Origin of the sequence: Micromonospora sp. NPDC051300 (genome assembly GCF_044455315.1) — a bacterium.
GTDB lineage: Bacteria > Actinomycetota > Actinomycetes > Mycobacteriales > Micromonosporaceae > Micromonospora > Micromonospora robiginosa.
Map to the genome: position 1 here is coordinate 1 of NZ_JBITEP010000032.1, position 57,385 is coordinate 57,385.

The 57,385-nt window shown below is 70.8% G+C and carries 49 protein-coding genes; 19 read left to right on the forward strand and 30 right to left on the reverse strand.

All coding sequences use genetic code 11. From position 1 onward, the window contains the following. Positions 1–157: 157 nt before the first annotated feature. Positions 158–574, forward strand: coding sequence for a SpoIID/LytB domain-containing protein (locus ACIA5A_RS26310; protein WP_396767169.1), 417 nt, complete (start codon positions 158–160; stop codon positions 572–574). A 157-nt stretch (positions 575–731) separates the two neighbouring features. Here the strand turns inward: ACIA5A_RS26310 and ACIA5A_RS26315 are convergent, their stop codons facing one another. From ACIA5A_RS26315 to ACIA5A_RS26340, 6 genes are all read right to left on the reverse strand, one after another. Further along, the gene (locus ACIA5A_RS26315; protein ID WP_396767113.1) at positions 732–1,922 is read right to left on the reverse strand and encodes an RICIN domain-containing protein; all 1,191 of its coding nucleotides are present in this window, start codon (positions 1,920–1,922) and stop codon (positions 732–734) included. 48 nt (positions 1,923–1,970) lie between these two features. Continuing rightward, entirely contained in the window at positions 1,971–4,139 is a 2,169-nt protein-coding gene (locus ACIA5A_RS26320; RefSeq protein ID WP_396767114.1) for an AbfB domain-containing protein, read from the reverse strand. 253 nt (positions 4,140–4,392) lie between these two features. Beyond that, complete coding sequence (locus tag ACIA5A_RS26325; RefSeq protein WP_396767115.1) at positions 4,393–6,030, reverse strand: glycoside hydrolase family 43 protein; 1,638 nt, start codon at positions 6,028–6,030, stop codon at positions 4,393–4,395. Next, complete coding sequence (locus tag ACIA5A_RS26330; protein WP_396767116.1) at positions 6,027–6,908, reverse strand: carbohydrate ABC transporter permease; 882 nt, start codon at positions 6,906–6,908, stop codon at positions 6,027–6,029. The genes ACIA5A_RS26325 and ACIA5A_RS26330 overlap by 4 nt, the downstream gene beginning before the upstream one ends. A gap of 13 nt (positions 6,909–6,921) precedes the next feature. Further along, positions 6,922–7,893, reverse strand: a complete 972-nt coding sequence (locus tag ACIA5A_RS26335) for a carbohydrate ABC transporter permease (RefSeq protein ID WP_396767117.1) — start codon at positions 7,891–7,893, stop codon at positions 6,922–6,924. A 70-nt stretch (positions 7,894–7,963) separates the two neighbouring features. After that, positions 7,964–9,268: an ABC transporter substrate-binding protein gene (locus ACIA5A_RS26340; RefSeq protein ID WP_396767118.1), complete on the reverse strand. Its 1,305-nt coding sequence runs from the start codon at positions 9,266–9,268 to the stop codon at positions 7,964–7,966. A 264-nt stretch (positions 9,269–9,532) separates the two neighbouring features. On the opposite strand from ACIA5A_RS26340, the gene ACIA5A_RS26345 reads away from it, so the two are divergent. After that, positions 9,533–10,570 (forward strand): LacI family DNA-binding transcriptional regulator, encoded by a 1,038-nt coding sequence (locus ACIA5A_RS26345; protein WP_396767119.1) that lies wholly within the window; start codon positions 9,533–9,535, stop codon positions 10,568–10,570. A gap of 41 nt (positions 10,571–10,611) precedes the next feature. Here ACIA5A_RS26345 and ACIA5A_RS26350 read toward each other — a convergent pair whose 3' ends face one another. Next, positions 10,612–12,234 (reverse strand): ricin-type beta-trefoil lectin domain protein, encoded by a 1,623-nt coding sequence (locus ACIA5A_RS26350; RefSeq protein WP_396767120.1) that lies wholly within the window; start codon positions 12,232–12,234, stop codon positions 10,612–10,614. 358 nt (positions 12,235–12,592) lie between these two features. On the opposite strand from ACIA5A_RS26350, the gene ACIA5A_RS26355 reads away from it, so the two are divergent. Then, positions 12,593–14,077 (forward strand): RICIN domain-containing protein, encoded by a 1,485-nt coding sequence (locus tag ACIA5A_RS26355; protein ID WP_396767121.1) that lies wholly within the window; start codon positions 12,593–12,595, stop codon positions 14,075–14,077. Positions 14,078–14,120: 43 nt separating this feature from the next. Here the strand turns inward: ACIA5A_RS26355 and ACIA5A_RS26360 are convergent, their stop codons facing one another. From ACIA5A_RS26360 to ACIA5A_RS26380, 5 genes are all read right to left on the reverse strand, one after another. Continuing rightward, positions 14,121–15,131, reverse strand: a complete 1,011-nt coding sequence (locus ACIA5A_RS26360) for a LacI family DNA-binding transcriptional regulator (RefSeq protein ID WP_396767122.1) — start codon at positions 15,129–15,131, stop codon at positions 14,121–14,123. Between the two features lie 46 nt (positions 15,132–15,177). Next, positions 15,178–16,200, reverse strand: a complete 1,023-nt coding sequence (locus tag ACIA5A_RS26365) for an ABC transporter permease (RefSeq protein ID WP_396767123.1) — start codon at positions 16,198–16,200, stop codon at positions 15,178–15,180. Further along, on the reverse strand, positions 16,197–17,171 hold the full coding sequence (locus ACIA5A_RS26370) for an ABC transporter permease (protein ID WP_396767124.1): 975 nt from the start codon (positions 17,169–17,171) through the stop codon (positions 16,197–16,199). The genes ACIA5A_RS26365 and ACIA5A_RS26370 overlap by 4 nt, the downstream gene beginning before the upstream one ends. Beyond that, a complete protein-coding gene (locus ACIA5A_RS26375; RefSeq protein ID WP_396767125.1) occupies positions 17,158–18,699 on the reverse strand; it encodes a sugar ABC transporter ATP-binding protein in 1,542 nt (513 codons plus the stop codon). The genes ACIA5A_RS26370 and ACIA5A_RS26375 overlap by 14 nt, the downstream gene beginning before the upstream one ends. Before the next feature lie 72 nt (positions 18,700–18,771). Further along, complete coding sequence (locus ACIA5A_RS26380) at positions 18,772–19,848, reverse strand: ABC transporter substrate-binding protein (RefSeq protein WP_396767126.1); 1,077 nt, start codon at positions 19,846–19,848, stop codon at positions 18,772–18,774. A gap of 326 nt (positions 19,849–20,174) precedes the next feature. Between ACIA5A_RS26380 and ACIA5A_RS26385 the strand changes: the two genes are divergently transcribed. From ACIA5A_RS26385 to ACIA5A_RS26395, 3 genes are all read left to right on the forward strand, one after another. Further along, positions 20,175–22,529 (forward strand): AbfB domain-containing protein, encoded by a 2,355-nt coding sequence (locus ACIA5A_RS26385; protein ID WP_396767127.1) that lies wholly within the window; start codon positions 20,175–20,177, stop codon positions 22,527–22,529. Between the two features lie 194 nt (positions 22,530–22,723). Then, positions 22,724–23,884, forward strand: coding sequence for an RICIN domain-containing protein (locus tag ACIA5A_RS26390; protein WP_396767128.1), 1,161 nt, complete (start codon positions 22,724–22,726; stop codon positions 23,882–23,884). 240 nt (positions 23,885–24,124) lie between these two features. Continuing rightward, positions 24,125–25,315, forward strand: coding sequence for a spore photoproduct lyase family protein (locus ACIA5A_RS26395; protein WP_396767129.1), 1,191 nt, complete (start codon positions 24,125–24,127; stop codon positions 25,313–25,315). 178 nt (positions 25,316–25,493) lie between these two features. On the opposite strand, the gene ACIA5A_RS26400 is transcribed toward ACIA5A_RS26395, so the two are convergent. The 4 genes from ACIA5A_RS26400 to ACIA5A_RS26415 all read right to left on the reverse strand — a co-directional run bounded on the left by ACIA5A_RS26400 (position 25,494) and on the right by ACIA5A_RS26415 (position 28,067). Further along, positions 25,494–25,844 carry a hypothetical protein gene (locus ACIA5A_RS26400; RefSeq protein WP_396767130.1) on the reverse strand — a complete coding sequence of 117 codons (351 nt, stop codon included), beginning with the start codon at positions 25,842–25,844 and terminating at the stop codon, positions 25,494–25,496. Between the two features lie 58 nt (positions 25,845–25,902). Then, complete coding sequence (locus ACIA5A_RS26405; RefSeq protein ID WP_396767131.1) at positions 25,903–26,253, reverse strand: hypothetical protein; 351 nt, start codon at positions 26,251–26,253, stop codon at positions 25,903–25,905. Positions 26,254–26,516: 263 nt separating this feature from the next. Continuing rightward, positions 26,517–26,909 (reverse strand): PPOX class F420-dependent oxidoreductase, encoded by a 393-nt coding sequence (locus ACIA5A_RS26410; RefSeq protein WP_396767132.1) that lies wholly within the window; start codon positions 26,907–26,909, stop codon positions 26,517–26,519. Between the two features lie 114 nt (positions 26,910–27,023). Then, entirely contained in the window at positions 27,024–28,067 is a 1,044-nt protein-coding gene (locus tag ACIA5A_RS26415; protein ID WP_396767133.1) for a discoidin domain-containing protein, read from the reverse strand. Between ACIA5A_RS26415 and ACIA5A_RS26420 the strand changes: the two genes are divergently transcribed. The 3 genes from ACIA5A_RS26420 to ACIA5A_RS26430 all read left to right on the forward strand — a co-directional run bounded on the left by ACIA5A_RS26420 (position 28,033) and on the right by ACIA5A_RS26430 (position 30,814). Beyond that, a complete protein-coding gene (locus ACIA5A_RS26420) occupies positions 28,033–28,287 on the forward strand; it encodes a hypothetical protein (RefSeq protein ID WP_396767134.1) in 255 nt (84 codons plus the stop codon). The genes ACIA5A_RS26415 and ACIA5A_RS26420 overlap by 35 nt on opposite strands. 49 nt (positions 28,288–28,336) lie before the next feature. Continuing rightward, positions 28,337–29,443 carry a substrate-binding domain-containing protein gene (locus ACIA5A_RS26425; protein WP_396767135.1) on the forward strand — a complete coding sequence of 369 codons (1,107 nt, stop codon included), beginning with the start codon at positions 28,337–28,339 and terminating at the stop codon, positions 29,441–29,443. 111 nt (positions 29,444–29,554) lie between these two features. Then, the gene (locus ACIA5A_RS26430) at positions 29,555–30,814 is read left to right on the forward strand and encodes an ROK family protein (protein ID WP_396767136.1); all 1,260 of its coding nucleotides are present in this window, start codon (positions 29,555–29,557) and stop codon (positions 30,812–30,814) included. A 170-nt stretch (positions 30,815–30,984) separates the two neighbouring features. Here the strand turns inward: ACIA5A_RS26430 and ACIA5A_RS26435 are convergent, their stop codons facing one another. From ACIA5A_RS26435 to ACIA5A_RS26480, 10 genes are all read right to left on the reverse strand, one after another. Beyond that, a complete protein-coding gene (locus ACIA5A_RS26435; RefSeq protein ID WP_396767137.1) occupies positions 30,985–32,730 on the reverse strand; it encodes a glycosyl hydrolase in 1,746 nt (581 codons plus the stop codon). A 64-nt stretch (positions 32,731–32,794) separates the two neighbouring features. After that, on the reverse strand, positions 32,795–33,562 hold the full coding sequence (locus ACIA5A_RS26440) for a PIG-L deacetylase family protein (protein ID WP_396767138.1): 768 nt from the start codon (positions 33,560–33,562) through the stop codon (positions 32,795–32,797). A 41-nt stretch (positions 33,563–33,603) separates the two neighbouring features. Then, the gene (locus ACIA5A_RS26445) at positions 33,604–34,845 is read right to left on the reverse strand and encodes a glycosyltransferase family 4 protein (protein ID WP_396767139.1); all 1,242 of its coding nucleotides are present in this window, start codon (positions 34,843–34,845) and stop codon (positions 33,604–33,606) included. Next, positions 34,842–35,723 (reverse strand): sugar phosphate isomerase/epimerase family protein, encoded by an 882-nt coding sequence (locus ACIA5A_RS26450; RefSeq protein ID WP_396767140.1) that lies wholly within the window; start codon positions 35,721–35,723, stop codon positions 34,842–34,844. Before ACIA5A_RS26450 ends, ACIA5A_RS26445 begins: the two co-directional genes overlap by 4 nt. Next, complete coding sequence (locus ACIA5A_RS26455; RefSeq protein WP_396767141.1) at positions 35,723–37,207, reverse strand: YcaO-like family protein; 1,485 nt, start codon at positions 37,205–37,207, stop codon at positions 35,723–35,725. The genes ACIA5A_RS26450 and ACIA5A_RS26455 overlap by 1 nt, the downstream gene beginning before the upstream one ends. Next, positions 37,204–38,031 carry an MBL fold metallo-hydrolase gene (locus tag ACIA5A_RS26460; protein ID WP_396767142.1) on the reverse strand — a complete coding sequence of 276 codons (828 nt, stop codon included), beginning with the start codon at positions 38,029–38,031 and terminating at the stop codon, positions 37,204–37,206. Before ACIA5A_RS26460 ends, ACIA5A_RS26455 begins: the two co-directional genes overlap by 4 nt. A 2-nt stretch (positions 38,032–38,033) precedes the next feature. Next, a complete protein-coding gene (locus ACIA5A_RS26465) occupies positions 38,034–39,020 on the reverse strand; it encodes a Gfo/Idh/MocA family protein (protein WP_396767143.1) in 987 nt (328 codons plus the stop codon). A 2-nt stretch (positions 39,021–39,022) separates the two neighbouring features. Then, the gene (locus ACIA5A_RS26470; protein WP_396767144.1) at positions 39,023–40,186 is read right to left on the reverse strand and encodes a class I SAM-dependent methyltransferase; all 1,164 of its coding nucleotides are present in this window, start codon (positions 40,184–40,186) and stop codon (positions 39,023–39,025) included. Continuing rightward, positions 40,183–41,109, reverse strand: coding sequence for a hypothetical protein (locus tag ACIA5A_RS26475; RefSeq protein ID WP_396767145.1), 927 nt, complete (start codon positions 41,107–41,109; stop codon positions 40,183–40,185). Before ACIA5A_RS26475 ends, ACIA5A_RS26470 begins: the two co-directional genes overlap by 4 nt. Further along, on the reverse strand, positions 41,106–42,284 hold the full coding sequence (locus ACIA5A_RS26480) for an inositol-3-phosphate synthase (RefSeq protein WP_396767146.1): 1,179 nt from the start codon (positions 42,282–42,284) through the stop codon (positions 41,106–41,108). Before ACIA5A_RS26480 ends, ACIA5A_RS26475 begins: the two co-directional genes overlap by 4 nt. A gap of 90 nt (positions 42,285–42,374) precedes the next feature. Here ACIA5A_RS26480 and galE point away from each other — a divergent pair, with 90 nt between their 5' ends. Further along, positions 42,375–43,511, forward strand: coding sequence for a UDP-glucose 4-epimerase GalE (gene galE / locus ACIA5A_RS26485; protein WP_396767147.1), 1,137 nt, complete (start codon positions 42,375–42,377; stop codon positions 43,509–43,511). Positions 43,512–43,527: 16 nt separating this feature from the next. Here the strand turns inward: galE and ACIA5A_RS26490 are convergent, their stop codons facing one another. Both ACIA5A_RS26490 and ACIA5A_RS26495 read right to left on the reverse strand, forming a co-directional pair. Further along, positions 43,528–44,010: a GNAT family N-acetyltransferase gene (locus tag ACIA5A_RS26490; protein WP_396767148.1), complete on the reverse strand. Its 483-nt coding sequence runs from the start codon at positions 44,008–44,010 to the stop codon at positions 43,528–43,530. Between the two features lie 207 nt (positions 44,011–44,217). Further along, positions 44,218–44,391, reverse strand: coding sequence for a CsbD family protein (locus ACIA5A_RS26495; RefSeq protein ID WP_396767149.1), 174 nt, complete (start codon positions 44,389–44,391; stop codon positions 44,218–44,220). A gap of 208 nt (positions 44,392–44,599) precedes the next feature. Here ACIA5A_RS26495 and ACIA5A_RS26500 point away from each other — a divergent pair, with 208 nt between their 5' ends. The 3 genes from ACIA5A_RS26500 to ACIA5A_RS26510 all read left to right on the forward strand — a co-directional run bounded on the left by ACIA5A_RS26500 (position 44,600) and on the right by ACIA5A_RS26510 (position 50,760). After that, a complete protein-coding gene (locus ACIA5A_RS26500) occupies positions 44,600–45,685 on the forward strand; it encodes an aromatic acid exporter family protein (RefSeq protein WP_396767150.1) in 1,086 nt (361 codons plus the stop codon). A gap of 459 nt (positions 45,686–46,144) precedes the next feature. After that, entirely contained in the window at positions 46,145–47,245 is a 1,101-nt protein-coding gene (locus ACIA5A_RS26505; protein ID WP_396767151.1) for an aromatic acid exporter family protein, read from the forward strand. Positions 47,246–47,622: 377 nt separating this feature from the next. Then, positions 47,623–50,760 carry a BTAD domain-containing putative transcriptional regulator gene (locus tag ACIA5A_RS26510; protein WP_396767152.1) on the forward strand — a complete coding sequence of 1,046 codons (3,138 nt, stop codon included), beginning with the start codon at positions 47,623–47,625 and terminating at the stop codon, positions 50,758–50,760. Positions 50,761–50,770: 10 nt separating this feature from the next. Here ACIA5A_RS26510 and ACIA5A_RS26515 read toward each other — a convergent pair whose 3' ends face one another. After that, on the reverse strand, positions 50,771–51,430 hold the full coding sequence (locus ACIA5A_RS26515; protein WP_396767153.1) for a hypothetical protein: 660 nt from the start codon (positions 51,428–51,430) through the stop codon (positions 50,771–50,773). 422 nt (positions 51,431–51,852) lie between these two features. Between ACIA5A_RS26515 and ACIA5A_RS26520 the strand changes: the two genes are divergently transcribed. The 3 genes from ACIA5A_RS26520 to ACIA5A_RS26530 all read left to right on the forward strand — a co-directional run bounded on the left by ACIA5A_RS26520 (position 51,853) and on the right by ACIA5A_RS26530 (position 54,689). After that, a complete protein-coding gene (locus ACIA5A_RS26520; protein WP_396767154.1) occupies positions 51,853–52,362 on the forward strand; it encodes a hypothetical protein in 510 nt (169 codons plus the stop codon). 177 nt (positions 52,363–52,539) lie between these two features. After that, positions 52,540–54,045 (forward strand): RICIN domain-containing protein, encoded by a 1,506-nt coding sequence (locus tag ACIA5A_RS26525; protein ID WP_396767155.1) that lies wholly within the window; start codon positions 52,540–52,542, stop codon positions 54,043–54,045. A gap of 92 nt (positions 54,046–54,137) precedes the next feature. Continuing rightward, entirely contained in the window at positions 54,138–54,689 is a 552-nt protein-coding gene (locus ACIA5A_RS26530; protein WP_396767156.1) for a hypothetical protein, read from the forward strand. 216 nt (positions 54,690–54,905) lie between these two features. Here the strand turns inward: ACIA5A_RS26530 and ACIA5A_RS26535 are convergent, their stop codons facing one another. After that, positions 54,906–55,310 (reverse strand): hypothetical protein, encoded by a 405-nt coding sequence (locus tag ACIA5A_RS26535; protein ID WP_396767157.1) that lies wholly within the window; start codon positions 55,308–55,310, stop codon positions 54,906–54,908. Positions 55,311–55,960: 650 nt separating this feature from the next. Between ACIA5A_RS26535 and ACIA5A_RS26540 the strand changes: the two genes are divergently transcribed. From ACIA5A_RS26540 to ACIA5A_RS26550, 3 genes are all read left to right on the forward strand, one after another. After that, complete coding sequence (locus tag ACIA5A_RS26540) at positions 55,961–56,200, forward strand: hypothetical protein (protein ID WP_396767158.1); 240 nt, start codon at positions 55,961–55,963, stop codon at positions 56,198–56,200. 231 nt (positions 56,201–56,431) lie between these two features. Then, positions 56,432–56,593: a hypothetical protein gene (locus ACIA5A_RS26545; protein ID WP_396767159.1), complete on the forward strand. Its 162-nt coding sequence runs from the start codon at positions 56,432–56,434 to the stop codon at positions 56,591–56,593. 99 nt (positions 56,594–56,692) lie between these two features. Then, a complete protein-coding gene (locus tag ACIA5A_RS26550; protein WP_396767160.1) occupies positions 56,693–57,124 on the forward strand; it encodes a PRC-barrel domain containing protein in 432 nt (143 codons plus the stop codon). The last annotated feature ends 261 nt before the right edge of the window (positions 57,125–57,385 follow it).

Below are 57,385 nucleotides of genomic sequence, written 5' to 3' on the forward strand. Positions count from 1 at the left end.
AATCCGCGACGACATCCACGAAGCCTTCCTCAGCCTCGCCTGCTCCCTCATCTGCTGGCGCCAACTCCAACGCAACCAGAGTTAGGAGTTTTAAGCACACTACCGAGCGCCATTCTGGTCTACCGGGTCGGTCTCGGACGGGTCGACCGGGTCGACTATCAAGACGTACGTCAAGAACGTCCCCCCGAACGAGTGGGTGCCGAGCTGGCCGAACGCCTCGCTGAACGCCGGTGCCGTAGCCGTCAAGAGCTATGGCTGGTACTGGGCGCTGCACTCGACCCGAAAGACCTCCGGCGGACAGTGCTACGACATCCGTGACGACGCCACCGACCAGGTCTACCGACCGTCGTCGGCGCAGTTGTCGACCTCCGCCGCGGTGGACCGCACCTGGTCGACCCGGCTGACCCGCAGCGGCTACATCATGCAGGCGCACTACTGCGCGACCACAACTGCCTGCGGTGGTTGGGTGGACGGGGACTGGATGTCACAGTACGGCTCGCGTGACCCCGCGAACGCGGGCCGGACCTACCAGGCGATCCTGCGCTATTACTACAGGGACGCGACCGCCTCCTGACGCCGTCCGCCGACCGCGCCGCCCGCCGCAGGTCGCGGCGGCTGCACCGTAGCTTCACGAGCAGGACCGTGACCGCTGTGTGACCGCCGGGTGCCGTGAGCACCCCGGTACCGGCCGGTCCGACCGGTACCGGAGAGCGCCGGACAGATGACGCCGGTCAGCCCAGCCGCCACTGTTGGTTGCCACCGAGCGGACGACCACACTCCCAGATCTGCAACCTCGTCCCATTGGCCGTTCCGTACTCGAGGGCGTCCAAACACTTCCCCGAGCGTGGGTTCACGATCGAGCCGTCACCGTTGACGGTCCACTGCTGGGCGTCATTGTTCAGACATGTCCAGAGCTGCACGACGCTGCCGTTGGCGGTACGTCCGCCCGAGACGTCCAGGCACTTGCCGGAATCGACGCCGACGAACGTGTTGCCGACGCGACGCCACTGCTGATTGCCGTTGTTCGGGAAGCAGTCGTAGAGCTGCACCGGGGTGCCGTCGGCCCTACCCCAGCCGGCCACGTCGACGCAGCGGTTGGCGGCCACCCCACGGATGACGGACGTGCCGCCCCCTCCTCCGCCACCGGTGGCGTCGCCGTTGATGTTGAAGTCGAAGAGGTTGACCGCCAGGCCCGCACCGCCGATCCAGGGCTCGAAGCCGGCCTGCACGCTCGTCATGTACCAGTTCGTGTCGATCTTTCCTCGACCGACGGAGTCATTGATAAAGGACTTCAGGCTGAAGTTCGCGAACGTGTTGCTCGGCGTGGTCCGCACATAGGAGATGACGTTCCAGCCGATGTTGCCGAACCACACGTCCCAGGTGCCACCCTCGATGGTGACGGTGGCGACACGGCTGCCGATGGGCTGTGGGCGGCCGCGGTGGTTGGTCCAGATCATCAGTTCGGCGCCGTAGTTCTGCCCGGCCGGGTTGGGGTTGGCGTCGAACCACAGGTCGAAGGCCGCGTCCCACTCACCGGAGTCGGGGGTGTTGATGTTGAACGTAGCTCTCGGGTTGGTCAACCCGGCCACTCGGGCCGGCAGGCCGCTGTTGGCGGTGCAGGCGCCGTAGTGGCAGCCGGCGTAGATGGACGGATAGGAGGCCGGCGGGCCACTGGTGGAGTTGTTGTGGTCGGCTCGGGTCACTGTGAAGCCGGCGTTCGACACGTCGATGCACTGGGTGGTGCTGGCGCCCCAGCGGTTGTTCTGCACGATGTACCGACCGCCCTGGACCTGAGCGGTGGCGTACTGGTCGCACAGCAAGGGGGCGGCGCTGGCCGGGGCCGTGCTTACTGCCAGCAATGCGGTGGCCGCGGTGACCACCAGCCCGGCGGCGGCGGCGAGTGGGCGGGATCGCCAGTTCATCGGATCCTCCTCGGTAAGAGCGGGGCGTCGCGGTGGAATGCGGATGGTTCAGGGAGCGAGTGGGCCGCTGGGCTGCCAGACGGTGTCGTCCTCGAAGTCGACCGGATTGTCGAAGGCGTTGCCGCCTCCGGGTTCGGTGACGTATCCGGCAGCGTCGTAGTGACGCAGGTAGCGGTCGGTCAGGTTGGCTGAGCGGAGGCGGACTCCGCCCGGGGTGCTCTCGGGGCAGAACGTGGCGTCGGCGCGGAACAGCGCGGTGTCGGTGAAGCTGTCCAGCCGTACCCGGAAGTCGCGGTGCCGCAGGTAGGCGCCGGAGACGTTGACGGCCGCCAGGGAGACGCAGTTCGGGTCCGCCAGACCCGGCTGAACGCGGAACGTCGCGTCCCGTCGGTCGGACTCGGCGGCGCCGGCGTCGAGCACCGACGTCACCGCGAGGAAGTTGCGATGGCGCAGGTACCGGTCGGTGAAACCGGGCGTGGTCACCCGCAGGGAGACCGTGCCTCCGGGCCGCAGTTGCGGCGGGTGATCCACCGCCGGGACGTAGGGGAAGCGTTGTGCGGCGAGGCCGTTGCAGTCCCACAGTTGTAAGCGGGTTCCGTTGGCGGTCGCGCCGCCGGGTGCGTCGAGACACCGGCCGGAGTTCGGGTTGACCAGTGCGTCGCCGCGGCGCAACCACTGTTGGGCCGGTGAGCCGTTGCAGTCCCAGATCTGCAGTCTGGTGCCGGCCGCGGTTGCCGCCCCGGGGACGTCCAAACAGCGTCCCTGAGCGCCGACCGACCCGTCGGGGCGCAAAGTCCACCGCTGCACCGGCGCGTCGTTGCACTGCCACAGTTGCACGTCGGCACCGTTGGTGGTGCCGCCGCCCGCGACATCGACGCAGCTCCCGGCGCCGCCCGCGAAGCGACCGGGGCGTGCGGAACTCGGCGGCAGAAGCGCCGAGGCCGAGTAGGCGCGACAGGTGCCGTCGGCAGCGTCGTCGGTGCTGACCTGCAACAGCGAGGAGCCGTCGGCGGATGGCACCAGGGTGGGGCTGTAATTGGGGCAGACGCCCGGGCGCGCGCCTGGCACCGCCACCGGGACGGGTGCCGCGTACCAGGCGCCCCGACCGTTGTCCAGGTTGACGAACAGCGCCCGGCCGTTGAGCGCGGCATCGGTGCCATCGGCGTTACGGACGCGCTGCGCCACCAGCAGCGCACGGCCGGTCGCGGTGGTGGCGAGCGTGGGAGTGGCGGTCAGATAGCGGCCGTCGGCGGTCTGGACCAGGGGGTCGAGCCGGGCCGGGTCACCCCAGGTCGTTCCGTCCACGGAGGTACGGGAGCGCACCGCGCAGTCGTACTGGCCGCCGAAGCCACACACCTCGTACGCGAGCAGGTAGGTGCCGTTGGGCATCCGGCGTACGGCGGGCATGCCGGGGCGGTGCCCCGGCTGTGGTCCGGTCACGATCGGCGACCGAGGTGACCAGGTGAGCCCGTCGGCGCTGATGGCTTGCACGAGGACCTGGCTGCGGCCGGGCTGGCTCTCGTCGGCGAGGTGCGCGACGAGCTGTCCGGCCGCGTCGACGAAGAACTCTGGCTCCCACAGCCCGCCGGCGTTGCTCGACTGGGCGACGGTGGACAGGTAGCGCCAGGTGCGGCCCACGTCGTTGCTCGCCCAGACGCGGATCGACATGCGCCTGTCGACCCCGCCGTCCTGGCCGAGGCTGCCGGCCCAGAGCAACGTGCCCGCGGGCAGTCCGCCGAGCGGTCGCGGCAGCTCGAACAGCGTGGTGCAGCACAGGCCCTGCCGAGCCACCGGGTCGGTGACCGCGCCGACGCGACGGAAGGGACCGTCGGCAATGCTCTCGTAGATGCCCGCGACCGGTCCGCCGGGCGCGAACTGCGTGACGGTGAGTATCACCCGACCGCTCGCGGCACCGGAGCTGGCAAGCCGTACCGCACGCGGATAAAGGGCGGCCTGGCTATCGACCGGCGCCCCGCTCGCGGCCACGGCCGGGCGGGTGGTCCCCGGTGCGGTGAGCGTGGCGACGACGCCGGCGAGGGCCACGACGGTGACCACGACGAGGCGAGCGGCGACCGGTCCGGTTCGGGAGCGGTTTACTCTGCGGTGTCGGCCGGCCAGCCGTTCCGGGGCCGGGCTCGTGGAGATCAGTTCGACGGACTTCGCCCGTTCGGGCGCGGGTTCAATGCCGCCGGGCAACAGCGGTCGTCCTGGGGTCATGGTCTCTCCTGGTGGTGGCCCGCGCTCCCGGCGAACTGCCGCCGGCCGGCTCCGATCCCTCCGCCGCCCGGTGACGGAGGGATCGGAGCCCGCGCGAGGATGTTCTGGCTCGAACGTCACAGCAACACTGTCATCGACAGAATCTGATGCCTATCCTCGTCCGAGCCAGTGTTTTCGAAACACCGCTCTGCCGTCAGAACCCGGCCAATTCACCCATGCGGTGCCATCGGGTCGCTCCGCCTCGTCCGGCAGGCTAGGGCGCCGCCCCGTACGTCGTCCGGTCGAAGTCGGCGTACGCGTCACCGCCGGTCAGGTCCTGGACCCAGAGACCGAAGAAGGCGCCCGTGAAGCCCCACACCTCGGGCACGCCGTCGACGATTTCGGTGGCGTACTCGTCGGAGAGAATGGTCGCGTCGAACGTGTCCGGCCACCAGGTCGGAGCTGTCCCCGGTGCCCCGTAGGCGAAGCGCAGCTCCGGCCCGTCCAGCGCGGCGTGCAGCTCGACCGGCCCGCGCACCGGCATCGGCCGGTCCAGACGGCGCAACCGTCCGCGCCGGCAGATCAGCACGTCGGCCACCACGCCGATGCCGTCCTGGCAGGTGAGGTGGGCGTAGTACCAGTTGCGGGTGTTGTAGTAGGCGACCACACCGGCGAGATGCTGGTACGACCGGGGCACAAAGTCGACCACCGCCGAGAAGGTGGCGCGTGGGTGGTCGACCCGCCGGGCGACCAGGCTCACCCGGTGCCGCGACGACGGCGACTGGCCCCCCGCGAGCCGCAGGTGGCCGGGGCGGCTGGTCAGCGACAGCCAATCCGGCGACGGCGGCCGGCGCAGAGTGCTCCAGGCCGGGCCGAGCCGATCGGCGTCGAAGTCGTCGGTCTTCGCCGCCTCTCGCCACGGGCGTGTGGCGAGTCGAGGGCCGGGCACCCGCTCGTGTGGAATGCCGCCCTCGATGCGCGGCCAGCCTGCCACCGTCCACTCGACGCGCTGCAGCGCGGTCTCCCGACCGAGGACGCACGCGCCCCGGCGACCGAGTGGACGCGCGGTGAGGTGCGCCAGGTACCACTCGTCGTTCGGAGCGGCGACCAGACTGCCGTGGCCGGCTTTCTGCAGGGGCAGATCCGGGCGATGGGTCGAGGTGAGCATCGGTCCGTTCGGGTCCGCCAGGTACGGGCCGGTCAGCGAGCGGGAGCGGGCCACGGTCACCTGATGCTCCCAACCGGTGCCCCCCTCGGCGGTGACCAGGTAGTACCAGCCCCCCCGGCGGTACAGGTGCGGCCCCTCCGTGAAACCGGCCGGCGTGCCCTCGAAGAGAGTGATCGGCTCCCCGACCAGGACACGGCGGTGTCGGTCGTACTCCTGCGCGATGATCCCGCCGGCCCAGGACCGGCCCGGCCGCCAGTCACAGGCGTTGGACAGCAGCCAGCTGCGGCCGTCGTCGTCGTGGAACAGCGAGGGGTCGAAGCCACGAGCGTGCAACGGCACCGGATCGGACCACGGTCCATCGATCGACGGTGCGGTGGTGACGAAGTTGGGGGTGTCCCAGAATCCACCGGTATACCCGTCGACGTCGGTGAACACCAGGTGAAACTCGCCGTCGACATGGGACAGGCAGGGCGCCCACACCCCGCCCGAGTCCGGACAGCCGGTCAGGTCCAGCAGGCGCCGGTCGGTCAGCAGACCACCAAGCGGACGCCAGTGCACCAGGTCGCGGGAGTGGTGCACCCGTACCCCCGGGTACCACTCGAACGTGGAGGTGGCGAGATAGTAGTCGTCGCCGACCCGCAGGATCGACGGATCGGGGTGGAAGCCGGGCAGCACCGGGTTGCGGATCAGAGCCGTGTCCTCGCCGGCGGGTTCTGGTCGGCCGGGCGCGAGCAGTTCCGTCATCCCTTGACCGCTCCCTGCATGATTCCGCCGACGATTTGTCGGGCCAGTAGGACGAAGACCACGAGCACCGGAAGCACGCCGAGGGTGGCGCCGGTGAGCATCAGGGCGTAGTCGGTGTAGTAACCGCTGGCGAGCACCGACAGCGCCACCTGGACGGTCGGGTTCTCCGGGTTGAGCACCACCAGCGGCCAGAAGAAGTCGTTCCAGGCTGTCATGAAGGTGAACAGGCCGAGCACCGCCGCGGCGGGCCGGATCGCCGGAAGAACGACGTGCCAGAACACCCGGATCAGACTGCACCCGTCGACCCGCGCCGCCTCGACGAGTTCCGCCGGCACCGTCTCCTCCACCGCCTGTCGCATCCAGAAGACACCGAACGCGGAGACCAACGCGGGGACGATGAGCGCCTGCAACCGACCGGTCCAGCCCAACTCGGTCATCAGCAGGTAGAGCGGGATGATGCCGAGCTGGGTCGGCACCATCATGGTGGAGATCACCAGCACGAGCAGGGCGTTGCGGCCCGGGAAGCGCAGGCGGGCGAACGCGAAGCCGGCGAGTGAGGCGAAGAAGACGTTACCCACCGCGACGGAGGTGGCGACCAGGAACGAGTTGGTCAGCGCCACCCCGAATTCGGAGCTGTCGAAGACCCGGGCGATGTTGTCCAGCAGGTGCCCACCGGGTGTCAGCGGTGGGGTGGCGTTGCCGATGACGCTGTTGTCGTTGCTGGCGACCACGAAGGTCCAGTAGAGCGGGAACATCGAGGCCACCAGCACGGCGGCGAGGAACAAGTAGATCAATTTCCCGGGCCGGCGGCCGCGCGAGTAGCGGCCCGGCCGGGCCGCGAGGGGGGGCGCGGCACCGACACGCGTGGAGGTCACCATGGTCGTCTTCCCTTCACCGGCTCGCCACCGAGCGCCGGACCGCGAGGAAATTCACCAGCGCGAACACGGCGATGAGCAGGAACAGCAGCCAGGCGACCGCGGAGGCGGAGCCGGCGTCGAAGAGCGTGAAGCCCTTTTCGTAGAGGTACATGGTCACGGTCTGGAACTGGCGGTCCGAACCGCCGTTGGGCTCACCCTGGCCGTCGAAGAGCAGTGGTTCGGCGAACAACTGCAATCCCCCGATTGTCGACACCACGGTGGTGAACAGGATCGTCGGCCGAATCATCGGGACCGTGACGTGCCAGAACGCCGACCAGGCCGAGGCGCCGTCGAGCCGGGCCGATTCATAGAGATCGGCGGGCACGGCTTGCATGGCGGCCAGGTAGATCAGCGCGTTGTAGCCGGTCCAGCGCCAGATGACAATCATGCTGATACCCAGGTGCGCGGACCACTTCTCGGCCTGCCAGTTGATCGGCTCGATCCCGACGAAGCCGAGCAGCCAGTTCGCGATCCCCGCGTCCTTGCCGAAGACCTGCGCGAAGACCAGCGCCACGGCGACCACCGAGACGATGTTGGGCACCAGCACACCGGCCCGCCAGAACGTCCGAGCGCGCAGCGTGGTGTTCAGCGCCGACGCGAGGCCGAGGGCCAGCAGTAGTTGCGGCACGGTGGAAATGACGAACAGGCTCAGGGTGTTGAACAGCGCGTTCCAGAAGTCTCCGTCGGCGAGCAGCGTGCGGTAGTTCTGCACACCCGTCCAGCCGCTGTCGCCGTTGATCAGATGCCAGTCATGCAGCGACATCCAGAACGTGGCGAGCAGGGGGAACAGCCCGAAGACTCCGAACAAAACGAAGAACGGCGCGATGAACAGGTACGGGGTCGTCCGGCGGTCCAGCACGTCGGCCAGCGTGCGGCGCCGGGGCGCAGGAGGTGGGGCCGCGGGTCGGTGCCGGGCGGCCCGGCGGAGGCTCACGTCGGTGGTCATGTCAACTCCGAGGGTTCGCGTCGGCGCGGGTGGCACGGGGGTGTCCGTGCCACCCGCGGTCGACAGCCGATCAGCCGAGGGTCTTCCGGGCCTCACCGAGCGCGGCCTGCCAGGCCTCGTCGGGTGACTGCTTGCCCTGCTCGACGCGGGCCAACGCGCGTCCGAAGACCGGCCGGACGTCGCCGTCACGGGTGCCGCGGTAGTTGGGGCGCAGGCTCTCACCCGAGCGGGCAAAGATCTCCCCCACCGGGGCGTTGTTGAAGTACTCGTTGCGGAAGTCGAGCACCGCCGGGTCCTTCAGCGGGCCGGGCTGCGAGGGCAGACTTCCGACGTTCTGGAAGATCTTGGTTTCCGACTCCGGTGAGGTGAGGAACTTCGCCAGCTCGTAGGCTTCCTTGGGGTGCTTGCCCTGCTTCGGCACCGTCAGGAATGATCCGCCCCAGTTGCCGCCGCTGCCAGGCACCTTGGCGATGTCCCACTTGCCGGCGTTCGCCGGCCCGGAGCCGTCCTTGATCAGGCCGAGCATCCAGCTCGGGCACGGCAGCGTGGCGAAGGTGCCCTGCTTGAATCCAACGTTCCACTGCTGGCTGAACGGGTCGAGCTGGGCCGACATGCCCTTGCCGCTGGCTGCTGCGGCGACCGCGGCGAAGGTGTCCCTGATCTGCGGGTTCGAGTCGCCCACGTAGGTGTCGTCGGGGTTGAAGTAGCCGTACGGTAGCTGATTGATCATGGCGCTGTAGACGTTGCCGGCGCTGTCGAACCACTTTGCCTTGCCGCCGGCGGCGACGAACCGCTGGCCGACAGCGAAGTAGTCGTCCCAGCTCGTGTAGAGCTTGGACACCTCGTCACGGCCGGTCGGCAGCCCGGCGGCCTTGAACAGGTCCGCGCGGTAGCACAGCGCCAGACCGCCCATGTCGGTGCCGAGGCCCATCACGAACGCGCCACCCTCGGCGACACCCTGCTCCCACTTCCACGGCAGCCACTGGCTCTTCAGGTCCGCCGCGCCGTAGTCCGCGAGGTTGACGAACTTGTCCTTGGACTGCCGGAACTGCGGCAGGAAGCCCTCCTCCACCGCCTCGACGTCGGCCGCGCCGGAGCCGGCTGCCAGCCGGGTGGCGAGTTGCTTGTGGTGCGGGTCGAACTCCGCCTTGCGGATCTTCACTTCGATGTCCGGGTGCGCGGTCATGTATTCCTTGGCCAGGGGCTCGTACCCGAAGTCACTGAACACCGCGACGGTGAGGGTGGTCTTGCCACCCGAGCCGCCGTCGCCGCCGCCGCAACCACTCACCGCCACGGCTAGCACGGCGGCGGTCAGCCCGGCGGCCAATCTGATGCCCGCGGCTCCGCGACGGGGCGGGGTGCGCCAAGGCGCCATCGTTGCCTCCTCCATGATCGGGCCAGCCGGCCCGCAACACACTTCTGGTGGGGTCCGCCCGGCACCGTCCCGCGGCGAGCGCGAACGGTCCGGTCGTGCCGTCGCCAGACGGGCGGCGGCGGCACCGGTGCGGTGCGACACAACGTAGGGCGGGTCGAAACATCGACCAACAAGTTTCGAAACATGTAGGAAACTGTGACCTCGGCGGGGGCAGACTGGCCGGACGCGGCGCACCACCGGGCACCGCGGCGAGAGGGAGGCACCGTGGGAGGCACATCGGCTGCTCCGGCGTCCCGGTGCACGCTCGCGACGATCGCTCGGGAGGCGAACGTCTCGGTGCCCACCGTCTCCAAGGTGCTCAACGGGCACAGCGACGTCGCACCGACGACCCGGGCGCATGTGGAGCGCCTGCTCACCCTGCACGGCTACCAGCGGCCCCGGGTGCCGCGGCGGACCAGCCGGCGAGGAGATCTCCTCGATCTGGTGATCAACGAGCTGGACAGCGCATGGGCGCTGGAGATCCTGACCGGGGTGGAGGAGGTGGCCGAGGAGGTCAACATGAGCCTCGTCGTCTCGGCCGTGCACAACCGGGCCAGCCTGACCCGACGCTGGCTGGACTCGCTGATCTCCCGCGGCTCGCAGGGGGCCATCCTGGTGCTCTCGGAACTTGCTGAGGAGCAACGCGCCGAGCTGGCCCGGCGGACGCTGCCGTTCGTCGTGGTCGACGGGGTCAGCCTGCCGCCGCCGGAGGTTCCCTCGATCGGGGCCACCAACTTCGGTGGCGGCTATGCCGCCACCGAACATCTCCTCGCTCTGGGTCATCGCCGGATCGGTGTGATCGGCGGTCCGGAGCAGATGTTGTGCACCCGGGCCCGGGTCGCCGGTTACCGGGCCGCGCTGGAGGCGTCGGGCCTGCCCGTGTGCCGTGAGCTGGTTCGCTACGGCGACTTCCACCACGCTGGCGGCCTGGCCGCCGCCCAGCGCCTGCTCGCCCTGCCGGAGCCGCCGACCGCCATCTTCGCAGGCAGCGACCAGCAGGCCACCGGCGTCTACGAGGCGGTGCGGCAGGTCGGGCGCAGCATCCCGCACGACGTCAGCGTGGTGGGCTTCGACGACCTGAACTTCGCCCAGTGGACCGCTCCCCCGCTGACGACCGTGCGCCAGCCACTGCGGGAGATGGGCGTCACCGCCGCCCGCACGCTGCTGCGCATCATCGGTGGCCAGCGACTCGACACCCATCGCATCGAGCTGGCCACGACGCTGGTCGAGCGGGAGAGCACCGCTCCCCCGCCACCGACCTGACCCGGGCCACCGGCTCGCGCCCGGCGGCCCGGGTCACGCCGTCAGACCACCTGCCACCGCTGATTGGACTGGTTCGTCCCGCAGGCCCAGATCTGCAACCGGGTGCCGTTGGCGGTGCCCCACCCGGCCGCATCGAGACACCTGCCGGAGTTCGGGTTGACCAAGGTGCCGTCGGGGTTGACCAGCCACCGTTGGGCGGCGCTGCCGGCGACGCAGGTCCACAGCCACACCTGACTGCCGTCGGCGGTACCGACCCCACGGACGTCGAGGCACTTGCCGGACCCGGTGTTGACGAAGGTGTCACCGGCCCGGCGCCAGCGCTGGGCGCCGTTGCCCAGGCAGTCCCACAACTGCACCGCGGTACCGTCCGCCGTGCCGCCGCCGGCCACGTCGACGCAGCGCCCGCTGCCGGCGCCGACAATCGCCCGGTCGGTGCCGCCGGTGCAGCGGGTGACGAAGTTACGCTCGGTCAGCCCCCGGCAGAACGAGGCGCGCGCCTCCGCGTAACGGGACAGCCGGCCGTCGACGAACCAGGTCGAGTTGACCGGGAAGTCGAAGGATCCGTCGTCCACGCCGTCCCAGCCGAAGCGGAAGTCGAGGTTGATGTAGACGGCGGCGCGGATCACGCCGCGCAGGTCGTAGCTGCCTGACATGTTCGGAATCGGACCCACGTAGTCCATCAGCGAGAACAGCCGCCGAACCCACAGATCGCCGCGCTGGGCTTCCAGACCCGCGGTGTCGGCGCCGTTGTCGGTGAAGTTCATCATCCCGGCCTCCGAGACGATCATCGGCTTGCCGTGGTCCTTGGCGAACTTCATCATCTTCAACACGTTCGCGTCGTGGTCCCAGTTGCGCCACACCGCTGCCGGATTGCCGGCCGTGTCCGTGCCGACGTAGGCGTTGCGGCACTGCGAGGCCGCCGTGTCGTAGTTCTGCGGTGGGGTGCCGTTGTAGAGGTAGCCGTTGTCGTAGATCGGCAGGCACAGCTCGTGGGCGAAGACCGAGACGCCGATCCAGTCGGTGACCGCGTCACCCGGGTAGAGCTTCTCGAACTCGCCCCGCACCGGGTGGAACACGTAGGTGACGTTGTCCTGTCGCTTTGCGGCGTTGATCAACGAGCGCACCTTCGCGAACGCGTTCCGGTAGGACGCGCACGAGGCGTCGGTGCAGTGGTAGAACGACGACACCTCGTAGTCGACGCGGAGGAAGAACTTCGCCGCGGGGTACTGATTGACGAAGGCGATCAGGTTGCCGAACTGGGCGTCGTGACGCCCGTCGGCGATCTCCTGGGTCACCGCGCGCGAGCGGGCCGCCTTGGTGTTCTCGTCGCCGCCGGTGTAGCCGGGCGGGTTGTCCTTCCAGGAGATGCCCACCTGGACCATCCGGCCCTGCTGAGCGAGTTGGGTGGCGTGGTCGCGGTGGCCGGGATTGACCCAGGTGCCGGACCTCACCTCGTAGTACACCGAGCCGCCGGACGGCGGTGCGGCGAACGAGGTGTAGTCGTTCCAGGCGGCGGCGGTGGACTGGCCGACGAACAACAGTCGGCCGCCATCGGCCGGGAGGAACGTCGCGGCCGACGCGGGGGTGGACGGGGACAGCACGGTGACGAGGCCGACGACCATCAGCAGGGCCGCGAGCATCGACAGGGCACGGGTACGTGACATGGGCGAACGCTAGGCAGCCAGCCGCCCGGAGGTCGACAGTTTTCGATAATCGAATGTTGCCGGCGTGTTTCGAAACGTCGGGACTTTCGATCGAAACGTCGTTACATTCCGGCCGTCGTTCCCACGCCGGACCGCTTCGGCGCGAGAACGGCGCCCCCCACCACCTCCGAACCAGGGAGCTTCGATGCGGACCATCCGCTCGACCGGCGGCGCACGCCGGTCCCGTACCCTGATACGCGCCGCGCTCGCCCTCGTCCTCGCGACGACGGCGAGCATCGGTGGCCTGATTCCCGCGCCCCCCGCGAGCGCCGCGGTCAGCGGCCGAAACCTTCCCGCCGACGGGAAGGTCCGCCTGTTCATGGGGCAGGACTCAAGCACGTTGGCCGACTACAAGCGCGACGTCCTGGACACCGACCCGACCGCACCGCGCCCCGGCGGGGTAACCCTGTACACCAACCTGCTGCTGGGCGGGGACCCACCGCCGCTCGCCGGTTTCTACGGCCCGGCCAACTGGGGCTCGGGCACTGTCGACTTCCCGGCCACCCTCGCGCAGTACCCGAACGCGGCGCTCGCCGTCGGCCTCTACCTGTCCGACGCCAGCACGGGCTGCAACAACCAGCCCCTGCGCGCCATCATCGGTCGCCCGGACGCCGACGTGGTCAACCTGACCGCCGGTTACCGGCAGAAGGTCGACGAGATGGTCACCTGGCTCAAGAACACCGGGCGAGAGGTGTTCCTGCGCATCGGCTACGAGTACGACGGGCCATGGAACTGCTACAACGCCGACTTCTACAAGGAGGCCTTCCGCTTCATCAAGGGTCGCATCGACGCGCTGGGCGCGACCCGGGTCGCCACCGTCTGGCAGTCCGCCGGTTGGCCGATCGACGAGCACACCGACCACCCGGAGTGGAACTACGTGGTCACGGCCGCCAACCACTTCGATGCCTGGTACCCGGGCGACCAGTACGTCGACTGGGTCGGGCTGTCCGCGTTCTACGGCGCCACCTACCAGCGCTACCAGTGGTCCTGCCGCGCCCCGAACACCTCGCCGAGAGCGTTGCAGGACCGGGCGCTGAACTTCGCCCGCGGGCACGGCAAGCCGGTCATGATCGCCGAGGCCGCGCCGCAGGGCTTCACCACCGGCGCCAAGACCTCAAGCTGCATCTTCGCGAAGAACCCGCAGCCAATCAGCGCGACAGCGCTCTGGGACACCTGGTACGCCGACTTCTTCGGCTACGTCAACGCCAACACCGACGTCATCCGGGCCGTCGCCTACATCAACACCAACTGGGACGCCCAGACGCAGTGGCAGTGCAACGGCGCTCCCGCAGGCCAGCCCGGCTGCGCCAACGGTTACTGGGGCGACTCACGTATCCAGGCCGATCCCACCATCCGCAGCCGGTTCCTCACCGAGATCCGCAAGTCGATCTACGTCGGCGGCGCCACCGCCACGAGCACCGTGATCCGCGGGCAGGGCAGCAACCGCTGCCTCGACGTGGCCGGAGGTGGCACCGCCGACGGCACCAACATCATCCTCTGGGACTGCTGGGGCGGCGCGCCGCAACAGTGGCGCCGCTCCGGCGACACCTTCGTCAACCCCCAGTCCGGCAAGTGCCTCGACGTGCGCGGCAACGGCACCGCCAACGGCAGCGAGGTCTGGCTCTGGACCTGCATCGCCGGCAGCGGCGCCCAGCGCTGGGTCCAGCAGAGCAACGGCACGCTGCTCAACCCGCAGTCGGGCAAGTGTCTGGACGCGGACGGCTGGGGCACCGCCAACGGCACCGAGCTGATCATCTGGGCGTGCGGCGCGAACCAGTCGAACCAGATCTGGCAACTGGGCTGATCCGCGGGGCGGGTCCCTGCTGCCCGGCAGGGACCCGCTCCCGTCACCGGGCAGGACCGGTGCTCTCCCGCTCGACCAGATGAAACGCGGGTTGCATGTGCGTCGGTGGGCCGGCCTCGCCCTCGATCCTGGCCACCAACCGCCGGACCGCCAGCCGGCCGATCTCCCGCTTGTCCGGGGCGATGGTGGTCAAGGTGGGGTTGCTGAAGCGGCCCTCCTCGATGTCGTCGATGCCGGCCACCACGACGTCGGCCGGCACGTTGACCCGAGCCCGGGTGAGCGCTCGGAGGGCCCCGATGGCGGTCAGGTCGTTGTAACCGAGCACCGCGTCGGGGGGATCGTCCAGGCTCAGCAGGTGACGCATGGCGCGCTCGCCGTCCGCCCGGCCGAACTGCTCGGTGGGTGCGACGAGGCGTTGGTCGAACGGGAGCCCAGCCGCGGCGAGCGCCTCCCGGTAGCCACGGATGCGCAGGTGGGCGGACTGCCGGTCGTCCCCGGGCGGCGCCCCGACGAAGGCGATCCGCCGACGCCCCAGCCCCACCAGGTGCGCGGTCGCCGTCCGGCTCGCCGCGACGTTGTCGATGGCGATGTGGTCGTACGGCACGTCGTAGACGCCCTCACCGATCAGCACCAGCGGCAACTGGGCCCGGCGGCCCACCACCTCCTCGCGGCCGATCGCCACTGGGCTGAGAATGAGGCCGTCGATGATGTGCCGCTGCGCGCCGTCCAGCAGCGTCAACTCCTCGGCACGGTCGCCGGCGGTGTTCTCCATCAACAGCGTGTACCCGAGATCGGCAGCCTCCCGCATGGCCACGTCGGCCAACTCGGCGAAATACGGGTTGGTCAACTCCGGGATGGCCAGGGCGATCAACCCGGTGCGACCGCGGCGCAGGTGCCGCGCGCTCAGGTTGGGGCTGTAGCCCAACTCGTCGATGGCCCGCTGAACGCGCTGCCGGGTGCTCTCCCCCACCGGCCGGTAGCCATTGACTACATTGGATACGGTCGCGAGCGAGACCCCCGCCTGCTTGGCGATGTCCTTCAGGCTCACACCCATACGCCATCCCTCCCGCCCGCACCGCCGACCGACTCCCGGCCCGCCCTCATCGCAGCCGCCGGATCCGGCTGAGATAGGTCTGCGTCACGACGACAACCACCAGGAACACTCCGCTCACCACCGACTGCAGCGAGGAGGTGAGGTTACCGATCTGGTTGATGACGTTCTGGATGACGCCGAGCAGCAGCACCCCACAGAGACTTCCGCTGACGCTCCCCGCGCCGCCGATCAGCAGCGTCCCGCCGATGACCACCGCCGCGATGGCGTCCAGTTCCAGGCCGACACCGAGGATGGTGACGCCGGAGCCGAGCCGGGCGGTGTTCAGCACGCCCGCGAGGCCGGCCAGCAAGCCACTGAGCACGTAGGTGAGAACTTTCACCCGCGCCACCGGCAGCCCCATCAGCGACGCCGCTTCCGCGTTGCCGCCCACGGCGAACACCGCCTGACCGTAGCCGGTGCGTTGCAACAGCAAAGCGCCCAGCACGCAGAGCACGGCGGCGACGAACACCGGGTATCCGACGCCGAACAGGGTGCCGCGACCGACGTCGAGCAACGCCGCGTTCTTCGGCACGAGGTAGGTCGTCGCCCCCTCGCCGGTGATGGCGAGCAGCAGGCCGCGGGCGCCGAGCAGGCTGGCCAGCGTGACGATGAAGGGTTCGAGGCCGGTACGGGCGATCACCAACCCGTTGAGCAGCCCGATCCCGCCGCAGACGGCCAGTGGCACCAGCAGCGCCGCCACGGTGCCGTGCGGCGACGCCCACGCCGCCAGCACCCCGCCGAGGGCGAAGACGGAACCGACCGACAGGTCGATGCCGCCACTGATGATCACGAAGGTCATGCCGAGCGCGACGATGGCGAGCGTCGCCGACTGGATGGCGATGCCGGTCAGGTTGTCCGGGGTGGCGAACGCGGGAAAGAGCATCGCCGAGACGGCACAGGCGAGCAGGAGGACGGCCGGCGCCCCGTGCCGCTGCGCGAGCGCCGCAACCCGCTCGCTGGTGGCCGTACGCCGGCGCGGTGCCTGTGCCGCGACGGCCGTGAGTTCCGTGCTGTCGGTGATGCCGGTCATCGTGTCCTCCGCTGCCGGGCGAGGTAGACGGCGACGATGATGATGACGGCCTGCACCATCTGCGCCGTGGAGTCGGGGAGGTTGTGTTTGATCATGGTGGCGCGCAGCAGTTGCATGAGCAGCGCGCCGGCCACCGTGCCGAGGACGCGGATCCGCCCACCGTTCAACGGCGTGCCACCGACCACGACCGCGGTGATGGCCGACAGTTCGATGAGATTGCCGATGGCGGACGGGTCACTGGCGGTGAGCCGGGCCGTCGCCAGCACGCCGGCCACGGCGGCGAACAGTCCGCAGAGCACGTAGGTGACGACGAGCACCCGCCGCACCGGCAGACCGGCCAGCCGCGCGGCGGCCCGATTGCCCCCGATCGCCACCAGTTGCCGGCCGTAGACGGTCCGACTGACAAGGAGCCCGACGACGATCGCCAGAACGACGGCGATCAACGCCACGACCGGCAGACCGAGGATCTCCTCGCTGCCGAGCGCGAGCAGATCGGAGTTGTGGATCTGTTTGAGCTGGCCGTCGGCGACGACCAGCGCGATGCCCCGACCCGCGACGAGCAGGGCGAGAGTCGCCACGATCGGTTGCAGACCGACCACGGCGACGAGGGCGCCGTTCAGGGCGCCCGCGACGACTCCGGCCAGCATCGCCACGGCGATCGCCGGCACCGCACCGAACCCCAGGTAGAGCGGCAGCGCCGCGGCCGCCAGCGCCATCACCGAGCCGACCGAGAGGTCGATACCCTCGCTGCCGATGACCAGGGCCATGCCCAGCGCCACGATCAGGACCGGTGCGACCTGCACGAGTTGGGTGCGCAGGTTGCCGAGTTCGACGAAGTTCTCGGTGAACGCGGCGTTGAACAGCAGCAGCGCCACAACGGCCGCGTAGACGCCGTAGTCCTGCACGTACCGGGTCAACGCCGCCCGGTCGACGGACCGGGCGGGCGCGGGGCCCGTCTCAACGGTCTTCATCACGGTCCTCCCTGTCGGCGGCGAGCCGGGTCATGATGGCGTCCTCCGAGACGTCGTCGCCGGTGAGTTCCCCGACCACGGCGCCAGCCCGCAGCACGACCACCCGGTCGGCGCCCTCGACCAGTTCCTCAAGGTCGGAGGAGATGAGCACGACGGCCAGACCGTCCCGGGCGAGTTCGGCGACGAGCGCCTGCACCTCGGCCTTGGCGCCCACGTCGATGCCGCGGGTCGGTTCGTCGAGCAGCAGCAGGCGTGGATTCAGGCAGAGCCACCGGGCGAGCAGCACCTTCTGCTGGTTGCCACCGGACAGCTCCCCCACCCGTTGCTCGGGGCTGGACGCCCGGATCCGCAGCCGACGCATGAACGTCTCGACGATGCGGTCCTGGTGGGCCCGGCTGATCACCCCGGCTCGGGCGAGTCGCGGCATGGCCGCCAGCACGATGTTCTCCCGTACCGACAATTCGGGGATGACGCCCTCGGCCTTGCGGTCCTCCGGCAGCAGCGCGATGCCCGCGCGCAGCGCGGCGGCGGGCGTGGGTCGGCGGATCTGCCGGCCGTCCACGACGACGCGGCCGGCGTCCAACGGCAGCGCACCGACGATGGCCTTGACCGTCTCCGAGCGGCCGGAGCCGAGCAGTCCCCCGAGCCCGACCACCTCCCCGCCGGCCACGGTGAACGACACGTCGTCCAGCGCATGTCGCTTGCGCAGCCCTTCGGCGCGCAGGACCGGGTCGCCGTCGATCGGCCCGTGTCCGGTGAAGGCGGTGACGCCCTCCCGGGCGACCTGGGTCTGGCTGCGTCCCAGCATGTGTGCCACGAGTTGCAGCCGATCCAGCTCGGCGAGCGGGCCGGTGTGCACGGTCCGGCCGTCGCGCAGGACGGTGATCCGGTCGCACAACTCGTAGAGTTCGTCGAGGCGGTGACTGACGTAGATCACCGCGATGCCTCGGGCGCTCAACCGCCGTACCACCTCGAACAGGGTGGCCACCTCGTGGGGTTCGAGCGACGACGTCGGCTCGTCCATGATGAGCACGCGGGCGTCGACGGCGACCGCGCGGGCCAGCGCGACCATCTGCTGGGCGGCCAGGCTCAGTGAGCGCAGGGGGCGGGTGACGTCGACCTCGATGCCGTAGCGGGACAGCATCTCGCCGGCCTGGCGGTTCATCCGCCCCACGTCGACAAGCCCGAGGCGACGGGGCTCCCGACCGAGAAACAGATTGCGCGCCACGCTCATCAGCGGAATGAGGTTAACCTCCTGGTAGATGGTCGAGATGCCGGCGCGCTGCGCGTCCATCGGCCGGTCGAAGGCCACCGGTTCGTCGAGGTAGCGCACGGCGCCGCCGTCCGGCCGGTAGACGCCGGTGATCACCTTGATCAGCGTCGACTTGCCAGCCCCGTTCTCGCCGACCAGCGCGTGCACCTCGCCGGGACGCAGGACCAGTTCCACCCCGTCCAAGGCGAGCACGCCCGGGAATTTCTTGGTCAGGCCCCGCACTTCGAGAACAGGTGCCGCCGCGTCGTCAGTCATGTCGGTCTTCCCTTGGTGAGACAGGACGACCGGGCCGGTACGCCCGACGGCGCACCGGCCCGGACCGGACGGTCAGTAGGCGCTGCCGAGTGACTCGCGGGCGCTGTCCGTCGCGTACTCCCGGTCGGTGATGATCACGTTCTCCGGGATCGGGGTGCCGGCGTAGAAGTCCTGCGCGGTCTTGAAGGCCAGCGGCCCGAATCGGGGGTTGGACTCGATCACCGCGTTGATGGTGCCGTCGACGATGCCCTGCACGGCGTTGCGGGTGCCGTCGATTGAGACGATCTTGACATCCTTACCCGGGTTCTTGCCGGCGGAGCGCAGCGCCGTCACCGCACCCAGCGCCATCTCGTCGTTCTCCGCGTAGACGGCGGTGATGCCGGGGTTGCTGGAGATGAGCTGTTCCATCACCGCCTGGCCCTTGTCACGCGCGAACTCGCCGGTCTGCTGCGCCACGATCTCGAGGCCGGGTGCGGTCGCCTTGATCTGGTCGACGAACCCGTTGGTCCGGTCGGTGGTCACGTTGTTGCCCGAGGAGCCGAGCAGGATGGCGACCTTCCCCTTGCCCCCGGTGACCTTGACCATGGCGTCGGCGGCACGCTTGCCCTGGGTCACGAAGTCCGAACCCAGGAACGCCAGGTAGTCCTTACAACTGGTGGCGTTGATCTTACGGTCGATGGTGAGGACGGGAACCTTCTTAGCCGCCGCAGCCTGCAGGGCCGGCTCCAGGCCATCGCTGTTGAGCGGCGCCACGATGAGGAACTGGGCACCCTGCGCCAGCATGTCCTGGATGTCGCTGATTTGCTTGGAGAGCTGCGACTGCGCGTTCGTGACCAGCAGCTTCTTCACCCCGATCTTGGCCGCCTCGTCGCGGATCGACTGCGTCTCGGCGATCCGGAACGGATTCGCCTCCTTCTCTGACTGGGAGAAGCCCACGACGGCGTCGGCCAGGTCCAGCTTCGGGGCGCCGTAGCTCTCCAGCGTGCAACTCGCGCCGCTCGGCGCGGCGGAGGCGACCTGCTGCTCACCGCCGCTGCCCGCCGGAGCGGGGGTGCCGTCGGTCTCGCTCTTGGTGCAGCCGGTCAGCATCACCGACGCGGCGAGCAGCGCGACCGACAGGTGGGTCAGGGCCTTCTTTCCGGTGCTCATGGGCTACTCCTCAGACATGGTGGACCATCTCGGCGGCGGGCCGAGGCGCGCGGGAACGCAACCGAGCCGCCGGGGCGGTCGTGTGGTGAACGCCGGTCGATGCGTGGCAACACATCGATGGAAGAGGATTGACGGGTTGTCCGTCGAGCCTCTATAACGTTATACGGGTGGCCATGGAAGTCAATACGATCACCACCGATCGCTCCCGGAAATCCCATCGACATCCGGGTCCGGCCCCGGGACCGGACCGACCGGCCGCCCTGACACCCCACCGCCAGCCGCCAGTGGCGAAGGTCGGCCCTGACGGCCCGTCCGATGGAGACGGCATGACACGTCCCGATCCCGTCCGCCTCGCCGCGCCCCTGCTGGCCGTCCTCGCCCTGGTCGCTGGCCTGCTCACCGCACCGGCCGCACCGGCGCATGCCGCGCCGGCGAAGAACCCACCGCTGACCACCCCCTGGACCGCGCAGGCGCTCAACGGCACGCCGCTGCCGGACTATCCGCGACCGCAGATGACCCGCCCGGACTGGCTCAACCTCAACGGCGAGTGGCAGCTACGCCAGTCCACCACCGACGACGCCCCCCAGTTCAACACCGACCTGCCCGAACGCATCAACGTGCCGTTCCCCGTGGAGAGCGCGCTGTCCGGGGTGCAGCGGAGCGCCGGCGACAACCGCAACTACCTGTTCTACCGCCGGACCGTCACGGTGCCGACGAACTGGAGTGGGCGCCGCGTGCTGCTGCACTTCGGTGCTGTCGACTGGCAGACCACCGTCTGGGTCAACGGCAACGCCGTCGGCGCTCACACCGGTGGCTACGACGCCTTCACCTTCGACGTCACCCCGCACCTGCGCGGCGGCGCGAACGAGATCGTGGTGAAGGTGTGGGACCCGACCGACAGCCGGCAGAACGGCAGTCTGCCGCCGATTGGCAAGCAGACCAAGCAGCCCGGTGGCATCTTCTACACGCCGAGTTCGGGCATCTGGCAGACGGTGTGGCTGGAACCGGTGCCGGCCGCCTCGATCAGCAGCGTCGACCTCTACCCGAGCCTGGCCGACAACACCCTCCGCGTCCGGGTCTTCACCCGCGGAGACGTCACCGGTCACGGCGTCCTGGCCGAGGCGCTCGACGGCGCCACCGTGGTCGGCTCCGCGACCGGCGGTTTCACCGAGTTCAAGGTGCCCGTGCCGAACGCCCGCCGATGGTCACCCGACGATCCGTTCCTCTACAACCTCCGGGTCACGCTGCGCAACGCCGCCGGCGGTCAGGTCGACCGCACGACGCACTACTTCGGCATGCGCGAGATCAGCACCGGTGTGGTCAACGGCGTCTTACGGCCCAAGCTCAACGGCCAGTTCGTCTTCCAGACCGGAACCCTGGACCAGGGATTCTGGCCGGACGGGCTCTACACCGCGCCCACCGACGCCGCGCTCGCCTTCGATCTGCAGAAACACAAGGATCTCGGCTTCAACATGGTGCGCAAGCACATCAAGGTCGAACCGCAGCGCTGGTTCTACCACGCCGACCGCCTCGGTCTGCTGGTGTGGCAGGACGTCCCCTCGCTGACCGCACAGGACATCAACGCGACCGACGCGCAGCAGACGCAACTCGAGACCGAGGCCCGCGAGATCGTCGACGAGCACCGTAGCTCCCCGGCGGTGGTCACCTACACCGTCTACAACGAGGGATGGGGGGAACGCGCACTCTCCGACACCCGCCGGGTCGCCCAGAACGTGAAGAACCAGGACCCGACCCGACTGGTCAACGCGCACAGCGGTTACAACTGCTGCCAGTCACTGGGAAATCCCGGCAACGGTGACATCGACGACTGGCATGTCTATCTCGGACCCGACTCACCCGTGCCGTCGAGCAGCCGGATCGCGGTGCTCGGCGAGTTCGGCGGCTTGGGCCTGCGCGCGCCCGGCCACGAGTGGAGCCCGAACGGCAACTTCTTCGCCTACGAGTGGCAACCGAACTCGACCGCGCTGACCGACCGTTACGTCGGGCTCGTGCAGGGCGCACAGAATCTGATGCTCGGCAAGGGTCTGAGCGCCTCGGTGTACACCGAGATCGCCGACCAGGAGGGTGAGCTGAACGGGTTCCTCACCTACGACCGGCAGGTGGTGAAGATGGACCAGGCCCGAGTGCGGGCCGCCAACCTGTCCCTCATCAACGCGTCCAGGTCGATCGGCAGCTCGGCACCGGTGGCACTGCCGCTTAACACCCGACGGTCTCTGCAGGTCACGACACCCGGCTACACCAACCGGTACCTGCGGCACCGAGGCAGCCTCGCCTACACCGAGGTGGTGGACGCGACCAGCTCCGCGCTGCTCAAGAACGACGCTACCTACACCGTCCGGACTGGTCTGGCCGACCCAGCCTGCTACTCGTTCGAGTCGGTCAACTTCCCCGGACAGTTCCTCCGGCACCAGGAGTCACGGGTGCGCAACTCACCCAACGACGGATCGGCGCTTCTGCGCGCCGATGCCACCTGGTGCGCCCGGGTCGGCGTCACGGGCAGCGGCGTCTCGTTGGAGTCCTACAACTTCCGCGGCAAGTACCTGCGGCACTACAACTCGGAGGTCTGGCTGAGCAACGGCACGGGCGGTGAGGCGTGGAACTCCCCCACGCTGTGGGCCGCGGACAGCACCTGGAACATCACGACACCCTGGGCGCCCTGACGCGCACCGGTCCAGGGCGCTGGATGATTCCAGCGTCCTGGACCGCCGGCGGCGTCGAGGTTTCGAAACGTCTCGGCGCAAGCACCCGACAGTCGACACTTGCCGCAGCCCCGCCGAGCCGCACTGGCGCGGGCCGGCGGACGAGCCGTCGCGGATCCGCACCTGACCGCACGCCGCAGATCGGAGACTCCTCCATGACACGCTCCCTGATCCGACGGCTGCTCCGCTCAGTCGCAACGGTCGCGCTCGGCACCACCGCTCTGCTCGGGGCTGGACCCGGCGTTCCGCCGGCCCATGCCGCCGCGGCCGCACCCCAGGTCTCGCTGCGCTTCCTGATGATCGTCAAGCCGGTGTCGCAGGTGCCCAACCTGTCGGCCACGCTCAGCCCGGCCCAGGTCGACGCGGCCAGTGCCGCCTTCCTCACCACGTTCCCGCGCATGGTCGAGGACCTGACCAACGGCACCGTGGACATGAACACACAGGTGGTGGTCTCACCCCGGCCGCTCACCTCGATCGGGTACGCGGGCCTGATGGTCGAACCCGGCAACGTCCCGGAGGACGTCGCCGAGTTCGTCCACGCCAAGGAGTGGGACGGCGTCTTCGTGTACAACGCGTTCCAACCGCACGCCTACTTCTCCAGCGGTGCGCCCGGGCCGTACAACACCGGCTGGAGCAGCGTCAACGCCCGCGACGACCTGGGCTACAACCAGGACGCGCTGGCCGGCTGGGTGCACGAGATGCTCCATCAGCTCGGCGAACAGTACTACTTCCAACAGCGTGGCGTCCCCGGCGTGGTCGATCTGCACTCCGCCGCCGACCACGTCTACACCCAGAACCAGTACGGACTGCCGTACTGGATCGGCTGGTACCGTGACTTCCTCAACGGCGCCATCCCGGGCAACCTCGGCCTCGGCTCGAAGGCATGGGTGCTCGGCAACCGGCGCGGTGTCCCCGGCCTACCGATCCAGCCGGACCGGATGATCGCCGGTGCCGGATCCGGCCGCTGCGTCGACGTCTCCGGCGGGCGCAGCGCCGACGGCACCCGGGTACAGCTCTGGGACTGCCACGGCGGCCCGGAGGTGCGCTGGCGCTGGCAGGGCAACACGCTGGTGAACATCGCCACGAACAAGTGCCTCGACGTCTCCGGCGGCCGGACGACCAGCGGCACTGTGGTGCAGCTCTGGACCTGCCTCGGGAACGGTGCGCAGCAGTGGCTGGCCATCGACGGCAACCTGCGGAACCCGCAGTCCGGCAAGTGCCTCGACGCCGACGGCTGGGGCACCGCCAACAGCACCCGGTTGATCATCTGGGACTGCGGCATCCGCCAGCCAAACCAGACGTGGAGCTTCCGCTAACCTGTCCTTGGTAGTGCTGGTTCGTCCCGTCGGTCCGCGGCAATGCCTGCGCCGAGGGAGGCGACTCCGGCGGCGCCCAGCTCTCCGGCGATCAGACCCAGGGGGTGACCTCCGGCGGATCGGGCAACTGCACCACCGGCGACACCATGTGGCTCCAGCCGGTCTCGTCGGTCCCGTGGTCCCCACCCCTCCCGCCAGATGGCCAGGTGCGGCAGGAGCGGCAACGGGTATCACCACGCGATGAGACCCGACGACGAGGCCCTGGACGTCAGCGTGCCACTGGCACCTGTGGTAGCCGCTGCGTCGCACGACGCCAGCGGCGAACAGGTGGTCACCCGCGACCTGTCCGGTCTCGCGCCGCCCGCCCGCCCGGCGAAGCGCTGGACGCCCCGACGGGTGGTGGCGGTTCCGGCGGCCTTCGACCACCCGCACGGTCACCGGATCATCGAACGGGTCGAGGCACTCGGCATCGGCGTCGAACGGCTCAGGGCCAACCGGCTGACCGGCGTGCGTGGAGACACCGATCGGGAGACGTACGCGCGGGCCAAGTCGACGCTGGCGATCGTGACCTGTCCGCCGTCGCGTCGGTCGCTGCAACCGATCGCGCCCAGCGCGGACTGGCGAGTCGACCTGGCCGAGGGATGTCCGGCCCACTGCCAGTACTGCTATCTGGCCGGATCACTGTCCGGCCCGCCGGTGACCCGCGTCTACGCCGATCTCGACGACATCCTCACCGATCTGACCTCGTATCTGGGTCGGGGCACCGTGACCAGCCGCCGCGCCGCGCGGGCAGACGAGGGCACCACCTTCGAGGCATCGTGCTACACGGACCCCCTGGCGCTGGAACACCTCACCGGTAGTTGGCGACGGGCCGTGGAGCACTTCGGGGCCTGGGACGCTGCGGTGCAGTTGCGCTGGACCACCAAGTACGCCGACGTCGACTCGTTCCTGGGGTTGCCGCACACCGGCCGGACCCGGGTGCGCTTCAGCGTCAACGCCGGCCCGGTGAGCGAACGGTTCGAGGGCGGAACAGCGACCGTGCCCGAGCGGCTCGACGCGATGCGCCGGCTGGCCCTCGCCGGATATCCGGTCGGGCTGACCATTGCCCCGATCATGCCGATGCCGGGGTGGCGAGGGCACTACGGCGCGTTGCTCGACCGGGTGCGGGACGCCGTGGACGGCATCGACCGGCTGGACCTGACCGCGGAGCTGATCACCCACCGGTTCACGCCGGGCAGCAGGGAGGTGCTGCTCGGCTGGTATCCCCGCACCCGCCTGGACATGGACGAGGCGTCCCGGAGCCGCAAATTCGGTCGCTTCGGTGCGGTGAAGTACGTCTATCCAGCCGCCGTCATGGGCGAGCTGCGAGCCTGGTTCGAGGGCGAGTTGACCGACCGGCTGCCGGCTGTCCGGGTGCTCTACTGGACCTGACACCCGTCAGGCAGTTTCACGACCAGCGCGCGACCGCCGTGGCCCAGGGCACCGCGCCCTCCCGCGCCCTGGCCACGGCGGACCGGAAAGCGGGCGTCGACCGGAGACAACTCCGATCGACGCCCGGCCAGGTCGCGCGGCGCCTCCCCGAACCATCAGTCCCGGGTCGGCGCCTCGGTCACCAGCGGATGCCGACGACGGACGGACCGGCCGGCCCCGACACCGTCGCGTTCAGGGTGCCCTTCGGGGCGTTGTAGCACACCCAGGAGCGGACGCCACCGGCGGCCGAGAACGTGGTGCTGCACTTGTAACCGTTGGGCCCATTGATGCCCCAGATCGCGGTGCCCGTGCCGCCGGTGTCGGCGTCGATCGACACCGTTCCCCCGGGGAAACCGTAACCACTCGTCTGACAGGTGGCGCCGGTGCAGTTGGCGCTGCTGCCGGCGGCGAGCGCCACCTGTGGGAACGCGCCGACCACCAGGGACACCGCGGCAATTACCGAACCGGTGCGGACCAATGCCTTTCGCACAGAATCTCCTTCGTGAAACAGCGATCGAGAAATGCCGGCGAGAATCAGTGGGCGATTCCTACCAGCGCAGGCCCACCGCGCTGGGACCGGACGGACCGGACACACTGGCGGCGTAGATACCCGCCGGCGCGTTGCGGCAGACGTAGGACCGGACTCCGCCGGTGGCCGGGAAACTGCCGCTGCACTTGAAGTTGTTCGGGCCACTCACCACGAACACGCCGGTTCCGCTCCCGGACACGTCCACGTCGACGGAGATCGTGCCGCCCGGAAAGTCCGCGACGCCGACGCTGCACTTGTTCGCGGTGCAGTTTGAACTACCGCCCCCGGCGAGCGCGGCCTGTGGGAACAGCGCCACCCCCGCCACCGCGATCGCACCGATGACTCCCGCGCGAACTGATCTTTTCCGCATCTGGTCTCCCTCCCCCGAGCCGGCGACCGACGGAGATCGTCGATCATGCACTGCCGTCGATGCTAACAACGATCTCCACAAATATCTGAAAGCATTGGCGTGAAAAGTATTTCCGCCTTTCCGGGGGCGGCGATACCGCAGCTCGGAAGCAAGTTCCGGAACTGCGCCCGCAACAGTGATGTTAAAAATGTGAATCAAATATCATCGGTGTGCCGCGATCGGCCGTGATCGGCGTGCTGGCGCGGCGGCTCGCCAGGCACCCCTCAATGGGGGGCACTGACCCGCTCGGCCTCGATTCTCATGATCAACCGGACCTGGTCCCGGCCGCCGAACCACGGGTACGGGCGACCGAGGTACTTCTGCGACAGCCGGTCTATGTGCTCGACCGCCCCGTGCTCGGACACGTCGACCACTCGGCCCCGAACCGCCAGGTAGCGGCTCGGGTCGTCCGGATCGGCGATCGCCACGGCGACCCGCGGATCGCGGATCACGTTGCGAACCTTCTGGAAGCCCTGCACCGTGTTGATCACCAGGTGGGTGCCGTCGGTATCCACCCACGTCTCGGTGATCTGCGGTGAACCGTCGGGCATCAGAGTCGTCAGGAAGCAGATGCTGGGCTTCCGGAGCAGGTCGAGCACATCGTCGGACAGGGTCATGCCGAGACCGTACGCCTCCCGCGTCGACGAGGAGGTGCGGAACGGGGACGGGACCGGCGCGGGTCGGCGAACCCGCTGTCCGACGCTCGCGCCGGCCACCGTCACCTGTCCCGATCAGGTGCCGAAGACCTCGACCTCGTACAGACGAGCAGCGGGATCCCCGTTCTGGGTGGGCACGAGGACGGACACCCGGACGAACCGGCCGGAGGCCGTGACGCGGTGTTCGCTGACATCGGCGGTGTTGCCACGGACGGCTGCCGCGGTCGTCCAGGTGGAGCCGTCGGCGGACACCTGGAGGTCGAAGTCGCGGGTGTTCCACGCCCGGTCCTCGCCGCCGGCTCCGGCGTGGGACACGCTGATGGCGGTGATCGTGCGGCTGGAGCCGAGATCGACGCGGAGGAACCGGTTCGTGCCGGTGGAGCACCACTTGTCGGCGGCGCCGCCCGAGACGCTGCCGTTGACGGCCTTCTCCGGACCTTCGGTGCTCGCGCACTGCGAGTCGGCGGTGGCGGGCCGGTTCAACGCCAGATTCGCGCCACCGGCGCCGTACACCTCGAACTCGTCGATGCGCGCCGCGTTGTTGCCGTTGTTGGTGGGAGTGGTGACATTCAGTCGCACGTATCGGGCGCTCACCGCGGTGATCGGGTGGTATGTGCGGCTCGACCGGCTGCCGCTGACCGAGACCCGGTTCGTCCAGGCCACGCCGTCGGTGCTGGTCGCGATGGTGAATGCACCGGTGTTCCAACCGGTGGTCTCACCGCCGAGGCCGGCGTGCTTGACCACGAAGGACCGCACGGTCTGCGCCGAGCCGAGGTCCACCTGGAGGAACTTGTCGGTGGCGAGTGAGCACCACTTGCTGGCGCCACCGAGCCGACCGTCGACCGCCTTCTCCGGGCCCTCGGAGCTGGCGCAGGCCGCGGATCCGGTGACCGGCTTGCCGGCGGCCAGGTTCGGGCCGAGCTCGGGCGCCGCCGGCGGCGGGGTGGCGCCGTCGGTGAACGACGGCGGCACGTCCGACGGGTTGGTGCCCCAGGCCGAGGGCGCACCACCCATGGTGTACGCGAGCGTGGCGCCGCCGGCCACGTCGCCGTACCGCAGCCAGGGGCGCTGGCGAGCCGTCCCGTTGACGGAGAGCGCCTGCACGTACTGGTTGCTCAACAACGGTCTTCAGCTGCTCGGTGTCGGCACCGACCGGGTGCAGATCATCAAGGGTCTGGTGCTCCTGCTGGCCGTCGCGCTCGACGTCTACAACAAGAGCCAGGGCCGCTTCTCCGTCATCGGCAGCATCACCCGGCCGTTCCGACGGGACACGAGCCTGCCATCTCAATCTTCGGCCGCGGCGGACCGGGAGTCCGGCCGGACCACGGTGCCCGGCTGACGGTCACCGATCCCTCCCCGTACCACTCATCAGAAGGGCAACCGCAACCATGCGTAAACTGATCGGCAAGTCGGTGGCGATCGGCGCCATCGCGGCGCTGGCGCTCACCGCCACCGCCTGCGGCTCCGGCCGCGACGGCGACTCGGGCGGCGACAAGGGCAGCGACAAGGGCTTCGCGGCCGACTCCCTCATCGGCGTCGCGCTGCCGGCCAAGACCTCGGAGAACTGGGTCCTCGCCGGTGACCTGTTCACCAACGGTCTCAAGGAGGCCGGCTTCAAGAGCGACGTGCAGTACGCTGGCGCGTCGACCACGGTCGCCGACCAGCAGGCCCAGATCACCGCGATGGTGAACAAGGGCGCCAAGGTGATCGTCATCGGCGCGACCGACGCCGCCCAGCTCTCCACCCAGGTCGCCGCCGCCCACCAGGCCGGCGTCAAGGTCATCGCCTACGACCGGCTCATCAAGAACACGCCGGACCTGGACTACTACGTCGCGTTCGACAACTTCAAGGTCGGCCAGCTCCAGGGCCAGGCGCTGCTGGACGGCATGAAGGCCAAGAAGCCGAACGGGCCGTACAACGTCGAGCTGTTCTCCGGTTCGCCGGACGACAACAACGCCGGTGTCTTCTTCGACGGCGCGATGAGCGTGCTCAAGCCGGCGATCGACAAGGGCGACGTCGTCGTGGCCTCCAAGCAGACCGACGTCAAGCAGACCGCCATCCAGGGTTGGAAGGCCGAGGGCGCCCAGGCCCGGATGGACCAGTTGCTGACCTCGACCTACGGCAGCAAGACGCTGGACGGCGTCCTGTCCCCCAACGACACCCTGGCCCGCGCGATCATCACCTCGATCAAGGGTGCCGGCAAGCCCGTCCCGGTCGTCACCGGCCAGGACTCCGAGGTCGAGTCGGTCAAGTCGATCATGGCTGGCGAGCAGTACATGACCATCAACAAGGACACCCGCAACCTGGTCAAGCAGACCATCGCCATGGTCAAGTCGCTGCAGGCCGGCAACAACCCCGAGGTCAACGACACCAAGTCCTACAACAACGGGGTCAAGGTCGTCGACACCTACCTCCTGCCGCCGGTGGCCGTGACCAAGGCCAACGCGGCCGAGGCGTACGCCAACGACCCGAAGCTCGGACCGCTGACGAAGTAGCGTCGTCGGGTCGTCATCGGAGCCGGTGGACTCCGGGGGTTTCGGCCCTCGGACCACCGGCTCCGCCGTTCGGCCGAGCCTCACCGAGCAAGGCACGGAAGGAGGCGAATAGTGTCGCTGTCGACATCGCCTCGATCCGCGAGGCCGGGTCAGGAATCGATGTTTCCCGCGTCTCCCGCACCGGGGGCCAGCCAGGAAGAGATCCGCCGGCAAAATCTCGGCGCCGTGCTCCGACACGTACACCTGCACGGGCCGACGTCCCGGGCCGAGCTGACCAGCCGGCTCGGCCTGAACCGCAGCACCATCGGCGCGCTCGCCGCGGAACTCACCGCCGCCGATCTGGTCGTCGAGCACGCCCCGACCGAGAGCCGTCGTGCCGGCCGGCCCTCCCTGGTCCTCAGTTCCCACTCCGATCGGATCCAGGCGCTCGCGCTCAGCGTGGAGACCCACCGATTGCGCGCGGCGCGCTTCGGCCTGGGCGGCCGCCTCCTCGGCCTGCGGGAGGTCGGACGGCCCGCGGCCCGTCCGGTCAGTGCGACGATCACCGCCCTGGCAGATCTCGTCCACGATCTCGAACGCGAAGATGACGCAGATGCGCTCCTGGTGGGCGGCGCGATCGCGGTGGACGACAGCCGGCCGGAGGAGGGACGGCGACCGCGCGCTGAGGACGACGTGACCGCGTGGCGCGCCGCGCTGCCGGCGGGACTGGCCGATCCCGCCGTCGTGGTCGGCGACCCAGCCGCCCTCGGCGCGCTTGCCGAGCGGGTCCGGGGCGCAGCGACGGGTCTGGACGACTTCATCTATCTGCACGGCGATGCCGGGGTAAGCGCCGGCCTGATGATCGGCGGTCGCCTGATGACCGGTCATCGTGGGCACAGTGGCAAGGTGGGCCACATGGTCGTCGACCCGCAGGGCCGGCCCTGCCGGTGCGGATCGCGCGGGTGCTGGGAGACCGAGATCGACGACCGGGCGTTGCTGCGTCACGCGGGCCGGCAGACGGACTGCCCGCAGGCCGCAACCGACGTCCTGCGCGCCGCCGCCGCGGGGGAACCCGCCGCCGCGGGGGCGGTCGAGCGTGTCGCCGACTGGCTCGGCTTCGGAGTCTCGAACCTGGTCAACGTGATCAGCCCGGAGGCCGTCGTGTTCGGTGGATCGCTGCGAGAGTTGTACGCCGTTGCTCAGGCCTCGGTGCATCGCCGCCTGGACGTCATGGTGCCGCCGACGCTTCGCCGCCGGACGCGGCTGCTGCCCGCCGCGCTCGGCAGAGACGCGGCGCTGATCGGAACCGCCGAGCTCGCCTTCGAACGACTGCTCGCCGACCCCCTCACGGTGGCCACCCAGAGCCGAGCGCATGCCCCCGGCCGGTCCTAGCCGAGCCGCGGGAGAAGAGGACGAGCGGTAGCATTCCCCGCAGCGGTACGGCGCGCAGGGCTGGCCGACCGACGACGCTCGCCCCTGGGCGTCGAAGCGACGGGAACCACCGACAGCTTCCCGAGTGTGCGGGGCGCGGTTGCTTCGATCGGAGTCGCTTGGGGCAGCGGTCACGCGGCCACGCAGGCGGGTGTCACACTCGCGGTGGAGCCGCTGCCGACCAGACCGAACGTCGCGGTGTCCCCGGGGGCGAGTCGCGCGTTCCAGGCAAGGCTCCTGGCGGTGACCGCGTCACCGTCGTTCGTCAGCGCGGCGCTCCAGGAGTGGGCCACCCGCTGGCCGGCGTCGAACGACCAACGCGCCGTCCAGCCGCTCAGCGGCACCGCACCGGCATTGTGCACGACCACCTCGGCCTGGAACCCGCCGGGCCACTGGTTGACGATCCGCCATGCCGCCGTGCACCGCGTCGCGGTGGCGGCCTCCTTCCAGTCGCCCAGTTCGTCGAGGGTGAGCACGTGCGGGTCGTCCCGGTAGATCCGGCGCAGGAAGTCCAGTGAGTTGGAGATGCCGTCGGTGAGGAAGCCGCCGCTCCACGTGACGAACCAGCTCCAGTCCGCCCGGTAGGCGCGGGTCAGTTGCGGGTCGGGGATCGATCCCACCTCGCCCAGTGCGACCAGCTTGCGGTCACCTCCCAGATCGACCAGTCGATCGTAGGAGCCACTGACCGCACCGTGATCGCCCGCGGTCGGGTACGAGTCGACGCTGACCACGTCGACCACGTTGTCACCGGGATACCAGTCGGGCGAGACGGAATTCCACACCCAGACGAGGTTGTCCAGGTGGTGGTGCCTTGTCAACCGGTCGTACATCAGGCGGTAGAGCTGCTTGGCAGGGCCCGGCCCCTTCGCGCCCCACCAGAACCAACCGCCCTCGGCCTCGTGGAGCGGACGCCAGAGCACCGGCACGCCGGCGTCGCGCAGCCGAGCGAGCTGAACGGCGATCGCGTCGATGTCCCGGATCAGCAACCGGTAGTCAGCGGAGTCGGGGTCGGCCAGCGCCGCCGCCACGTCGAACGTCGTGGCCTCGGTGTAGAAGCCGCGCCACCACTCCTTTCCGGGAGTGTCGACCAACCCGGTCGGCGCGTTCCAGTGCCAGGTCAGGGTGAGGATGCCGCCCCGGGCATCCCAGCCGAGCGCGTCCTCGATCTGGCTGGATGTCGCGCCGCGCTCGACCCGGCTCGGGGAGTAGTCCATCAGGTCGAGCCCGGCGATGGCTGGCGCCTTGCCCACGTTCTCCTCCAGCCAACGCACACCGCTCATGTCCTGCTGGCCGGCGAGCACGTCACGACCGTAGTGGGCGGCCAGATACCGCATCAACGCCCGCGCCGGCGCATCGGCGTCGGGGTTGACCAGGGAATCGTCAACCTGGTGCGGGTCGGGGGGCCCGACCGGCGCAAGGCGGATCGCGTCTACCTCGTACCAGCCCCAGTTGCTCCGCACCGTGACGGTGTTGTCACCCGGACGCAGCAGCACCCGGCCGGCGGGTGCGGTGGTCCACGTCTCGCTGGCCGGAAGCACCACCTCGCCGCTGCCGGCGCCGTTGAGCAGCAACGAGGCGGTCTTCTGACCGAAGGGCGCCCGATAGGAGACGGTCAACTCGAACAGTCCGCCAGGCGAATCCGGGACCTCGATCGCGACCTGGTCGTCGGCCTCGTCGAAGCCGGTGACGTAGCCCGTGCCGGAGAATCCAGCGACCGCCGAGTCGACGGTCACCCCGGTGAGGTCACCGCGCTCCGCCTCGTACACCTCGGCACTTGCCGCCCTGGCGGTCGCGACGGGCGCCAGGGACCCCAGCAGCGTGATCGCCACGGCCAGAGCTACGCGAGCGGCGGTGGGCAGGGCACGGCGTGGGGTCACGGACGACTCCTCGACGAGGAAACCTTTGGAAGCGCTCCCAGCATCGACGCTCGACTATCGAATGTCAACCTCCGGTCGTGGACGACCGGCCGTGCCGCACCGTTCCGGGAAGCCGGGCCGCCACGCCCCGCAGCACCTCGATCGCACCCGGAACGCCCAGGCGGGCCCCTTCGGTGTCGGCGATGCTGCGCAGCAGCCCGGCCACTCCGGCGTCGCCGAACTGAAACCCGAGCTGACTCCGGTAACTCGCGGCGGCACTCACCTTCGTCAGCAGGTGGTCACCGATGTCAACGCCGACCTCGGCCCGGACCGGCACGCACCGCCACGGCACCGCGTCCGGCCGTCGACTGATGTATGGGACGTCGCGCCACCAGAACACCTCGACGGCGGCGCGGGAGACGACCTCCGCGACGATCCGGTGATCGACGTGGTCACCGAGCGCCTGCGGCGCGAGGATCAGGTCGGCGCCCGCGAGATGCGGCCGCAGCGCCGGGGCGAGCACGTCCGCCGCCCGGTCGTCCGGGCGGACCCCGGCGAACAGCGCCGCCGCCTCCGCGTACCCGCGATGGGGCGCCTCGGCCAGCGGCAGGTGCACCGGACGCGCCCCGAGCACCGCGCAGGCCGTTCGATCCTCCGCCCGACGCAACGCCATGTAGTCGATGTCGGCCGACAGGCCCTTGTCGAGCTGACACGCCAGGGCGAACGGTGACGGATCGGGCACGGTCGCGGTGAAACAGGTGACGATCCGCACGACCCACCCGGCGGCGACCAGCGCCGCGAGTGTGCCGCCCACGGAGAACACCGCGTCGTCCAGGTGGGGACTGACCGCCACCGCCCGCCCCGCCGGCCCGGCCGCGCGATGATCGCGACCGTTCACAGCAGGTGCGGCGCCGCCCGGAAGCGGCAGGTCGCGTCGACCGACGGGTCGGCGATGTCCGTCACGACCCTGGCCAGGCCCGCGTAGCCGGCGACGATCTGGTCGGCGATCACCGGCCAACTCCACCGCCGTTCGACGTCGGCGCGCCCCTGCGCGGCGAGCCGGCGGCGCAGTGCCGGGTCGTCGAGCAGCCGGCGGACAGCCCCGGCGAGCGCCGCCGGATCCCCGGCCGGCACCAGCACGCCGTTCTCGTCCGGCCGTACGCAGTCGCGGACGCCCACCACGTCGGTGGAGACGACAGGCAGGCCACTCGCCATCGCCTCCAGAATCGTGTTGGAGAATCCCTCCGCATAGGTGGGGCTCACGAAGATCTCACCCCGGGCATAGACCTCGTGGGCCCGTTCGTAGGGCACCGCACCGAGCAACTCGGCCACGCCGGTGAGATCCAGCTCGGCGATCCGAGCGGCGACGGCGTCCAGGTCCGGGCCGATGCCGGAGAGCAGCAGCCGCACCGGCACGGCGTCCGCGCGCAGCTTGGCGACGGCGTCCAACAGGTCCAACACGCCCTTACGGGAGTCGATCCGCCCGTGGTAGAGCAGCACCGCCGGATCAGAAATCCGGCCGGGTTCACCCACCGGCACGAAGCGCTCGGCGTCGGTGGCGCCCGGCACGACGGTGAATCGTGCCGGATCCAGCTCGTGACGCTGGCACACCTCAGCGGCGAACGAGGGCGATCCGATCAGCAGCGCGGGGGCCTGCGCGAAGACGGCCCGCACGAGCTGCCGGTGGGTGGTGCAGCAGGTGCCCACCCAGTGTCCGTCGCCGCCCTGCACGGACACCACGGCGGGGAGGCCGGCAGCGCGGGCCGCGCGCAGCACGGCGAGGCCGTTGGGATAGGCGTACTGCGCGTGCAGCACGTCGAAGGGTCGACGGGCGTGCAGCCGCAGGATGGTGTCGGTCATCTCGTCGACGTCGGCCTCGAAGTCGGCCGGCTCGCCGCGGACCACGGCCTGCTCGCCGCGGGCCTCCAGCGCGTGCACCTCGACACCGACGGGCACCCGGTCCGGCGGCGGCGGGCCCCCGCCGTACACGGCGCGACCGGCCTGGTCGCCGCGGTACTGCGAGATCAGGGTCGGCTCGTGGCCGGCACGCACCAGGTGCCGCAACAGGTTCTCGGCGTACGCGCTCATCCCGGACACGGCCGGCCAGTAGCGGCGGGACACGAAGCAGATCCTCACCCGCTCACCTCCGCGACGACCGCGGATCGTTCCGCGTGGTTGCGCGCCGACTGCTCCGCGTCGCGCAGCGCGGCCAACGCGCGGGGCACCAGCGTGTCGGCCCGATGCGCGTCACGGGAGAGCTCCAGGCTGACCAGGCCGCGGTAGCCCACCCGCGCCAGCGCGCCCAGCACGGATGGGAAGTCGAGGTCACCCTCGCCGGGCGCGCGGTGCTCGTGCCGACCGCGCGGCATGTCCTCGATCGCGCACGCGCCGAGCCGGTCGGCGAACGCGTGCACCGCGGCAGCCGGTTCGTGGCGGCCGGACACCAGGCAGTGCCCGGTGTCCAGGGCCAGGGTGAGATCCGGCACCTCGGCGACGAGGCGGGTCCAGTCGTCGCAGTCCTCGACCAGCATCCCCGGCTCCGGCTCGAACGCGCAGCGGATGCCGCGCCGCCCCGCGTACGCCACGATGTCGTTGGCGCCGTCGACGAGCCAGCGCCAGCACCGCTCCCGGTCGGTGCCGGGCTCCGGGACCCCCGCCCAGAACGACACCGCCTCACTGCCCAGTCCGGCCGCGACGTCCACACAGGTCCGGAGGAAGTCACGTCGCCGTGTCCGGTCCACCTGGTCCGGTGAGACCAGGGTCGGGTGGTGCTTGCGCCGCGGGTCGAGCAGGAACCGGGCTCCGGTTTCGACCACACTCGCCAGCCCGAGCATGTCCAGCCGGTGGGCCAGCCGGTCGGTCCGCGCGGTCAGCCCCGGCGCGAACGGGTCGTGGTGTGCCACGTCGAGGGTGAGGGCGACCCCGTCGTAACCAGAGTGGGCGAGCAGGCTGAGGGCGTCGTCGAGACGGTGCGAGGTCAGGCCGTTCGTGTTGTAGGCGTAGCGCAGGGCCATCACTCGCTCCGCGCCACGGCGTGCCGGGTGGGTTCCCGGTAGAGCGGATAGAGCGGACCGATGGTGCGGGCCACCGCCGCCAGATCGAGCCAGGCCTCGGCGGTGCCGAGCCGGTCCCGGCCGGCCTCGTCGAGCACCACGGGCGCGGCGCCGGCGTGCGGTGGTGCCCCGAACCCGACCAGTGGCGAGTCACGGTCCCGCAGGCGCTCGACGCCGCGCGCCGCGATCCGCCCGTACGACATGGTCTCCGCCTCCAGCCCGGGCACGATCACCTTCGCCACCGTCGCTCCCTCCCCCGGCGCGACGACAACCAGCACGTCGAAATCGGCGAGGCGGCGTAGCAGTTCGGCCAGCAACGCGCTCTGGTCGTCGAGGCTGCCGGGCGCGACCGTCGGCAGTGAGCTGAGGGCCACGCTGTCGCGGTGCGCCAACACCACCGGCTCCATCAGCGCGAGCAGTTGCGCGCCGTCGAGCTTCGTCCACCCGCGCATGGCGGTGATCGCCCGGCGCTCCTGCGCCTCGGCCGGCCGGGCGAACTCCCGCCGCCAGTACGCCTCCGGCGCGATCGGCCGCAGCAGGTCCAGCGACGCGTGCGAGAAGACCTTGCGCGAACGCGACGAGATGTACTCCAGCAGCGCCTTCCGCAGCGCGACCTCCCGATCCGGGTGCACGGCCTCGCCACAGGCGGTGACCGCGAGCGCCGGCGTCTCCGGCTCCCGGTCGACCCCGACCACGTGCACGTCGGCCATGCCGAACGCGGTCGAGGCGAGCTTCGGCAGCACCTCGATGCCGGCGGCGGCCAGGCGGTCCAGGAGCAGCCGGACGACCGGGTCGCGCACCTCGTCGACGTCGATCACCACGCCGGCGTCCATGGCCCGGAAGGCGGTGGTGTTGCCGTCGCGTTGGAGCAGTTCGAGCAGGCCGTGCGCGACGGCGCGCTCGACGGTGTCCCCGGCGCCGGAACCGTTCGTGATCACCGGGATCAGTCGCTCGGCCGGGTCCTGCCAGGGCAGGTCGGCGGCGTCCGCCGCGCAGAACTCGGCCGGCACCAGCACCGTCTCGCCGGTGCGCCACCGCACGGTGGGCAGCCAGGAGCGGGGTTGGTCGTCGTCGACCACCGTCCCGGCCGGCAGAATCAGTGAGCGGGGATCGACCACCCCGTGCGGGCCGACCGCGGCGCGCAGCTCGCGGTAGGACGCCCGGCGGGGCGTCATCGCCCGCAGGTGGCGGTGCAGCAAGAGAGCCTCCGCCAGCTCCCCGTAAGCGCCGATGCGGGCCTGCTCGGCGGTCGCGCCGTAGCCCATCGCGGCGGCCCTGGGCCAGTCGGCGGCCAGGTGATCGGCGGAGACCACCGGCACGCCGAGGCGGTCCAGCCCGGACACGTCGAAGTCGCCCACCTCCCCGGCCGGTAGGGCGTCGGCGAGCCGCTCGGCGACGGATGCGGTCGAGGTCGTGGCGGTAGACGGTTCGACGATTCGGGTCATGTCAGCTCCTCGATCGGGATCGGACCGGCCATCGGCTGCCCCCGGAGCTGCCGGTCGAACAGGGCGAGCACCTGCTTGCGGGCGACGGGCGCGGCGTACTCGAAGGGCGTCGCGACCGCGTCGAAGTCCAGCTCCTCGACCAGGTCACGGGCCCGGCGCAGCTCGGCGTGGGACAGCGGAATCTGAGCGTGGTAGGCCTTGTGGCAGGAGAGCCCGACGGGGGTCTCGCCGCTCAGCTCCACCTTGATCAGGTCGCCGACGAACAGGATGCCGCGTCGCTCGTCGTGCAGGACGCTGTGCCCGGGGAAGTGGCCTCCGCTGCGATGCATGGTCAAACCGGGCGCGATCGGATGCCGGTCGTCGATGGGCCAGGTGACCTGAAATGCCTTGGTCCACACCAGGTCGTCGACGCCGACGGCGAGCACCGGCGGGGCCAGTTCGTCCTGGAGCTGCCACAGGGCGCCGTACCCGTGCACGTGACTGGCACCGAGCGCGGCCAGACCGCCGTGCGCGCGCATCTCGGCGAGGGCGGCGGCGGAATACCAGCCGGCCGCCTCCCAACCCACCGGTCCGAGGTCGGTCTCGATCACCCAGCCGATGCTGCCGAGGCCGAGCTGCGGTTCGGTCCGATAACCGGTCACGCCCGGGGTGACGACGGCCGAGCAGACCCGGCGGCCGACCGCCACCTCCTCGACGCTGAGGAACTGCCAGCCGTCGGAGGGCAACGCGTTGCGCACGTCGGTGCAGACCGGGCAGAACGGCGGTGGGCCGAACCAGCGCTGCCAGTGGCCACAGTTGGCACAGGCGTAGGGACGCAGGGGCACGGTCAGTTCCTTCCAGCGGCGGTGTGCAGCAGCTCGTACAGGCGCAGGTCCCGGCTCAACGGCCACGGCCAGTCGGCGCCGCGGACGGCGCCGGCGAAGGCGTGGGCCTGCGCGGTGAACGGGCTCAGCTCGACGTCGAAGGGGACCGTCTCGGCCGCACCGGTGCCGGCGTCGAGGCGGGTCAGCGTGCCGCCGGCGGTCTGACCGAGGGTGTCGACGGCGACGAGTTGGGCACGGGTGCCGACCACCTCCAGTCGGCGACGGGGCAGCGGATCGGCGGTGTTGAACGAGACGTGCGCCTGCACCAGGACTCCGGCTTCGGTCACCCCGGCAAGCAGCGCCCCGTCGTCCACCGCGTACGGATGCACCAGGCGTTGGGTGCGGACGGTGAGCTCCACCAGGTCCTCGCCGAGCAGCACGCCGACCAGGTCGACGCCGTGGGGGGCCAGGTCGATCAGGGCGCCGCCGCCGGCGCGCGTCGGGTCGACCCGCCAGTTGTCGTGCGGTCGCCCGTCCGGGCTCCAGCGCGGCGGCAGCCAGCATCCGTAGACGATCCGCACCGCGGTGACGGTGCCGAGTTCGCCGGCGGCGACGAGGTCGGCGACGCGCCGGTGGGCAGGATGGAATCGTTGGTCGAAGGCCGCGCCGGCGATCGTGCCGCCGGTCGCCTCGACGAGCCGCCGGGCGTCGGCGAGGGTCGCCGCGAGCGGTTTCTCGCACAACACCGGCCGGCCCGATTCGACCACTGACGCGACCACGGCCGCGTGGGCGTCGTTCGGCGTCGCCACGTGCACCGCCTCCACGTCGGGGTGGTCGAGCAGTTCCCGCAGCTCGGCCGTGGCCAACCGGTCCGGCGCCAAGGATCGGGCGGCGACGGGATCGCGGTCGCAGGCGGCGACCAGCCGGTGTCCGGCGGCGCGAATGGCGGGCGCGACATGGTCACGGGCGACCCACCCGCAGCCGACGACTCCCCACCCGAAGGGCCGCACGGTCACCACCGCTCGGGCAGGTCGAGGAGCAGTCGGCGGCGAACCTCGTCCGCGCTGCCGACCGCGGACCAGCGTTCCGGGAGGTAGCCGGCGGCCCGCTCGCCGTACTCCTCGGCCCAACGCGCGTCGGGCCAGCGTCGATGCCCGTTCTCGTAAAGCGGGTTGGGGTGCAACGGGCTCCTCGGGGCCGGCCGCAGAATCTCGGGTTCGGCGGCGGCATCAGCGGTGTCCCGCGCCAGGCTCACGGCCTCGGTCGCGGCCAGCGCCCCGGCTCCGGCGGCATAGGGCAGCCGCCCGGCGACTGTGGCATCCGTCAGCTCCTCCTCGCTGTACGCCCGGGCACCCGGCAGCAGCGCTGTCCACTCTTCGGGAAGCAGGGGCAGCCCGGCCCGACCGCCCGGATGCCGCGCGTTGTGCAGGTGACCCAGCAGCAACGCGCCACCGGGCCCGGCGCACGCGACGGCGGCGGCCACCACGTCTGCCTTGTGCGGAAGGAAGTAGAGAGCGTCGTGGCACGCCACATGACGGGGTGTGGTCGGTGGCGGCAGCGGCCAGCCAGCGGTCAGATCCGCGCAGACCAGAGCCACCGGCGCTCCGGGAGGCAGCACGAAACGACGGGCCAGCCACAGCTTCGCGAAGACCACATCGACCCCGACGGCGTCGCGATGCCCGTGTAAGACCAGGTGACGCAGCAGATGGCCGGCGCCGCAGGCGAGATCGACCACGGTCCGCCCGGCGGGCGGGTGCGCGGCCGTCAGCGCCAGAGTCGCCAGCCAACTCGGGTCGGACCACCGGTGCAGGAAGTAGACGCCTACCCGGCCGAGACCCAGGAGCCGCACGGCATCCCGCAGGGTACGGGCACCCAGTGCCCCGCGAAGCTGCTCCGCCGGGGGTGGCGGCAGCTCCCACCAGTCGTCGGCATCGCCGAGCAACAGCACGGCGGCGGCGTCGGAGTCGCCCGCGTCGAGCGCGGCGACCGCCCGCTGCCGCAGGTTGTCACGTCCCGGACGCAGCCACGGGATCCCTTCGACGACCGGCCATCGGCGAAACCCGTCGGTCAGGGTGTGTCGGGTGTCGGCACGCAACGACGCGCCGTCGGGTCCGCACCACCCGCGTTCGAAGCCAGCGAGCGCGGCGGAGGGGGTGGTCGCCCGGACCGCGCTCACAGCCCCGCCGCCCGCAACACGGCCCGGTGGTAGTCGACCACCGGGCCGTCGTGCACCAGCGCGAGGTCCACCAGCGCCTGATCGGTGGTGAACGCCGCCGCGCGGGCATGGTGGTGCACCTGGAGCACCCGGTCCAGCACGTCGGCGGCGTGGAAGGCTTGACCGACGGCGGTCCCGGCGTCCGCCAGGGCCGGCAGCACCGAGCCGACCCGGGCGGCGACGCCGTCCGGCAGGTGGCTCAGCGCCAGCGCGGTGAGCCGTTCGACGAGCGGGCCGAGACAGCCACCGAGCAACTGCTCCCCCGCGAAGCCCGCGTCGGGTAGCCACGCGTTGTGCAGGTGGTGCGCGAGGCCGAGCAGGAACGCGTCCGCCGGATCCGCGCCGACGTCGTCGGCGAGGAGAGCCCCGTACACCGCAACCGCCCAGCAGTGGTCGGCGTGGCTCTCCGGCGGCTCCACCACGAGGCGTGGCAGCCCGGGCGCGGTCGCGCCGGCGCGGGGCTGCCGGCAGAGCGCGGCGGCGAACGCCGGAACCGGTGGATCAGGCGCGTCGTGCACGCCGAGCGTGGGCAGCGCGGCACGCAGCCGCCGCCGGGTTGCCGGGTGCAACGCGCCGTCCAGCTCGCCGGCAGCGCGACCGAGCACGCCCGCCACCTCCGTGCCGGCCAGACCGCAGTCGCGGAGGATGACCGCGTCGATCCCACCGAGGCGGGAGCCGGCCAGCGCCGCCGCGCACTCCCGGTCGGCGACCTCCTGCGCGTCGACACCCGCGGCGAGGGCCGCCCACGCCCGGGTGAACCCCCGCTCCGCCGCCGAGCCGTCGGCGTGTGCCACGCGGATCCGCTTCGCGTCACCGATCTGCCGGAAGGCGGGCGCCAGGACGGCGAGCCGATCGACCGGCGGCGCCGCCAGCGCAGCGGTCATGCCGGCGCGTCCAGCCACTCGACCAGCGCCCGCTCCTGAGCATGCAGCGCGTGCTCAGGAGTGCGACCGGCCCGGGTCACCGGCGCCTTGAAGAAATAGCCCAGTTGTTCCTGCGCCCCGCCCTCGCCACGACGGCCAGCCTCGGCCATCAGCCGCACCAGCTCCAGCACGAGCGGCGCGGCGAGGATCGAGTCCCGGCACAGGAAATCGACCTTCAACTGCATCCGCTGGCCGAGGAAGCCGATGAGATCGATGTTGTCCCAGGCCTCCTTCGCATCACCGCGGGGTCGGTAGTAGTCGATGCGTACCACGTGGTCGTCGACGTCGTAGCCGAGGATCTGGTTGAGCACCGACCCCTTGGTGTCGAGCTTGCTCGCCAGCGACGACGGGTCGTCGAGGATCTGGCCGTCCCGGTTGCCGAGGATGTTGGTCGAGTACCAGCCCTCCACGGTCAACGCCCGGGACCGGAAGGCCGGCGCGAGCACGGTCTTGACAAGGGTCTGACCGGTCTTGCCGTCCTTGCCCGCGACCGGCACCCCCGCCTGCTCGGCCAACTCCAGAAGGGCCGGCACGTCCGCGCCGAGACTGGGCGTGAAGTTGACGTAGGGGCAGCCCTCCCGCAGCGCCGCGTAGGCGTAGAGCAGACCCGGGGTGATCACCGGGTCGTCGGCGTCCAGCCCGGCCTCGAACCCGGCGAGGGTGCGCAGCGTCGGGGACGCCGGATCCGGTCGCGCCTCGGTGGACGCCAGATTGACGACCACGATCTGCTGCGCGGAGGTCTCGGCCCGGAACCGCGCCAGGTCGCCGCGCAGATGTGCCACCCGCTCGCGCAGCGGCCCGATCGGCACGGCGTTGGCGCCGGTGGCGTTGCGGCAGTACGCCGGGTCAGCCACCGCCGGCCAGGGACTGATCTTCCCGAGCGGCCCGGCCACGGCCTCCAGGTGCGCCGGCTCGACCACCCGATGCAGGTGCGCGGCCTTCGCCAGATCATCCGGGGCGAGGTCCCAACCACCGAAGACCAACGACTCGTACGGCAGCAGGTCGGCGCGATGGGACAGGGGTAGTCCGGACATGTCCTGCATGCCCAGTCGGAGTAGTTCCACGCCGGCTATCGCCGTGGTCGCCACCGCGCCACCCAGTCCGATCACGGCGACCCCGATCCGTTGCTCCGTCATGCTGCCTCCCGATTCGACCGGCGCGTCCGACCCGAGCCGCCGCGTACCCGGGCCAGACCAGGCCAGTCATACACATGCGTCGACCTCACGGTGACGATCGATACCTCGATTTCCGACGTGGGGGCACCCGGTCGCGGCAAGGATGCAGGTGGGAGTGGTGTCGCTGGTCGCGTGCCGATCGACCGGGGAGGTATGCTGGTGAAGGTGCTGGTCGCGGGAGGTGCCGGATTCATCGGCAGCACGGTCTCCTCGGCTCTGGTGGACGCCGGTCACACGCCGGTCGTGCTGGACAGCCTGGTCACCGGTCGGCGCGAGTTCTGCCGCGGGCGGCCGTTCCGGCTAGCCGACATCGCCGATGCCGACGCGGTGGATGATCTGCTGCGCCGGCACCCGGACATCGAGGCGGTGGTGCACTGCGCCGCGCTGATCGCGGTACCCGACTCCGTCGTCCGGCCGGTGGACTACTACCGGGCGAATGTCTCGGCCACGTTGGAATTCGTCGATCGACTGCTCGCGCACGGGATCCATCGAATGATCTTCAGTTCGTCCGCGGCGATCTACCGGCCGGACGTCGGCCTCGGCGTCGACGAGACCTCGGCGCTGGAGGCGACGAGCCCGTACGCGCAGACGAAGCTGGTGGTCGAGCGGATGCTGGCCGACATCTCGGCGAGCAGCCCGCTGCGGGTGCTGTCCCTCCGCTACTTCAACCCGATCGGCGCAGATCCGGCGATGCGCACCGGATCGCAGATCGCGACTCCCTCACACGCCCTCGGCCGACTGATCCAGGCACACCAGGCCGGCGTGCCGTTCGGGGTCAACGGCCTCGACTGGCCCACCCGGGACGGCTCGGCACTACGCGACTACGTGCATGTCTGGGATCTGGCCGGCGCGCACCTGCGGGCGCTGGAACGCTTCGACGACCTGTTCGCCACGGGCGGCGCCCCGCACGTGTGCGTCAACCTCGGCAGCGGCACCGGAACCACGGTGCTCGAACTGGTGGCGGCGTTCAACGCGGTGGTGAACCGACCGGTCCTGGTCAGGGAAGCTCCGCGCCGGCCCGGCGACACCCCGGGCGCGTATGCCCGTGGTCGTCGAGCTTCGGCACTGCTGGGCTGGCGACCACAACGAGACCTCGCCACCGGCATCACCGACTCGCTCGCCTGGCATCACCGGCGCGGTCAGATCCTCACGAACCTCGCGCCGTACCACCGGCTGATCGCCGGTTGACCCGCACCGCCGCCGTTCATTGGGGCCCTGCCTGCGGCGCGTAGCGCAGCCACACGTACGGCACAGGCTGGGCTCTGTTCCACTCGTCGGCGTCGTCCGCAGGCACCGGCACGAAGGCCGCACCGGCGTAGCAGCGCAGCGCGGGGAGATTGTCCGGCCACACCCGCACGAACACCGCGGAATGACGGGCGAGCGCCTCGGCGGTCAGAGCCGTCACCAGCCGTCGGCCGATTCCCTGACCGCGGCACGACGGGGCCACGATCAGACGGGCCAGCTCGACCTCGGCTTCCTCGTCGTCGAGCCACAACTCGCCGTATCCCACCAGAGCGCCGTCCACCACCGCCCGGTACGCGACGACGTCGGGCGTGTCCGACCACCCCGCGACCACCCTCGCGGAGACCTGATCACGCGCACACCACCGACGGCACTCCTGCGCCGACGCCGGCCAGCTCGCCACGACAGCCGCGTCCCGCGCCCCGGACAGGTTCCTTAGGTCCATCGCACCTCCGTATCCGACTCCCCCAGACCGAGGGCACGGCGTCGCGCCAGCGAGTCGGGCACCCGTTTAGGTGCCCATGTTTGCGAGAATCGCGGGGGGGGGGGGGGGGGGGGGGCCCCCCCGGGGGGGGGGGCCCCCCGCCCCCCCCCCCGCCGCGGCGCGCCGCTCTGCATCGCCGGGCCGGGCGGCGGGGGTGCCTTGCCGAGATCAGCTCTTGAAGGCGTCCTTGATCTTCTCACCGGCCTGCTTGAGCTTGGCGACGGCCTGGTCACCACGGCCCTCGGCTTCGAGCCGCTCGTCGTCGGTGGCCCGTCCGACGCCTTCCTTGACCTTGCCGGTGACGTCCTGAGCGGTGTTGTCGATCTTGTCATCGAAGCCCATGGCGATCTCCCTGATCCCGTGCGGTGGTGCTGAGACGATGGTGTCCCGGGCAGATACCCGGTGCGCCCGATCGTCAATCATCGTCCCGGGTGGGCGCCGTCATGGTCCGCGCCGCCTCGCCGGACTACCGTGGCGGCGGACGGGTAGAGGAGGACGTGACCGAGCCCGCGCCGCTCCGCCTCCGACCGCCTGGCGACCGGGGCGCGACGTGAGGGACGCCCTGGCGACTGTGCGCCGCTTCGCCCAGGAGGCGGTCGAGCGGCTGCGCCGCTACTTCATCGTGGCGCTTCAGGCCGGGCTGGCGGCCGGACTCTCCTGGTATGTCGCGAACACCCTGCTGCACAACCCGCAGCCGCTGTTCGCGCCCGCCGCGGCAGTCGGCACCATCGCCGCCGCGATCGGGAACCGGGTACGCCGCACCGCTGAACTACTCGCCGGCGTGGTCCTCGGCGTCCTGGTCGGCGATCTGATCATCGCGGTGATCGGCTCTGGACCGGTGCAGACCGGGCTGGTGGTGGCGGTGGCGATCTCGGTGGCGGTGATCTTCCGGGGCAACGGCGCGGTGATGGTGCAGGCCGGGAGCACCGCCGTCCTCCTGGGCAGCGTCGAGCCCGCCGCGCCGGACCTGGCCGTGCCACGGACCGCGAACGCCCTGGTTGGCGGCGGCATAGCCGTCGTGGTGGCGTTGCTGCTGCTGCCGCTGAATCCGGTGCGGGTGGTGCACCGGGCCGCCGGACCCACCCTCGACCTGTTCGCCAACCAGCTCACCGCCGCCGCGCAGGCGCTCGCCACCGGTGACATCGAGCGGGCCGACGCGGCGCTGCAACGCCTTCAGGCAGCCGAGGCCGAGCGGAAACAGACCACGGAGATCGTCGCCGCGGCCCGCGAGGTGACCGCACTGTCACCGTGGCGGTGGCGGCGGCGGGCCCAACTCCGCCGCTACGAGAACGCGTCCACCCACCTGGAACTGGCGTTCACCAACAGCCGCAACATGGTGCGCCGGGTCGTCGCGCTACTGGACGCCCGGGAACCCGTGCCGCCCGACCTGCCGGCGGCGATCGAGACGTTCGGCCAGTCGCTGCGTCTGCTGCACCGGGACTTCCTGGCCGGCCGTACCCCCGAAATCGCCCGTTCCCGGGCGCTGGACGCCGTCGAGGCGGTCCGCCGGGCCCGCGACACCGATCTCGGCTTCTCCGGCAACATCGTCGCCTCTCAGGTGTTCATCGTGGTCAACGAACTGCTCCAGGCAGCCGGCATGAGCAAGGCGGAGGCGGACCAGGTGGCCGGCGTGTGAGCCGCGCGCCGAGACGGACATCACCCGCTCGCTCCCCCGGCCCGGACGAGGCGGCCCCGGATGTCACGTCGAGCGCAGAGAGACTGCCCGGTCTCCAGGACGTCGTGGGCGAGGAACCGGGCCAGGCCGGCGGCCGGGCCCGCCTGCAGGGCGACGATGAGGTATCCACGGAGCATCCTCGGCGACGAGCCGGTCTCCTGCCCTTCTTGGTCCGACGTGTCTCAGTGCCGGAGCGGGACAGACGCGGGGGCCTCCCGGCCTCGATCGACGTATCCGGGGCCGGGGCCGCCAGGACGATGTCCACGAGCACTCGCACCCCAGCGCCTTCGGTCACGGCTCATTCTCGCTTGTGACGCCTCCGGGCAGGAGGTTGGTTAGGTTCGGAGCATGGGTCGTGGACCTCAGGGTGCAGCTTCGACAGGTGGCGCGTCACCCTCCGTCCACGAGGTGTGGGCGTCGGTGCGGCGCAGCGGCGGGGCCAAGCTCCGGGAGCGCCTCATCCGGTTGCGATTGAGCCTGTTGATCGCGGTGCAGGCGGGAGTCGCCGCAGCGGGGTCGTGGTGGGTCGCCAACGACGTGCTCGACAACCGGCAGCCGCTCTTCGCGCCCGCGGTGGCCGTGGGCACGATCGCGAGCTCGGTGGGACAGCGGTTCAGGCGCACCCTGTTCCTCATCGCCGGTGTGGCGGTGGGGATCACTCTCGGCGACCTGCTGGTCTCGTGGGTAGGCAGGGGACATATCCAGATCGGGCTGATCGTGGCGGTGTCGATCCTGTTGGCGATGCTGTTCAGCGGTGAAGGATCGTTCATCACCCAGGTCGGCGGCAGCGCGATGGTGCTGGCCGTCCTGTCGCCCGCCAGCACGAGCCTGGCGCTGCCCCGACTCGTCGACGGCGTCGTCGGAGGAACGGTCGGCCTGCTGGTGTCCGTGGTCGTGCTACCGCTTCACCCGATCCATCGCATCCGCCGGGCAGGGCGGCCTCTCATCCGGCGGATCGCCGCGCAGATCGACCGAGTGGCCGACGCCGCCGCTGACCGCGATCCGAACATCGCCCAGCAGGCCCTGGACGCACTGCGTAACCTCGACTCCACAGACCTGCAGACGGCGCTGTCGGCGGCCGTCGAGGTCGTGCGGCTCTCCCCCTTGCGCTGGCACAACCACAACTCCGTCGAGGGCTGGCGGCACGGCAGCGAACTGATGCTCCGGTCCCTGCTCCAGAGCAGAGACCTCGCGCTGAACATGGAGGCCGCGCTGCGACGTGACGAAGCCGTGCCACCCAGCCTGCCCCAGGCCATCCACTGCCTCGCGGACGCCGTTCGGCACGTCGCGATCGAGTGGTCACCCACCTCGGGTAGCCCCTCCCGCTCGCAGGAATCCGCGCTCAAGGCTGTCAAGTGCGCGCAGGACGCACTCAACGACAAGCTCGACATCAACGGCATCAACATCGCCAACGACATCAGCATCATCGCCGTCAACACCATCCAGGCCACCGGCGTCAGCAAGAACGACGCCGAAGCACTCCGCTGCCATCTCGGGCCGGACACCACCAACCGAGCCTGAACTCCGCTGACGGTCCTCCCGACCGACGTGACGCACCTGGCGGACCGCACGAGCGTCACCACGACGTCGGGTGTCGACTGCGGGTTCGAACCGATGAACGGGCGGATCCTCGTGGCCCACCCATCGTTCCGTTTCCCGGCCCGCGTGGCGGCTCGGCGCGCCTCCCTGACCCGAGCCCGCCGCGCTCCAGCGCGGTGACGACCGGCCGCGGCTGCCGACATCCGACGGTCGGGTGGCCTTGCCTCCGCAGCCGGACGCGGCAAGCCTGAACACGTCGGGTGCGCGAATCGACCCGGTGACCCGAGCGGGCCTGGTGAGGCGGTGGAGGCACGGTGGAGGCGTTGCGGAGTGGCCGCTGGCGGGGAATCTGCTGCCTCGTGGCAGCCGCCGGTTACGGCAAGACCACCGCGTTGCGCCATTGGTACCCCCGCACGACCGCCCGTCGGTTACCGGTCGAGGCGGGGTCGCTGCGGCACCTCGTCGACGACGCGGTGCGGACGGGCGAGCGACTGATCGTCGTCGACGACCTTCCGCGGACACCGGCCGACGACCTGGACCTGCTACTGGCCGCGGTCGCTCGGGAAGAGGAGGATGTGCAGGTCGTGCTGGCCTCGCGGTGGCCGCTTCCCCCGCCGGCCGCCCGCTGGATCGGCAGCGGCCTGTGGACCGAGCCCGGCCCCGTAGGGCTGGCACTGACCCCGGAACGCATCACGCGCCTGGCGGCCGAGGATTACGGCATCACCGGCCCGGACCTCGGCGACCGCCTCCACGCGGCCACCGGTGGCTGGCCGGCTCTCGTGCACCTGTCGGCGGACGCCCTGCGTCTGCACGGGGTGCCACCCGGCCCGTTGGCCGTCGCCCTGGCCGAGCCCGGCGCCCCGCTCACCCGGTACATCGCCGAAGAGGTGATCGGCCCGCTGCCGGCCGAGGTCACCCGCCTGCTCCGCCACGTCGGTGACGCGTCCCCCGTGAGTGTCGGGCTGTGTCGTGCACTCGGTCACCGCGGTGCCCCGCGCGTCGTCGACGTGCTGCGCCGCACCGGGCTGCTGACCCGCACGCGGCCGGTGGCCGGGCCGGGAGCGGCGACGCCCGGGGAGCACCTCGTGCCGGTACTCGTCGAGGTGGCGCGGCAGGGGCAGCGACGTCCGCCGGCGGGTCGCACGGTCGGCACCGCCGCTGCCGCAGCCGCGTGGTACGACGAGCATGGCCCACCGGACGCCGCCGCCCGGGAGCATCTGCGAGCCGGCAACCACCCGCGGTGCGCCGGCGTGCTCGACCAGCACGGCGAACGGATGATCGCGACGGGGCGGGCCAGGGCCGTGGCCGACATGGTCGCGAAGCTTCCCGACAACCACCTGAATAGGCGGATCCGCCTGGTGTACGGCGACGCGCTACGCACCCTGGGTGACCTCGACGCCGCCGCACGCGCATACGACGCCGCGGCGGCCACCCCACCCGGCTGGGACGCCGGGCTGGCCTGGCGCGTGGGTCGGATCCACTATCAGCGCGGTGACGCCCGCGCCGCGTTGGAGGCACTCCGACGGCCCCGGCCGGAATCGGCCCCGCCGGTCGACGAGGCGCTCCTCCTGGCCTGGACCGCTCACGCCCACCTCTTGAGCGGGGACACCGACGTCGCGCTCGACTGCGCACGACGATCGTTGACCGTCGCCACCGCGACCGGACAGGACGCGGTCCTGGCCGCGAGCCATCTCAGCGTGGCCCTGTGTCTCGGCGTCACCGGGGATGTCGCGGGCAGCGAGGAGCACTACGCTCTCGCACGTCCGATCGCGGAACGCGCCGGCGACCTCCTGCTGCTCGCCCGGATCGCCACCAACCGCACGCACCACCTCCTGCGGACCGGCCGGTTCGCCGACGGCCTCGCCATGGCCGAGCAGGCCGCCCGATACGCGGCGCTGGCCGGCGCGCCCAGCATCCGCGCCATCGCCACGAGCAACGAGGCGGAAGCGCTGGCGATGCTCGGCCGGTACGACGAGGCGGTGCAGCGGTACGAGGCGGCGCTGGCGCAGTACCAGCAGAAGGGCTCCCGTCGGTTCACCTACGCCCTGCTCGGGCTCGGCGATCTGTACCGGCGCCGGGGCTGGCGTGAGCAGGCCCGCGCCGCCTACGAGGAGACGGTTCGGGTCGCCGAGGAGGCCGGCAACGCCCACGTCCTCGTGCCCGCGCTGTCCGGACTGGCACTGGTACGCCTCGACGAGGACGTCCGGGCCGCTGCGGCACATGCCGAGCGGGCCGCCGGTGAGGTGGCGGACGACATCGCCGTACCGGCGCTCCTGGCGCGGGGCTGGGTGGCTCTCCGGACGGCCGCACCCGAACGGGCAGCCGGGGCGGCCGCGGAGGCGGCCCGCATCGCGCGTCTTCATGACGACCGGGCCGGGCTGGCCGATGCGCTCGAGCTACGGGCCGCGACCGAGACCGACGTCGACCGGAGCCGGGAGGCGTTGCGCGAGGCACACGCGCTCTGGAGCCGGGCCGGCGCGGCGGTCGAGGCGGCCCGGCTCCGAGTGGTCCTCGGTCGGCTGCCCGGAGCCGACGTCGACGACCGGCTGGCCGGGCTGCTCGCCGCCGAGCAGGTCGCATCCGCCGGCGCCCTGGTGGAGCGGGCGGCGAGCATGTCCGCGGGAGGGTCGAACGGTGCCGGGCCGATCCACCGGACCGTCGTGATCCGGGCACTCGGCCGATTCGAGGTGCACCTGGACGGCATCCCGGTGCCACCCTCGCAGTGGCAGTCGCGCAAGGCCCGTGACCTGATGCGGATCCTGATCGCCCGGCGCGGGCGGCCGGTGCCTCGTGGCGAGCTGTGCGAGTTGCTCTGGCCGGACGACGACCCGGCCCGCACCGGACACCGCCTGTCGGTCCTCCTCTCGATCGTCCGCGCGGTCCTCGACCCGGCACGGGCGCTCGATCCCGACCACTTCATCGTCGCCGACCATGCCTGCGTCGCGCTCGACGTGAGCCGGCTCCGCGTGGATGTCGAGGAGTTCCTGGCCCACGTGGCGCACGGATGCCGGCTGGTGGATCGCGGCGCGCTGGAGGAGGGCCGGACGGTGCTCGTCGCCGCCGACGGTCAGTACCGTGCCGACGCGTTCGAGGACGAGCCGTACGCCGACTGGACGGTCTCGATGCGCGAAGAGGCACGGGCGGCGTACCTCCACCTGCTGCGCACGCTGGCTCAGGTCAGCCAGGTCACGTCCGGACCGGCGGCGGCGGTGGGCTACCTGCTCCGGCTGCTCGAACGCGACCCCTACGACCAGTCCGCCCATCGGGCTCTGATCCGCTGTCTGGTAACCGGCGGGCAGCACGGTGAGGCGCGCCGGGCCCTCGCCCGCTATCAGGAGGCGATGCGGGCCATCGGGGTGCATCCACCGGAGGACATGATCCTGGCACCCGTCGCCACGTCGTCGCCGCGGAGACGGCAACAGCCGGCGACCGGTCGACCGGGTGGGCGACCGGCCGCGCGGGAGGGCCGGAACCCGGCGACCGGCCATGGTCGCTGACGCGCACCGGTCAGTGGAACGCGGCCAGGAGCACCCCGGCGACGGTGAGCGTTGCACCGTCGTCGCCGGACGCCGCGGTGACGCCGACACGATCGGTGGCCGGCGCTCCCGGCAGCCGGCTCGCCCGGACCGCCTCGGCAACGGCCAGACGAAGGTCCGGGCCGGACGCCAGCGCGCTGAGGAAGACCTCTCCCTGCCCAGTCACGATGGCGCCGACTCCGTACACGTGAACGTCCGGGCCGGGTGGCCCGGTGACCGCTGTCCTGGGCCAGGTGCCGTCAGCACCGGCGTCGACACCGACCCGGACGCCTGCCGGGCCGGTCTGGGACGCGCAGACGCCCAACGCGGTGAGGCTGGTCGGGTCGACGTCGCCGCGCGCGTGTACCCGCAGCTTGCGCAGGCCGGCATCGAAACTCACCTCGTCGACGTACGTCCGATCCACTGAGCCCTCGAGGCGGAAGCCGGTGCCGACCAGCAGCGTGCCGTTCGGGCAGTCCGCCTCCGCCGTCGAGGTCGAACGGACGGTGGCCACCACCCGCAGCGGTGCGACGGTGGACGAGTCGCAGGTCGCGTACGCCGTCAGGGACCAGTCGGTCGGGTGCCCGCTCCGGGCGGTGGCGCTGACCGTCACGGCTGACAGTTGCGGGTTCGGCTCCATCGCGGTCAGCACCACGCCACCGTTTCCGTTAACGACGCGGGCGCCCGCCGAGAAGACTGTGGCCGAGCCCGGACAGGCCGCAGTGACCGTCTTGGTGGCCTGCCCGTCGCTGGCACTGGAAGCCGTGACCCGGACCGGTCCGGATGCGCCCGCGCCGGCTGGCCCCGCCACGCCGACGGTCATCCCCAGCATCACGGCGATCGCACCCGCCGTCCGTTGTGTGATGCATCTCGTCGCCATCTCGCTCCTCCGTCCTCGCCCGCGACGTCCGCAGGCACGCACCATGCTCCGACCGGACGTCAGGGTGGCGTCACGGTGGAAGGCGCCGGCGGCTGCGCCGCCATCCTGAGCGGATCGTGACGCGACCCTGATCCCTCGACCGAGACTCGACACCGGAAGCCGCGCAACGGCCGCGGCGTGATCGAGGAGGAACCATGCGGACCAACCTGTTGGCACGACGGATCGCGATCCTGACGGGAGTGGGCGCGCTGGGACTGGTCGGGGCCGTGCCGGCCCAGGCGGCGGTGCAGCGGACCGACCGGTTCTCCATCACCGACCAACACTTCGACTTCGGCGACGGTGACCTGGGCAACGTCTCCGGGAGACCGCAGTCCGACGGCCGGCTGGAGTGGGATCTCGTCGCCGGTAGATGGGAGCCCCGACTGCTCGGGCGCCTCTACGTCAACAACGCCTCCGGCGAGTGCGTGCGGATCCAGATGGTGGTGGTCTACCAGAACGGCGTGACCACCACCGAGACGGACAGCGCGTCCGACTTCTGCGCACCGAACGGGCAGACGTGGCGCAGCGAGGTGGACTTCCGTCCGGTCAGCTCGGCGTACGTCGCCAGCGTCCACTTCCGGCTGCAGAGCGCGCCGGCCGGCGGCTGGCAGTTCTCGACCGAGGCGACCACGGTGCCGTACCCGGCACCGTGGTGGCTGCCCTGATCACGACCGGACCGGTTCGGACGCGGATGGACGACCATCACGGCGGGGTGCCGGCCGAGCGCCGGCACCCCGCCGCCGGCCCGCAGCCCATCGACACGTACCTTTTCGAAATTCCTTGCCGGCACGAGGGTTGCCCCTGTTGCGTCGATGTCACATCCCGAGGCAAGGAGTGACCCGATGGCCCTCACCCGATCCTCGATCCACCGCCTGCTCGCCCCGATCGCCGGCATGATCCTGCTGGCGACACTGCCCGGCTCCGCCGACGCCGGCCCGGCCCGCACCGCTGCCCCGCACGGCCACGCCGGACACGGGCACCCCGCCGGAGTCACCGATCACGAGCACTCCTTCGGTGTCGGCGCCAGCCCCGTCACCGTGCCGCCAGACGACCCGGTGCGAGGACTCGTTCACCGTGGCCTCGCCGCCGACCGGACGGGACCCTGCGTCGGCGGACTGCGGGTCGCGTCGGTGAGTCCGACCATGTGCACGCACGGCCCGGACGCCCCACCGCCAGGGCTGGTGGTGCGGACAACCGTCGATCCACTGCCGCCCGGCGGCCGGATCGGCGCGCTGGCCGCGTGCGACGGCGACGGCGTCACCGGCCGCCGCGTCGAGGTCGTCTACGTACACGGCGCCGCCAACCGCTACGACCAGTACCTGGAGACGTTCCGCCGCCTCGCCGAGGAGATGGACGTCATCTACAACGAGAGCGCCCGGGAGACCGGTGGCGAGCGGCACATCCGCTTCGTGACCGAGACTGCCGGCGGCTCCTGCCGCCCGGTCGTGCGACGGGCACAGGTGCCGCAGACCGCCCTGTCCGACTTCGGCGCCAGTGTCAACGCGGTGAAGGCGCTCGGATTCAACCGGACCGACCGCAAGTACGTGATGTTGGTCGACGCGAATGTCTACTGCGGGATCGGCGGCTTCGCCGGGGACACCCGCAAGACCGACGCGAACCGGTCCAACGCCGGCCCCGAGTACGGTCGGTCGGACAGCGGGTGTTGGAACGCCGGCGTCGCCAGTCATGAACTCGGCCACAACCTGGGGGCGGTCAACAACAACGCGCCCAACGCCTCCGGAGGAGGACACTGCACCGACGAGTGGGACGTGATGTGTTACTCCGACGAGCCGAACTTCCCGCCGATGCGGTACGTCTGCGGCGACCGGTCCCACGACCAGCGTCTCGACTGCCGGCATGACGACTACTTCCACACGAACCCGCCGGCCGGATCCTACCTGGCCGCCAACTTCAACGTGGCCGACAACCTCTTCCTCGTCCGAGGCGGGGCCACCCCCGAGCGAACGGTGTTGAACCCGGTGTCCGGCCGGTGCCTCGACGTCTCCGGCGGTCGCACCGCGGACGGCACGAGGGTGCAGTTGTGGGACTGCCTCAACAATCCGGCGCAGCGGTGGACGTGGTCCGGTTCCAGCCTGGTCAATCCGAACTCCGCCAAATGCCTGGACGTGGCCGGTGGCGCGACCGGAGACGGCGCCGAGGTACGGCTGTGGACCTGCCTCGGCAACAGTGCCCAGCAGTGGGTGGCACAACCCAGCGGCAATCTGGTCAATCCCGCGTCCGGCAGGTGCCTCGACGCGGACGGCTGGGGAACGCAGAACGGCACCCCGACGATTCTGTGGACCTGCGGAGCCGGTCCCCAGGCCAACCAGGTGTGGCAGTTCCGCTGACCAGCGCGCGGGGCGCACCCTGCCCCATGCCTCCCCAACCGGGATCGGGCCGGCCGAGGCATGGGGCAGTGCAGGCGGGGAATCGTCCGGGCATGGCCAAATACACCAAGCCCGAACTGCGGGAGAAGCTCAAGGCGCAGATCCGCGATTCCGACAAGGGAGGTCGGAAGGGGCAGTGGTCGGCGCGGAAGTCGCAGTTGCTCACCCAGGAGTACAAGCGACAGGGCGGAGGGTTCATCGGTCCCAAGGACGAGCGGCAGCGTTCCCTACAACGGTGGGGGGAACAGGACTGGCGCACCGAGGACGGCTCGACCCGGGCGCGCCAGGGCGGTGAGACCCGCCGGTACCTTCCCAGGCAGGCCTGGGAGCAACTCTCCGACCGGGAGCGAGAGGCGACCGAGACCAAGAAGCGGCGCGCGTCGAAGAGCGGCCGGCAGTTCGTCGCCAACACCGGGCCGGCCAAGCGCGCGCGGAAGAACGTCACGACGCCGAACCGGCTGTCGGACCTCCCGGTCGCCGAAGCGAAGAAGGTCGCGCGCGGGCTTGACACCCGGGAACTCCGCGCCGCGCTGCAACGTGAGCGGCGCGGAAAGGCCAGAAAGACCCTCCTCCAGCCGATGGAGTCCGAGCTGAGGCGCCGCTGAGCCTGGGCCGCTGTCGGACCGGGCGGTCGGGCACCTGGGTGGAGCGGTCGCGGGGGCGGGCGGCGTGGTCGCCGACGGGCACCGGGATCCCGGCGGCCGACCTCGCCTCGGCGGCGCGGTCCGAGCGGCAGGTCAGACCGACTTGGGTCGGTGCTGTCGGCGCCGTGCGCCGACAGCACGCTCGGCTCGGCGTCGCCGCCGCGTGCGTCGCCCCCCTCAGCCCGGCAGTAAGCGGCCGAGCAGCCCCCTGGCGGTCGCGCCGGTTCGGTAGGACTGGACGAGGTAGGAACCGAGCACGATGTTCGCGCCGGCGAGGGCGGGCACGACGTACTGGGTCAGCCGTTGGCGGCGCTGCCAGACGGCGATCTCGTGCGGGGTCGCGGGGGTGGACACGGTGGCGTCCCTGACCTCCACCGGCTCCCCGCGCTGCCGGGCCTCCTCCGCGAGGCGACCGAGGCGGGTGCCGCAGTAGGCGGCGTAACCGGTGGCGACCGCGCCCAGCACCGCCGTGGCCGCCTTGGCGGCGCCCGCGGAGCCATAACCCTTCTGCATCGCCAGCCGGCCCCGACTGCTCCTCGTGAGCTGCGCGCCAGCGACCAGCGTGGCCCGATGCCGAGCCACTGGGCGGGGCTGAACCGGCTCCACGCGGACTTGGCCACGCGGATCCGATCGATGCCCTGACTGAGGTCGTTGCCGGACTTGTTCACCCCGGCCACCCCCATGACGCTGCCGCCGAACCACAACGCGGATCCGACGTCGTGGACCGCCTGGGCCACAGCGTGGTTGTCGGTCGCGGTCATCTGCATGGAAGTCTCCTGTTCGGTTGGTCGTCAGTGCGCCACCACGTCGCGGCGCAGCGCGGTGGTGGCGCCGGCGCGACTGCCCTCCACGCGCCCGAGGGACTGGGACGCGACGGCGTGGCCAGCGATCAGATGAGCGACGTTACGGACGAACGGGGGGTAGTTGCTCGTTTTCCCGACACGACCGCCCGATGGTGGGCCGAGTCGAGCCGACAGCATGCGAAGCGGGTGAGGTGACCGGCGGGGCGCCGCTCTACGGTCAGGGTCACCCCGTCAGTCGCGCGTCGACGCCCGCCGACCCTACGCCCGGTACACGGGGCCCGCGGGACAGCGGGACAGCGGGGCCATGCCACCTGAGCGGGGACCGGACTCGATCGCCGTGCTCAACGGGCCGAGGGTTGCTCAGCGATTGGCTGCTGACGGTCAACGGCGGGCGTCTGCTGGTGCTGCGGTCCTAGACGAGCCGGAGCAGTGACGCCGGTCGCTGCTCTCGACGCCGGCAGCGACCAGGGCGCTCTCACTCTCGCGCTACCCGCCGGGAAGGCCGCCCGCAATCTCGTCGCGCTCGAGGGCGCCGACGGCTACCACATCATCGCCCGCACCTCCGTCACCGCTGAGCAGGCCCGCGCCTGCCTGCCCAGGTACGCCAGCCAGACGACCGGCATCGAGCTGACCGGGGTCGCCGCAGCGCCCAGGAACGCGGTCGCATGAGGAAGCGGCCCGACATCGTCACACCCGCACGTCGCCCAGGGCGAAGCCAGTGTTCTTCGCGCCCGACAGGCGACCCCTTCGGCGTTCCCGACCGGGAGTACGGTAATCGCGTCATCATCCGTACCGCCGACGCTCCCAGCAGGTCACGCGCCACCGCTCGGCCGGCTCGGTCGGCATGGGCCACCGCGCGGCCGAGGAGCACCGGTCGTCCTCCGGAAGCGGGGCCGTTGCATGAGCTACGAAGCTGTCGTGCAACAGCAGGCACTGCGTCTCGCCGATCTGGCACGACGAGTCGCGGAGGTGGACCAGTGGATCCAGGTGCTTCTGGACTGGATCGAGACGGCAATCCACGATATGTCGCCGGAGACCGCCACCGACGAGCGAACGGTCTGACTCGTGCGGGGCGACGTCCTCGACGATGGATTCGGCCTGCCTGGCCCTGGGTACGTGCGTTGGATGTAGGGTGACCCCTCCTCGGACCCGGAGGTCGCGATGCAGCCGTTCACTCCCTGGGCGTGGCGTGAGAGCTTCCTCAACCCCGCCCGCCGCGACGACGAGTCGAACCCGAGCCACTCCGACGCCGGCCAGCGCGGCGACGCCGACATGGTGGGCTATCGGGTGGAGGCCACCGACGGGCAGATCGGCTCGGTCGACCGGGCCAGCTACGACGTCGGCGACGCCCTGCTCGTCGTGGACACCGGTCCGTGGATCTTCGGTCGTAAGGTGCTCCTGCCCGCCGGCACCGTCGCTCTGGCCGACCACGACGCCCGTACCCTGTTCGTCGACCGCACCAAGGAGCAGATCGAGAACTCTCCCCGGTACGACGAGGCGGACTTCGACACCGCCCAGTTCCGCCAACGCGTCGGTGACTACTACGCAGGCACGTACACCGCCCCGCCGGATGACGAACCCGACAGGCCCTGAGCAAGAGATGCCGGCGGGAAACGGCGGCGCCGGTGCCGTGGCCTGGTCCGCACCGACAGGGTTTGCGGCGCCTCCTTGAGGATCGGCATCAGACACCCGGGGCCGGCTCAACCTGGCGGAACGCCGTCTCCGTACCGATGACCGGGAACGGAGTTGGGCGTCCGACGACGCGGTATCCAGCCCAGGAACCGTGCGTGCAGGTGTCGGGTCGATTCCGCGGGCAGGTCGGTCAGCGCCCTTGTGTAGCAGGCGCCAAGGTAC

What these genes read in the sequence shown, in the direction of transcription:
- ACIA5A_RS26315 (WP_396767113.1), bottom strand. Translation starts at nt 1,922, where the DNA reads ATGAACTGGCGATCCCGCCCACTCGCCGCCGCCGCCGGGCTGGTGGTC.
- ACIA5A_RS26320 (WP_396767114.1), bottom strand. Translation starts at nt 4,139, where the DNA reads ATGACCCCAGGACGACCGCTGTTGCCCGGCGGCATTGAACCCGCGCCC.
- ACIA5A_RS26325 (WP_396767115.1), bottom strand. Translation starts at nt 6,030, where the DNA reads ATGACGGAACTGCTCGCGCCCGGCCGACCAGAACCCGCCGGCGAGGAC.
- ACIA5A_RS26330 (WP_396767116.1), bottom strand. Translation starts at nt 6,908, where the DNA reads ATGGTGACCTCCACGCGTGTCGGTGCCGCGCCCCCCCTCGCGGCCCGG.
- ACIA5A_RS26335 (WP_396767117.1), bottom strand. Translation starts at nt 7,893, where the DNA reads ATGACCACCGACGTGAGCCTCCGCCGGGCCGCCCGGCACCGACCCGCG.
- ACIA5A_RS26340 (WP_396767118.1), bottom strand. Translation starts at nt 9,268, where the DNA reads ATGGCGCCTTGGCGCACCCCGCCCCGTCGCGGAGCCGCGGGCATCAGA.
- ACIA5A_RS26350 (WP_396767120.1), bottom strand. Translation starts at nt 12,234, where the DNA reads ATGTCACGTACCCGTGCCCTGTCGATGCTCGCGGCCCTGCTGATGGTC.
- ACIA5A_RS26355 (WP_396767121.1), top strand. Translation starts at nt 12,593, where the DNA reads ATGGGGCAGGACTCAAGCACGTTGGCCGACTACAAGCGCGACGTCCTG.
- ACIA5A_RS26360 (WP_396767122.1), bottom strand. Translation starts at nt 15,131, where the DNA reads ATGGGTGTGAGCCTGAAGGACATCGCCAAGCAGGCGGGGGTCTCGCTC.
- ACIA5A_RS26365 (WP_396767123.1), bottom strand. Translation starts at nt 16,200, where the DNA reads ATGACCGGCATCACCGACAGCACGGAACTCACGGCCGTCGCGGCACAG.
- ACIA5A_RS26370 (WP_396767124.1), bottom strand. Translation starts at nt 17,171, where the DNA reads ATGAAGACCGTTGAGACGGGCCCCGCGCCCGCCCGGTCCGTCGACCGG.
- ACIA5A_RS26375 (WP_396767125.1), bottom strand. Translation starts at nt 18,699, where the DNA reads ATGACTGACGACGCGGCGGCACCTGTTCTCGAAGTGCGGGGCCTGACC.
- ACIA5A_RS26380 (WP_396767126.1), bottom strand. Translation starts at nt 19,848, where the DNA reads ATGAGCACCGGAAAGAAGGCCCTGACCCACCTGTCGGTCGCGCTGCTC.
- ACIA5A_RS26385 (WP_396767127.1), top strand. Translation starts at nt 20,175, where the DNA reads ATGACACGTCCCGATCCCGTCCGCCTCGCCGCGCCCCTGCTGGCCGTC.
- ACIA5A_RS26390 (WP_396767128.1), top strand. Translation starts at nt 22,724, where the DNA reads ATGACACGCTCCCTGATCCGACGGCTGCTCCGCTCAGTCGCAACGGTC.
- ACIA5A_RS26395 (WP_396767129.1), top strand. Translation starts at nt 24,125, where the DNA reads ATGAGACCCGACGACGAGGCCCTGGACGTCAGCGTGCCACTGGCACCT.
- ACIA5A_RS26405 (WP_396767131.1), bottom strand. Translation starts at nt 26,253, where the DNA reads ATGCGGAAAAGATCAGTTCGCGCGGGAGTCATCGGTGCGATCGCGGTG.
- ACIA5A_RS26410 (WP_396767132.1), bottom strand. Translation starts at nt 26,909, where the DNA reads ATGACCCTGTCCGACGATGTGCTCGACCTGCTCCGGAAGCCCAGCATC.
- ACIA5A_RS26425 (WP_396767135.1), top strand. Translation starts at nt 28,337, where the DNA reads ATGCGTAAACTGATCGGCAAGTCGGTGGCGATCGGCGCCATCGCGGCG.
- ACIA5A_RS26450 (WP_396767140.1), bottom strand. Translation starts at nt 35,723, where the DNA reads ATGGCCCTGCGCTACGCCTACAACACGAACGGCCTGACCTCGCACCGT.
- ACIA5A_RS26455 (WP_396767141.1), bottom strand. Translation starts at nt 37,207, where the DNA reads ATGACCCGAATCGTCGAACCGTCTACCGCCACGACCTCGACCGCATCC.
- ACIA5A_RS26475 (WP_396767145.1), bottom strand. Translation starts at nt 41,109, where the DNA reads ATGACCGCTGCGCTGGCGGCGCCGCCGGTCGATCGGCTCGCCGTCCTG.
- ACIA5A_RS26480 (WP_396767146.1), bottom strand. Translation starts at nt 42,284, where the DNA reads ATGACGGAGCAACGGATCGGGGTCGCCGTGATCGGACTGGGTGGCGCG.
- ACIA5A_RS26490 (WP_396767148.1), bottom strand. Translation starts at nt 44,010, where the DNA reads ATGGACCTAAGGAACCTGTCCGGGGCGCGGGACGCGGCTGTCGTGGCG.
- ACIA5A_RS26495 (WP_396767149.1), bottom strand. Translation starts at nt 44,391, where the DNA reads ATGGGCTTCGATGACAAGATCGACAACACCGCTCAGGACGTCACCGGC.
- ACIA5A_RS26520 (WP_396767154.1), top strand. Translation starts at nt 51,853, where the DNA reads ATGCGGACCAACCTGTTGGCACGACGGATCGCGATCCTGACGGGAGTG.
- ACIA5A_RS26525 (WP_396767155.1), top strand. Translation starts at nt 52,540, where the DNA reads ATGGCCCTCACCCGATCCTCGATCCACCGCCTGCTCGCCCCGATCGCC.
- ACIA5A_RS26530 (WP_396767156.1), top strand. Translation starts at nt 54,138, where the DNA reads ATGGCCAAATACACCAAGCCCGAACTGCGGGAGAAGCTCAAGGCGCAG.
- ACIA5A_RS26545 (WP_396767159.1), top strand. Translation starts at nt 56,432, where the DNA reads ATGAGCTACGAAGCTGTCGTGCAACAGCAGGCACTGCGTCTCGCCGAT.
- ACIA5A_RS26550 (WP_396767160.1), top strand. Translation starts at nt 56,693, where the DNA reads ATGCAGCCGTTCACTCCCTGGGCGTGGCGTGAGAGCTTCCTCAACCCC.